The sequence below is a fragment of the Asticcacaulis sp. AC460 genome, from assembly GCF_000495795.1.
Classification (GTDB): domain Bacteria; phylum Pseudomonadota; class Alphaproteobacteria; order Caulobacterales; family Caulobacteraceae; genus Asticcacaulis.
Map to the genome: position 1 here is coordinate 57,672 of NZ_AWGD01000011.1, position 57,671 is coordinate 115,342.

Here is a 57,671-nt window from a genome sequence, read left to right on the forward strand (position 1 = left end):
TTTGGCGGTTATAGCGATCAGGTTGGCGTGTGCCGCGATTTCGCCCACCTGGCCCTGACCCTGTGCCGGTGCATGAACATTCCGGCACGTTACTGCACCGGCTATCTTGGCGACATCAAGGTGCCGGTGTCCGATGCACCCATGGACTTTTCCGGCTGGTTCGAAGTGTATCTCGGCGGCCACTGGTATACGGCCGATGCCCGGCATAATGTCCCCCGCGTCGGGCGTATCCTGATGGGTATCGGACGCGACGCCACCGATGTCGCGATTTCAACCCAGTTCGGTCCGGCCGAACTGACCGGCTTTGAAGTGGTAACGGAGGAGGTCAGCGAATAGACCGTACGGCGGATTGGGCCGCGCCCGTGGAATGTCTCAACCCCCAGGGCGCGTCCGACGTCGTCCTGTTGTGCGAACACGCCTCCAACCATATTCCTGCCGAATACGGCGGACTGGGCCTGACGCCGCAGGACCTGACGCGGCACATCGCGTGGGATCCCGGCGCCGCCGACGTCACCCGGCTGTTGTCGCAGCACCTGGACGCCACCGCGTTTCTCGGCACCTTTTCCCGGCTCCTGATCGACCTGAACCGTCCGTTGGGTTCCGCCGGCAGCATCGTGACGCGATCGGAAGCCACCGACATTCCCGGCAATGTTGATCTGTCGCCCGAAGAGATCGCACGCCGGGTCGGCAACATCTTCACGCCCTATCATGACGCTGTCTCTGCCTGCCTGGATGCGCGCCAGGGAAGGCCGACCCGGCTGGTCAGTATCCACAGTTTCACGCCGGTCTTCCTGGGCGTTGCCCGCACCTGGGAGGGGGGCATCCTGTTCGGCGAAGCCGCTGCGTTCGGCGAAACGCTGGTTTCACGCCTGCGGACGGACGGCCTGCGGGTCGGCGCCAATGTGCCCTATAAGACCGACCGCAATGAGGACTATGCCGTGCCGGTCCATGGCGACGACCGGGGAATTCCCGCCGTGCTGGTCGAGATCCGCAACGACCTTATCGATACCGCCGAGAGCGTCCGGGCCTGGGCTCAGCTCCTGGCGGCGGCGCTCCAGGGATAAGCCGTGCCGGAACGCGTCACCGACATACCTTTTCGAAATGCGGCACGGTCGGCCTCGTCCTTGCCGTCCACAGCTGATCCGTCTACGCCGCGCGGACGATATTGTCCGCTTCGGTCGACGCAATCTGCATGTTTTTGGCCATGTCCTGAGACGTGGCGCTCTGCTCTTCGACGGCGCCGGCGGTGAACAACACCTGTTCCTGGACATCGGCGACCGTGGCGCGGATCATATCGAGTGCGCTGACCACGGCGTTGGAGCTGGCCCGCACCCCGGCGATTTCGGCGGCGATCTGTTCAGTTGCCCGCCGCGCCTGGGTGGCCAGGTTCTTGACCTCGGTGGCGACGACGGCAAAACCGCGCCCGGCCTCTCCGGCCCGCGCCGACTCGATGGTGGCGTTAAGCGCCAGCAGGTTGATCTGGCCCGTAATGCCGGTAATCATGTCGACAATACCGTCCATTTGAAGCGCCGCCCGGGCCATGCTGTGGGCGCTCTCGTCGGCCTCGGCCACGCATTGCGTCGCCTTGTCGGCGGCCACGCGCGTATGGCTCATGGTGTCGGAAATCGAGCGGCCGGTCACGGCCATCTCTTCGACGGCGGCCGACAATTCCTGCAACGACCGCGACAGTTCGGTCGTGCGGTTCAGCGCCACCCGGCGCGCCGTTACATCGGAGGCATATTTCACCACCTTGTACGGCCGGCCGTTGGAGTCGAGAATGGCGTTGTAAGACGCCTGGATATAGACTCTTTCGCCCGCGCGGTTCACCCGAACGAACTCACCCGAAACATATTCGCCATGGCTCAGCCGGTCCCAGAACTGGCGGTAGGCGTCGCCGGCACGCATGCCCTCGTCGACAAACATGCTGTGATGACGGCCGCGAATGTCGTCCAGCCGATAGCCCATCACATGCAGGAAGTTGTCGTTGGCGGTCAGCACCGTACCATCCAGGGCAAACTCGATGACCGCCTGCGCCCGCGAAATCGCCGCGATCTGACAGGCATAGTCGGCATCGCGCCGGGCGCGCTCGGTAATATCGGTGGCGAACTTCACAACCTTGACCGGACGCCCGTCAAACCCGAGCACAGGATTATAGGACGCCTGGATGATGACTTCGCGCCCGCCCTTGCCGATCCGGCGAAACTGCGACGCGACGAATTCGCCCGCCCCCAGCCGGCGCCAGAATTCGCCATAGCCGGCCGCATTGCGCTCGCTTTCCTCGACAAACATGCCGTGATGCCTGCCGGCGATCTCCCTAAGTTCATAGCCCATGACATTCAGGAAATTGTCGTTGGCGGTCAGCACTGTGCCATCCAGGGCAAACTCAATGACCGCCTGGGACCGGTCGATCGCGGCGATCTTGCCCTCGGCGTCCATGTCCTTCAACTTGCGCTGGGTCACATCATAGGCGAACTTCACCACCTTGACCGGCCGCCCCTGGCCGTCCAGCACGGGCGTGTAGGCGGCCTCGATAAAGACATCGCGCCCTCCCTTGCCCTTGCGCCGGAATTCACCGTCGCGGGCGACGCCGGCCTTCAGGTCGGCCCAGAACTGGCGGTACTCAGCGCCGGCGGCAAAGGCCGGATCGACGAACATACTGTGATGCCGGCCGGTGACCTCGTCCAGCCGATAGCCCATCGCTGTCAGGAAGCGGTCATTGGCATGACGGATTGTGCCGTCCAGGTCGAACTCGATAATCGCCTGGGTACGGTTGATCGCATCGCGAATCGCCAGTGCCTCCGCCGCATCCGCCCTGTTCCCTGATCCGAACCATCCGCCGAGCTTCATGATCGCCTCCATCATAGCTTGCATCATAGCTGGCATTATCGCCCGCATATGCAATGGTTTGCAGTGTTACGCTAAAACCTTAGGGCATGGTAAACGCCACACACGACAACTAACGGTTTATCAGGATTTCCGGACATGACGCGCTTTACGGGCCTCTCCGCCTTCCCCATCACGCCTTCCGACGCCCATGGCCGGGTCGATACAAGCGCTTTACGCACCCTCGTCGGGCGCCTGGCCGGCGCGGGCGTTAACTCCATCGGCGTGCTCGGCAGCACCGGCACCTACATGTACCTCAGCCGCGACGAACGCGCCCGTGCCATCGAGGCCGCCGTCGCCGAAACGTCTGGCCGCGTCCCCGTCATGGCCGGCATCGGCGCCCTGCTGACCCGCGACGCCATCGCCCTGGCCAGGGACGCCAAGGCGCTGGGCGCTACGGCCGGCCTGCTGGCGCCGGTCTCCTACACCCCTCTGACCGAAGACGAGGTATATGAACATTTCGCCGCTGTCGCCGGCGAAAGCGGCCTGCCGATCGTGATCTACGACAATCCCGGCACGACGCATTTCCGCTTTACGCCCGAGATGATCGCCCGCCTGGCCCGCCTCCCCGGCATTGTCGCCGCCAAGAACCCGACCAAGTCGCCGGACGACACGCCCGGCCATCTGGCAACCCTGCGCGCCAGCGTCCCAGCGGAGTTTTCCATCGGCTATTCCGGCGACTGGAACTGCGTCGAGGCACTGATCGCCGGCGGCGATGCCTGGTACAGCGTCCTGGCCGGCATGTTCCCGGCCGTCTGCGTGAAGATGGCCCACGCGGCCAAGACCGATCCCGCCGAAGCCCGCCGTCTTAACGCCGCGCTGATGCCGGTGTGGGATTTGATGCGGCAACATACTGGCCTGCGCGTCATGTATGTCCTGGCCGAGCGCCTGGGCATACACGCCGAACCGCCGCGGCCGATCCTGCCCCTGGCGGAACCGGTGAAGCAACAGGTCCGGGATAGTTTCGACGCTCTCTCAGAGCTTCTGGTCTAAAGCAACCGCCGCCTCCAGCAGCTCTCCCAACCGCGCGGCGGCGCCCGTCAGGCCTTCGCGCGTCTGCAAGGTCACCGCAAAAGCCGGCAGGCGCGGCAAACCGAACAGGGCGCCACCGGTGCCTCGCTCCCCGGCCCAGAGACGACGTGCCGGTGAGCGTGTGGAAACGCCTGCCGTAAACCTACTTGTTCAGGGTCAACACCGTCACCGAAGCCGGGGCCAGGCGCACCATGACCTTGCCGTCCTTCAGCTTGGCGGTAACCGGCTTGGGCGCAACCGTCGACGGTGCGTCGAAGGTATTGGCCGAGTCGATCTTGGCCGAGGCCAGGGTTTCGCCCGAGACCGAACGCACCTTGAAGCCGAGCGACGCCACATCGATATCGACCGGCTTATTCGGGTCGACATTGGTCAGAGACAGGTAGAGCTTCCCGTCGGCGCCCAGGGCCGCCACCGCGTCCAGCCGCGGCAGGGTGATGCCTTCGAAGCTGTAGACACCGGCATCATAGGTCACCGGAATATAGGTGGCGTCCTGGAACGGCACGTACATCTTGAAGACATGATAGGTCGGGGTCAACAGCATCTTGTCCTTGTCCGTCAGGATCATGGCCTGGAGGACATTAACCATCTGGGCGATGTTGGCCATGCGGACGCGATCCGAATGGCGGGCAAAGATGTTGATGTTCAGCGCGGCCAGGACGGCGTCACGCTGGGTGTTCTGCTGCATCAGGAAACCCGGATTGGTGCCCGGTGTGGCGGCATACCAGGCGCCCCATTCGTCGACGACCAGGGACACCTTCTTCTCCGGATCGTACTTGTCCATGATGGCGGAATGGGTGGCGACCAGGGTCTCCATACCCAGGGTGTCCTTAAGCATCACGGCATAGGTCTTTTCGCCGAAACCAACCGCCGGCTGCGACACCGGGAAACCGCCGCCGGTCGTATAGCTGTGCAGCGACAGACCCTCGATGCTCCACGCCCAGCTACGGCCGGCAAAGGCCTTCATCACCGCCTCGGTATAGCCGGTGTCGCCGCCATTGGGGCCGACGGCGATGCGCTGCATCGGCGCGGCCGGGTTGTAGTTGCGCACGAAACGCGAATACATCTTCATCTGGCTGACATAGAAGTCGGGCGTCATCCCCCCGCCGCAGTCCCAGCTTTCGTTGCCGATGCCAACAAAGGGCACCTTGTAGGGTTCGGCGTGGCCGTTCTTCGCCCGCTCCGCACCGATGGCGTCTTCTGTACTCGACGTCATATATTCCAGCCATTCGGCGGCCTCGCCCGGCGTGCCGGAGCCGACATTGACCGAAACATAGGCCTCGGCGCCGACCTGGCCGGCAAAGTCCATGAATTCGTCGGTGCCGAAGGTGTTGGGCTCGATAACCCCGCCCCAGTTGGCGTTCATCATCGCCTTGCGTTCCGGACCGATGCCGCGGCGCCAGTGGTATTCGTCGGCGAAGCAACCGCCGGGCCAGCGCACCACCGGCACCTTGATGGCCTTCAGCGCCGCGACGACGTCGTTGCGGATGCCGCGCGTATTGGGGATGGCCGAGTCCTTGCCGACCCAGATGCCTTCATAGATACCGCTGCCCAGATGTTCGGCGAACTGGCCGAAGATGCGACGGTCGATCTTCGCGCCGGGCTTGGCGGCATCGATAGTGACGGTGACGCTGTCGGCGGCCTGCGCCGTACCGGACACGATGGCGAGCGACAATACGCCTGCGAGTGCGATGGACTTCATGCTTCTCTCCCAAGTTCAGCGTTTTCCACTGTTTGTGATAGCGCTACCACGGACAGGCCAAGATGAAAAGAGATTTGTCCGACTTTTGGCAGTGGCCACAACGAGATGCCTTTATTGTCAATGTTTGACAATTCGTGCCCGCACCCTATCCTTTTCCGGATCGTAAGGGAACTTCGCCATGAGCATGAATGTAAACCTGACTCCCCGGCTTGAGGACATGGTCCGTCAAAAAGTCGCCGGCGGCCTTTACAACAATGCCTCCGAGGTTGTTCGCGACGCCTTGCGCCTGATGGAAGCGCAGGATCGATTGCAGGCGGCAAAGATTGAAGCGATGAAGCTGGAAGCTCTTCGCGAAGATCTGCACGATGGGCTGGCCAGCGGCCCTGCAGGCGAATTGAACATAGAAGCCATTAAAGAGCGGGGACGCGCCCGGCTAAACCAACGCTAAGAGCGCATCGCGCCGCCACAGTTTTGCCTTAAAGCAAGGCTTCCCTTATCGTCACAGGGGGGAGACGATGACAACCATCCTACAGACACCAGCCCAGGCGCCACCGCCCGAGGTTGCGTCAGGAAAGCATGGTGATGTCGTTTTTGTCTCCGATACCGATCCATTCGGCGGCTACTATTCCGGCTGGCAGACGCTGCTGGTCTATGGCTTGGCCTTGACCGCCACAATCCTCATCACGCGGCGCAACGGCCCGAAAGCCGGACGCATGACGTTTTATCTCGGTCTTGTGGCGCTGGGGGCGCTTCAAATCGCGCCCTACCTGATCCTGCTGCCGCAAATGCGCGCCTACGGCATCACCCTTGTTTTCCAACTGCCTCTGATGCTCGCCCAGTCGGTCCTGGTCACCGGCTTCTGGCTGCCGGTTTTCTGGCTGACGACCCTACCGGGGAAATTCCAGCAAAAACTTCCCATCGCACTTGCCATATCCACTGTCGGCGCCGCCATCTTTTCGGCCTGCCTCAGGTTTCCAGCCTCCGGCATTCTCGACTTCGAGATACTCACGGCGCTGACGGTCGCGGCTGTCCTGGGCGGCATCCTGTTCGCCGTTCACGTGGTTTATCTGCTGGCGGCATTTTGGTTATCGAGGCGCCCTAAGCCAGCCTAACCTTTTCCACCTTGCAAGCGAAGCCCTGAGATTGACCCATTGGCAAAATTGTGTAAAATTCGAAAATTACGCATTTTTGACACATGGTGACCGTTGTGCCCCAAACGCCCCTCGTTAAAGCGACCGATTTCAGCCGGAAGTTCGCTCAGTATACGACGGAAGCCGCCATCAAGGGCGTCGTTGAGGTGGAAAACCACAACCGCCTTATCGGCGCGTTTCTGTCTCCCGCGGAATATGCCAATTACCAACTCTGGAAGGCCCGGGAGCGCCAAGTCTCCCTGGTAAACGAACTTCCCGACGAAGTTAAGAAGCTGCTCGTTGAAGCCAAATACGGCGAATAAGGCGCGTGAACTTTCCCGAACCCGTCGCGGGCCTCGTCGTCCGCTACAGCTACCTTTGGCACGATGACAAAATCGCCGGCGCGGTCGAAGGATCGAAAGACCGACCCGCTGCCATCGTCATGCGTAAGGTGCAGGAAAATGGTCACCCCGATCTCGTCTTTGTGCTCCCGATCACCCATACCGAACCCAAGGCACCGACTGTCGGTGTGGCCATCCCCTGGGCTGTGGCGCGTGCCACAGGTCTGGACGATATCCCGCAATGGGTTGTGGTCAGTGAAGTCAATTATTTCAACTGGCCGGGCTACGATCTCCGTGCCGATCCGAAGACTGGCAGGATTGCGTACGGCATGTTGCCGAAGACCTTCTTCGGGGAGGTCCATGCCGCCATGGTCAGGCAGATTCACACAAAGGCTATGAAAACCAGCAAGCGCACAGAGTAGAGTTCACACCGACTTCACCGCGTCCGCCTTGCAGGCGAAATAGGTCAGGAAGACATCGATCGCGACATCGATATGGTGATGCAGTTGGGCTTCGCTGGGCGGCGGCGCCAGGTTCAGCACGCGCTTGAAATGCAGATCGCCGAAGATCAGGCTCTTCAGGATTACCGCTGCCTCGTCGACATCAGGGATCGCGATCTGGCCGCGGTCGTGCGCCGTCGTCAGAAGCGCGCGCATGGCCCGGCGGCCATTGCTTTCGATCGCCTCCTGGAACATCTGGGGCAGGTTCGGATTGCGCCGCCCTTCCTCGATGACCAGTTGCATGATGTTGGTCCCCCATTCGGAGACAATCATGCCGACCATCTGGCGCGCGACGACGGTCAGGGACTGACGCAGGTCATCCGTGCCGATATGGGCTTCGAAGACATCCGCCATCGCCTGGCACGACTCGCGCACGATGGCACCGAACAGCTCTTCCTTACTGCTGAAATAGGCGTACAGCGTCGCCTTCGATCCGCCCAGGCGGCTCGAAATCGTCGACATGCTGGCGCCGGCATAGCCGACCTCGAAGAAAACCTCGCGCGCCACCTGAAGGATACGCTCACGGCGCTGGTCACGGAAGTTAGGGGCAGGTGCGTCCATAAAAAAGATATACCGTACTGTACAGTTTCGCTTGACTCGTGGCGGACAATAGCGCAAAGAAAATGAACTGTACAGTACGGTTCACCTTTTTGTGTTTTTGTTAAGGACACCTGGCCATGCGATCCCTCCCCTCGCAGCCCCCCAGGCCAATTTCTAAGGCTTCTGGCGGCCTCTTTGCTTCCACCCTGGCCCTGGCCTCGGTTCTCCTGGTCCTGGCGGGTTGCGCCAGCGTGCCGGATGCGACCACCACCGCGCCCATCGACCCCGCCTCGCTCGCCAGCGCGCAAACGCTGAAGGGTGAAGCCGGCGCCTGGCCGGAACAGGCCTGGTGGCAGGGCTTCAACGATCCCCAGCTCAACGGCCTGATGGACGAAGCCTTCGCCAACAGCCCCGACATGCTGGCCGCCGGCGCGCGCCTGAAGAAGGCGCAATCCTTCAGCAACCAGGTCAAGGCGGCCATGGAGCCCGACGCCAGCTTCAACGCCTCCATCCAGGAAACCAAGCAGAGCCTGAACATGGGCTTCCCGCCGGCGTTCAAGGACTTCCTGCTGGACGGCTACCATCCCTCCACCCGCATCACGGTCGAGGCCAATTACGATCTCGACCTGTGGGGCAAGAGCAAGGCCGCCGTCAAAGGCGCCGCCGGCCAGCAGAAGGCCGCCGAACTCGAAGCCGTGGTGGTGCGCCAGAACCTGGGCGTTGCCATTGCCCGCGCCTATGTCGAGCTGAACCACCTCTATGAGACGCGCGACTTCCTCGCCGATCTGAAGCACGGCGCCGACATCAAACTTGAGCTTTACCAGGCCCGGGCCGATCGCCATCTCGAACCCCAGGACACCGTCCTGCGCGCCCGTGACGAACAGGCACAGGTCGCCGGCCGCATCGCCGCCGTCGACGGCGCCATCGCCGCCCAGGGCCACCTGATCGCTGCCCTCGTCGGGGCCGGTCCCGACCGCGCCCTGACCCTGACCCGGCCGAACCTGGCGCCCGCCGACGCCTTTGCCCTGCCCGACGATGTCCATGCCAATCTGCTGGGCCGCCGTCCCGATGTCCTGGCCGCCCGCCTGCGCGTTGAAGCGCAAGGCCAGAACATCAAATATACCCAGGCCGACTATTATCCCGACGTCAAGCTCAGCGCCTATTTCGGCCTCCAGGCCATCGGCATCCCGAACCTGACCAATTCCGGTTCCGACATCGGCGGCATCGGCCCGGCCTTCAGCCTGCCTTTGTTCCACCAGAAGCGCCTGGACGCCGCCTACCGCTCCGCCGAGGCCGACTATGACCTGGCCGTCGCCGACTACGACACCGCCCTGACCCACGCCCTGCAGGATGTCGCCGACGCCGCCAACGGCACGCGCACCACCTTGGGCCAGGTCACCGCCGCCCAGGCCCGCCGCGACGGCGCCCAGGACGGCTACCAGCTCAGCAGCGCCCGCTTCCAGCGCGGCCTGGCCACCAAGATGGACGTCCTGACCGCCCACGCCAATGTCGTTACCGCCGACAGCGCCCTCAGCGACCTGAAGGCCCAGGCCTATAACGACCGTATCAGCTTCATTGCCGCCCTGGGTGGCGGCTACGCCCCGAATTGAGATTATTGTCATGTCCGACGCAAATCCCCCCGCCGAAACGCCCGTGTCCGCCGCCTCCCCCAAGGCCCGTTCGCGCCGCGGCCCGCTCTTCATGATCTTCGGCGGTGTCGTCCTGCTGGCCGGCCTGGCCTTCGGCGCCTACACCCTGATCGAAGGCGGCAAGTCGGTGAAGACCGACAATGCCTATGTCGACGCGCCATCGGCCGCGGTGACCGCCCAGATCGCCGCCCTGGTCAAGCAGGCCGACATCCACGACACCCAGGTGGTCAAGGCCGGCGACGTCCTGATCGTGCTCGACGACACCGACGCCCGCCTCGCCCTGGCACAGGCTGAAGCCCAGCTCGACCAGGTCACCCGCCAGGTCAGCGCCTATTACAGCAACGACACCACCCTGGCCGCCCAGGCCAGCGCCTCGGCCGCCAATGTCGGCTCAGCCCAGGCCGCTTACGACAAGGCGCTGAAGGCCTATGACGACCGCAAGGCTCTGGTCTCGATCGGCGCCGTCTCGGGCGAAGACCTCAACACGGCGAAAGCCGCCCTCGACCAGGCCGCCTCGGCCCTGACCGCCGCCCGCGCCCAGGCCCAGGCGGCCCAGGGTCAGCGCTCGGCCAATGCCGTGCTGATCTCGGGCGTCGGCGTCCAGGACAACCCTCAGGTCGTGGCCGCCCGGGTCAAGGTCGACCAGGCGAAACTGGATCTCGACCGCACCGTCATCCGCGCCCCGATCTCAGGCGTGATCGCCAAGAATTCGGTCGAGGTCGGCCAGCGCGTCCAGGTCAGCCAGCCTCTGGTGACCATCGTGCCGATCGACAGCGCCTATGTGAACGCCAACTTCAAGGAAGTGCAGCTGAAGGACGTCCGCGTCGGCCAGCCGGTCGAGCTCACGGCCGACACCTATGGCCACGGCGTCAAGTTCCACGGCAAGGTGGTGGGTCTGTCGTCGGGCACGGGTTCGGCCTTCGCGGTCATCCCGGCCCAGAACGCGACGGGCAACTGGATCAAGGTGGTCCAGCGCCTGCCGGTGCGCATCGCGCTCGACCCGAAGGAGCTGAAGGACCACCCGCTTCGCGTCGGCATGAGCATGGAAGCCAAGATCACCGTCAAGGGCAGCTAGACTCGCAACACCTCTTCTCCCGCCCCGTTTACGGGGAGGGGGGACCGCGAAGCGGTGGGAGGGGCTCTTACCGTCCGTGGAATAAGCCCCTTCCGTCTCATGGCTTCGCCATGATCCACCTCCCCCGGCCTCGGCGGCAGCCGAACAGGGGAGGAGAGCAGAAAAGAGCCTACGGCTCGTGTATATATTCAAGGACGCTCCCCAATGTCCGCTGCCACGGCTCCGGCCGAACCCTACAAGGAACCCGTACAGCTCCAGGGCCTGACGCTCTGGCTATGCGGCATCCTCCTGGCGCTTGCCAACTTCGTCGCCATCCTCGACGTCTCGATCGCCAATGTCTCGGTGCCGCATATCGCGGGCTCGCTGGGCGTGTCGAACGCCCAGGGCACCTGGGTCATCACCTCCTACGCGGTCGCCGAAGCCATCGCCGTGCCGCTGACTGGCTGGCTGGCTATGCGTTTCGGCACGGTGCGCACCTTCTCGGTTGCCCTGATCGGCTTCGGCATCACCTCGCTGCTGTGCGGGATCGCGCCCAATTTCGAGACCCTGATCCTGGGCCGCATTCTGCAGGGCTTCTGCGGCGGCCCGCTGATGCCGCTGTCGCAAACCCTGCTGCTGACCATCTTCCCGAAAAAGATGCAGCCCATGGCCATGGCGCTGTGGGCGGTCACCACCCTGACCGCGCCGATCGCCGGCCCGGTCCTGGGCGGCCAGCTGGTCGAGAATTTCGGCTGGGGTTCGATCTTCCTGGTCAATGTCCCCGTCGCCGTCGCGGCCGGCTTCCTGGTCTGGCGCGTCCTGTTCAGCCAGGAGACCCGGACCGTCAAGGCCCGTGTCGACGTGGTCGGCCTGGGCCTGCTGGTCCTGTGGGTCGGCGCGCTGCAGCTGATGCTGGACCTCGGCAAGGAGCATGAATGGTTCGAATCGGGCCTGATCATCGGCCTGGCCGTGACTGCCGTTCTGGGTTTCATCGCCTTCCTGATCTGGGAACTGACCGACACCAACCCCATCGTCAACCTGCGCGTCTTCCGCCACAGGGGCTTTGCCCTGGCCATGGTGTGCATGGCGATGATGATCGGCTCCTTCTTCGCCATCAATGTCATCGCCCCGTTATGGATGCAGACCAACCTCGGCTGGACGGCGACCTCAGCCGGCAATGCGGCGGGCCTGATCGGCATCCTGGCGATCGTTGCCGCGCCGATTGCGTCGCAGCTGGCGGTGCGGTTCGACCCGCGCAAGGTCATCTTCTGCGGCGTCATGTGGCTGGCCTTCATCACCTTCATGCGCTCCCAGGCGACGACCGATATGAGCTTCGGCCAGATCGGCATCTGGATCTTCCTGGCCGGCGCCGGCATGCCGTTCTTCTTCATGCCGCTGATCCAGGTCTCCATGGGCGCGGTCAACCCTGAGGAAACCGCTTCGGCGGCGGGGCTTCAGAACTTCATCCGCACCATGGCGGGCGCGGTAGCGACCTCCTTCGTGGCGACGGCGTGGGAAAACTCGGCCAATGCCAACCACGCCCGGCTGGCCGAGACCATGCCCAACGCCCAGGGCGCCATCGACCTCATAAGCGGCGGCGGCCTGTCGCCCCAGGCCGCCCTGGCGACGGTGAACAACATGGTCCAGGGCCAGGCGATCATGCTGGCGACGAATGAGATCTTCATGGGCGCGGCGGTGATCTTCGCCCTGTGCGCCTTCATGGCCTGGACCCTGCCCAAGCCCAAACGCGCCGCCGACATGAGCAACGTGCACTGAGACATCACTCGGAACCTTCTCAAGAGGAACACTGAAAACACGGAGGCCGCTTGCGCGGCGACACGGAAGTCACGGAATTCCGGTTGAACCATCTCCCGCGCGAAGCGCCTTCTAATTGTGCATCACAGAAAGGCGCTTCGCGCGGTTCATCGTGGAATTTCAGTGCCTTTCCGTGTCGCCGCGCAAGCGGCCTCCGTGTTTTCCGTGTTCCTCTTTTAACGTTTCAGAACCTGCCACTGGCATATTGTGATCACAATATGCTATGCGGGCTCAGCCACCAGGAGCCCGTCATGACTGCCAATTCCGATCTCGCCGCCCGCCGTGCCGCCGCCATTCCGCGTGGTGTCGGCCACGCCACCACCCTCTATGCCGGACGGGCCGAGAACGCCGAACTGTGGGACGCCGACGGCAACCGCTTCATCGACTTTGCCGGCGGCATCGCCGTGCTCAACACCGGCCACCGCCACCCGAAGGTCCAGGCGGCCGCCCTGGCCCAGATGAACGCCTTTACCCATACCGCCTTCCAGGTCGTGCCGTATGAGGCCTATATCGCCCTGGCCGAACGCCTCAACGCCCTGGCGCCCATCGCGGGCCCGGCCAAGTCGGTCCTGTTCACCACCGGCGCCGAGGCCGTCGAAAACGCCGTCAAGATCGCCCGCGCTGCCACCCGCCGCGACGGTGTCATCGCCTTTACCGGCGGCTTCCATGGCCGCACTGCCCTGACCTCGGCTTTGACCGGCAAGGTCGTGCCGTACAAGAAGGACCTGGGCCCGCAACAACCCGGCATCTACCACCTGCCCTTCCCGGTGGAGGCCCACGGTATCGACACCGCCGATACGCTGAAGATGCTCGACTACCTGTTCAAGGCCGACATCGCGCCGGATGCCGTCGCCGCCATCATCATCGAACCGGTCCAGGGCGAGGGCGGCTTCCTGATCACCCCGCCTGAACTGATGCGCGCCCTGCGCAGGATCTGCGACGACCATGGCATCCTGCTGATCGCCGACGAGGTCCAGACCGGCTTTGGCCGTACCGGCAAGCTGTTCGCCATGGAAAACTACGACGTCAAGCCGGACCTGATGACCATGGCCAAGTCCCTGGCCGGCGGCTATCCGCTGTCGGGCGTGGTCGGCCGCGCCGAGGTCATGGACGCCCCCGTCACCGGCGGCCTGGGCGGCACCTATGGCGGTAATCCGGTCGCCTGCGCCGCGGCGCTGGCCGTGCTCGACGTCATCGAGGAGGAAAACCTGCTGGACGCCGCCAACCGCCAGGGTGCGAAGATCAAGGCCCGCTTAGAAGCCCTGTCCCAGCGCAACGATATCGTGCCCATGTCGGCCATCCGCGGCCTGGGCGCCATGATCGCCTTCGATATCACGACCGAGCGCGGCAGCTTCACCCCCGATGCCGCCGCCGCCAAAAACGCCTGCATGAAGGCTCAGGAAAACGGCCTGATCCTGCTGTCATGCGGGGTCTATGCCAACACCATCCGGCTACTGGCGCCGCTGACCATCAGCGACGCTCTGCTCGACGAAGGCCTGGATAAACTCGAGACGGCGCTTACGGCGTAACGCGCGCCCGCACGAAGATATTCCCGGTCAGCCGGCCGACGCGCGGATCGGGGCTATAGTTGAAATTGTCCGGAATAATGCCCGAATGCAGCAGTCGGCCGGGATAGATCAGTGCCCGGTTATAGCGCGCCTCGACCTTGGCCAGCTCGATAAAGCCATTACCGTCGCCGTCGTGATAGCCCTGAGGGGGCGGCTGCTGCAGGTCGTCCTGCTCGCGGGCATAGGCATAATGCGGCATGCGCGCCTCCGACAGGGTCTCAAACCCCGAGCGGACATGGCGATAGAAACCCGTCCCGCCCGCCGGCTTTTTCGACAGGTAATGCAGGATGGCGAAGCTCTCGGCGTCGGGATAGTCGAAATGCGGAATGGTCTGCAACGGCCCCAGTTCGGCCGGCGGCGTGGTGATCACCGAAAAGCCGGCATCCAGGATGTCATAGGCCGCGATACCGTACACGCCGTGCAGGACGCCCGTCAGCGACTGGCACACCGAGCGGACATAGTCGAAGCTCTCGCCGTCCTGCGGCGTGATGCGGCGGCGGCGGCCGGGATAGTAGTGGCCGGTCTGGGCTGGAAACGGCGCCAACTCCGCCGCCAGCTCCACAATCCGGTCCGGTTCCTGGACGAAGTTGTCGATCACCACGATCGGCGTCTGTTCTTCCCCTACGCGAATGGTCTGTAGCGACACGCCGTACTCCTGACTCTGCCCTGCGGTAACCGCGGCGGTGTTTTGGAACAAAAATCAATCTGTTGCAATTCCCGTCTCAGCTTCTATCGTGCGGCAAAAATCCGGCAGGACGAAACATGACGGCCCTCGCGCTCAATCCCACCCCCCGAATCGACATCCATACCTTCGGGCAGGACAACCAGGTGCTCGTCGTCGAAGACGCCCTGGCCAACCCGGAAGACCTTCTGGCCAGCGCACATCGCGACAGCTTCGGCGCGCCGCCGCCCAACTCCTGGTATCCCGGCCTGGTCGCTACCCTGCCCGACACCTATCTGAACCTGCTCCTGCGCGAACTGCGCCGGCCAATGGCCAAGGTCTTCGACATGCCGCCCGACCAGCGCAGCGCCTATTACGGCTTCTTCGGCCTGGCCACCGTGCGGCCGGACCAGATGGCGCCCAACCAGGTCGCGCCGCACACCGACACCTCGCGCCTGCACAGCTTCGCCACGGTCCATTACCTCAGCCAGGACCATCCGGGCGGCACGTCGTTCTACCGCCACAAATCGACGGGCCTCGAACTGATCACCCCGTCCGTCAGCGCCAAGTTCGCCTTCTTCCGCCGCCAGGAACTGGCGCAATGCGAAGGCCAGCCCCTGTCGGCCGTCGAGGACCTCTACGAAGAGATCTTCCACATCGAACCGAAGTTCAATCGGCTGATCCTGTACCGCGCCGGCCAGATTCACCGTTCGAAGCTCAAGCCCGGGGCTGCCCTCAGCAGCGATCCCGCCACCGGACGCCTCACGGCCAACACCTTCTTCAATACCGAATAATCACCCGTTGGCCACCATCCGCGGCGCATCCGAAGCGCAGGTGCGGTTGATAAAGTCCTCGTGCATCGGCAGGCTCTTGACTCGTTCGACCACGGCCGTACGCCACCGCCCCAGCTGCAGGCGCAAATCGTCGGCGTCCATGGTGTCGGCGGCCGGGTGATAATCCTCCGGCACGATCCCCTGGCCGGTCATCACCGCCACCCAGCTCACCTCGCGGAACAGCTCCGGTTCGCGCGCCAGGGTCTGGCTGGTGGCGCGGAAGACGTCGAAGCGCGCCTGCAGGCTGTCGGGGATGCTCATCTGCTGGACATGGCGCCAGAACGGCGTGTCGTCGCGCTCGGTCACCTTGTAGTGGGCGATGATGAAGTCCTTCACCCCCTCATAGTCGATCTCGACCTGGCGGTTATACTCGTCGACGATGTGCGGATTGATGCCGTGGCGCGGGAACAGGGCCAGGAGCTTGAACGCCCCCGACTGGACCAGGTGGATCGAGGTCGATTCCAGCGGCTCCAGGAAGCCGCTGGCCAGGCCCAAGGCCACCACATTCTTGTTCCACGCCAGCCGCCGGCGGCCGGTGACGAACTTCAGCATCATCGGGTCCTTCAGCACCTTGCCGTCCAGCCGCGACAGCAGCTTTTCGCGCGCCTCGTCCTCGCTGATGAAGTCGTTGCAGAAGACATAGCCGTTGCCGGTACGGTGCTGCAGCGGAATGCGCCACTGCCAGCCCGCTTCGCGCGCGGTGGCCCGGGTATAGGGCGTCAGGGTCTCGGTCCGCTCACACGGCACTGCCCAGGCCCGGTTCATCGGCAGCCAGTGGCTCCAGTCGACATAACCGGTCTTCAGCGTCTGTTCGATCAGCAGGCCGCGAAAGCCCGAGCAGTCGATGAACAGATCGCCTTCGATCGTCATGCCATTGTCCATGGCCACCGACGTGACGAAGCCCGACTCCGGATCCTGGTTGACCTGGATGATCTTGCCTTCCTTGCGCACCACGCCCAGGTTCTCGGAATAGCGGCGCAGATAGCGGGCATACATGCCAGCGTCGAACTGAAAGGCATAGTTGATATTGGGCTTGCCCGGCTCCGACTTGACCCGGCCGAACCGGCCCTGCAACGCGGCCTCGGTCTCGGCATTGTACTTGCTGATATCGAACATGCCGCCGCCGCGCTGGTGGTAGTGGCGCATGTAGAAGTGCTGGAAGCTGAAACCGTCGATATCGTGGCCGAACAGGCCGAACGGATGGAAGTAGCTGTGATCCTTCCTGCGCCAGTCGACGAACTCGATCCCCAGCTTGAAGGTGGCGTTGGTGTTGCGGATGAAGTCGTTCTCATCCAGCCCCAGGAAGCTGTTGTACTGAAGAATGGCGGGGATGGTGGCCTCACCGACCCCGACCGTGCCGATTTCCTCCGACTCGACCAGGGTGATGTCGTAGTCGAGCGTGCCCAACGCCTTGGCGAAGGCGGCCGCGGCCATCCAGCCGGCAGTGCCGCCGCCGACGATGACGATCTTTTTGACGTTGTGTTGCATGTCCTCTCCTAAACCGCTGCCGGGGCCATACCCAGATAGGCCTCCATCGGCTTCATCGGTTCGACATTGGCGCGAATAAAGCCCAGCATGCGCTGGAAGTGCTGGATGGCCTCGGCGTCGCTCATCTGGTCGACCAGCGGGTCATAGGCCTTGGGGAACAAACCATGGCCCAGCCACATCGCCGCCCAGTCGTCGTCCTCGAACGTCTCATCGTCATACTGGACGACATTGCCGCGCGCCGCGAACAGCTCCAGCTTGTACTTCAGCAGCTCGGGCGGCTGAACCGCCCGGGCATAGTCCCACATCGGCTGGCTGTTGCGTTGGTTCAGCAGGTAGTGGCACATCTGGTAGTCGCGAATGCGTTCATAGGCAGCACCGACATTGCGATTGTATTCCGCGCTTTCCAGCATGCTTTCACGGCTGACCGGGAACAGCGAGATCAGGTGCGACAGGCCCAGGATGTTGGCGTGCATGCGCACGCTGTCGATCGGATCGAACACCACGCCGGCTTCGCCGATGGCGACGCAGTTCTTGTGCCAGTAGGCCTGGCGCCCGCCGGGGAACAGCGGCGAGATGATGGCATCAGGATTCAGCCGCATATTGGTCACCATATGGGCGGCTTCCAGGGCCTGTTCCGCGCTCAGCTCGTGGCTGGTAAAGGCTGCCTGGACGGCGGTGCGGTCACGCAACGGGAACAAACCGACCCAGCCCGACCGGAAGGCCGAGATCTGGCTGAACGGTGGCAGGGGCGACAGCGGCGGTGCATAGGTGGTCAGCAGGCGGTCGCAGGGGAACCATTGCTGCCACGACTCGGTCTTGACACCCAAGGCGGCCCCTAACAGAAGACTTTCCTGGCCGGAGGCATCGATGAAGAAATCCCCTTCGACCGTCTCACCGCTCATCAGCTTCAGCGCCGTGATGCGGCCGTCCTGGGCGTCGCGCACCACGTCGGCCAGCCGGCCGGGCCGGTGGTTGATCCTGCGCTGGGTCGCCACGGTCTTGAGCACATGGCAATAGCCCTGGGCGCCCAGGTGGTAGACATAATCGCAGTTGGCAAAACCGTCGACGGCCTCGCCCGGAATGAAGAAGCGACCGGCCTTGGCGGCGGCGGCATTGACCGAGAAATCCTCGTATTCCGCCTTGGCCCCCTGGGCCCGCGCCTTCAGCCAGTAGTGGTGGAACGGCACCCGGGCGATGTCGCGGCCATAGGTCGAATAGGCGTGCATGAAGGGCGGGCGGTTGCGCGAGAAGTTGGCGAACCGCTGGGCCAGGCTGAAGGTTGCCTGGGAGGCCCGCATCATCGGCGCCTCTTCGATCCCGATCAGGGTATGATAGGCTTCCTGCTGCTTCAGGGTCGGATAGACATCGCCGGCCCGCAGCAGGGACGGCAGCTCGATCACCGTGATCTCCAGCCCGGCCTGCTGAAAGGCGCGCCACAGTACGTTCGCGGACAGCCACAGGGCATCATCGCGCCCCAGGATAACGACCTTAAGCTTTCGATCCAACTCAGCCCTCGCTCCGGTCATTGGGCATCCTCCATCATCACCTTGGCGGACGGATCGAAGCAGTAGTCGCGGACGAAGTCGGCATGGGTCGGCATGGCCTCGACATTGACCGCCACCCGCTCTTTCATCTCGGCCATCTTCTGCAACACCATCTCCAGGCTCATCGTGTCGACCTGCCGGTCGTAGTTCTGCGGGAAAATCCGCTGGCCGGTATAGACCGCGACCCAACTGGGCGGAGCAAACAGACCGTCCTTGTAGCGATGGATATGACCGCGATGGCGCCAGGTCTCCATCTTGGTGAGCAGGCTGTCTGGCACCGCCATCTCGCGGACATAACGCCACAGCCCGGTCGGGTCTTCTTCCGCCGGCTTTTCATTGGCGTGGTAGTGCAGGATCAGGAAGTCGCGCACCCGCTCATATTCGATATCGACCAGGCGGTTATATTCCTGCGCCAGCTTCGGGTCGATCGTCTTGCCCGGGAACAGACGCATCAGGAAGTTGGAGGCAATCTGCGCCAGGTAGATGCTGGTCGATTCCAACGGCTCCAGGAAGCCACTGGCCAGCCCTATCACCAGGCAGTTCTTGTACCACGACTGCTGACGGCGGCCGGCCTGGAACTTCAGCATGCGCGGCTCGGCCTGGGCCCGCGCGTCCAGCGCGCCCAGCAACACCTCGGCAGCACGCTCATCCGTGGTGAAGCGGCTGGAATAGACATAGCCGTTGCCGGTGCGGTGCTGCAGCGGAATCCGCCACGTCCAGCCGGCCTCGCGCGCGGTCGCCCGTGTATAGGGGGTAAAGGCTTCGGAACGGTCGGAGGGCACAGCCAGGGCGCGGTCGCACGGCAGCCATTGCGTCCAGTCTTCCCATCCCATCTTCAGCGCCTGGCTGATCAACACGCCGCGGAAACCGGAGCAGTCGATGAACAGGTCGCCTTCGATAATCTCACCCGACTGCATCGTCAGGGACTGGATGAAACCGTCCTCCGGCCGCAGGGTGACATCGACCACCTTGCCCTCGGTGCGCTGAACGCCGCGCGCGGTCGCCCATTTGCGCAGGTAGCGTGAATAGAGGACGGCATCAAAATGGTAAGCATAGGCGAAGGTCGAACGCACCGACCGGTCGTCGTCCGACGGGAAGTCGAACCGGTTGTTGCGGCAGGCGACGATCGGGAAGGAATAGGACTCCAGATCGGTATTATGGCCGTTCAGCCGGGCGCGCAGCCAGTACTGGAACAGCGGCACGCCGTTGATCGCCTGGCCATGGATACCGAACGGGTGGATATAGCTGTCGCCGTTGCGCGCCCAGTTGCTGAAATCGATGCCCAGCTTGAAGGTCGCGTTGGTCTCGCGCATGAATTCGGGCTCATCGAGCCCCAGGAAATCATTAAAGTCGTGGACCTGCGGCAGGGTTGCTTCGCCGACGCCGACAATGCCGATCTCATCGGATTCAATCAGGCGCACGGTGCAGAAATGCGGCTGGAACGCCTTGATCAGGCTGGCGGCGGTCATCCAGCCGGCGGTACCGCCGCCCAGGATAACAACCCTCGTGGGTGAAATGGTCATAAATCTTAGTCCCCGGTACGCGCTTTTATAGTTCTGTTCTGGCAGGCTTTTCGCCGCAATGAAAAGTCAGATTTTCGTTACGCCGCTATCGACTCTGAAATTCGCAGGGACCGATATCAGGCAGAGGCAAATTCGGGAAGCGGGTAAGCTTAACCTGAATCGGGGCTTCCTCCGAGAATTCCGCAGAGGCGCCCTCCTCCCCATCACATGGGGAGGTGCCGGCGAAGCCGGCGGAGGGGTATACCGACGGTAACACCTCTGCGCGGTTCTCATTCGAGTCATCCCGTCCAGCCGAAAAACGTAAGGGCTTTCAAAAAAAGAAAAGGCGCGCTGTCCTTCGACAGCGCGCCCCTCTTTTGGTTTTTCAACCCGCTCTTAGTACTTCCAGCGGACCGAAGCTTGCAGACGGCGGTCGTTCTTGAACCACGCGGCCGGCAGCAGCAGGCGCTCGCGGTTCGTACCGTCCGACATCGGGCCGTCAACCTGTTGCTTCAGGACCGTTTCGGTGCTGAGCAGGTTGGAGCCTTCGATCGACACTTCGACGTGGTCGTTGAAGCGGTAGGCGAGGCGGGCGTCAAGGAAGCCCTGGGCTTCTTGCCAGATCGGGAAGGCGATACAGCAGTCTTGCGCCGTCACCAGGTACTCCGAGCGCCAGTTGTAGGCGACGCGCGCCGACCAGGCACCCTTTTCATACATGCCGATCAGGTTGAAGCTGTCTTCCGACAGGCCTTCCAGCGGCAGGTCGGTGTAGCTGAGGGCAGCCACCGAAGTACCACCACCGGTCTGACCCGACGAACCGTCACCCGAGTTGGTCACGACGTTCGAGCTCTTGATGCCGTCGTTGGCCAGGTGGGTATAGTTCGTCTGGATACCGAAGCCGTTAAACGGCGCCGGCAGCTCGTCGAAGAAGGTGGTGTAGGTGATTTCGAAGCCACGGATCGCAGCACCATCACCGTTCACCGGACCGCTCATGCGAACCGAACGGGTCACACCCTGGTTGGTGAAGTCCGTATAGTAGTTCCCGAACTGGATGTAGTCGTGGAACTTCTTATAGAACAGGTTGAAGGTGAACGAACCGGTCGAGGAGAAGTAGTTTTCCACCGACAGGTCGAACTGGTCCGCGGTAACCGGCTTCAGGTACGGGTTGTTGGCCGAACCGGTGAAGGTCACCTTGGTCTTGATGATCTGACCACCCGGCGTACACTCGAACGCGCTGTTCGGCACGTTACAGGCGAAGCTGGAGTTGGTCGTTGACGGCAGCGACATGCCGACCGAGCTGTACTTCTTCAGGTTGCCGATGTCCGGACGCGACATGGCACGCGACGCCGCGAAGCGCAGGAACCAGGTATCCGTCAGACCCAGGCGAACGTTGAAGGAGGGCAGCCAGTTCTTGTGAACGACACTGGCCGTTTCGAGCGTAGCGTTCTGGCTACCGATGAACTTGCGGTCGCCGGTCCAGTTGGCCGGGTTGTTGACATAGGCCGAAGCCGCGGCTGCCTGCTGAGCATACAGCGTGGGGTCGGTCGTCTGGTTCGCCGTCACGGCCGGCGGCGTACCGATCAGGCCGTCGACGTAATAGGACAGGCTGGCGCGGTAGACGCCGCTGCCCGGCGCGGTTTCGGAGAGCGGCTGCCAGTCATAGACCGGAGCCGAGCTCGGATAGTTGACGCCACCGGTGCTCTCATTGAGGGTTTCAACGTAGCGCAGACCGATATTGCCGGTGACCGTGATGCCGCCAAAGATGGTGGCGTCGGGGCCGCCGAACTTCAGCTGGACATAGGCCGCCTTGGTTTCTTCCTTGACCGAAGCCAGTTCCGCGGCGCGGAAGCAGCCGTCGATCTCACCCGTACGGTGGCAGATCGGCGTCCACTGGTTCGACGCGGTACCGTCGGTGTAGGACGGCGTGTAGTGAGTGCGGTCAAACGTCGTGGCCAGGCCTTCGCGGTCCTTCAGGTAGTCGATGTTGAAGAACACGCCGTCAGCCGCATTGGTCGTACCGCCGCCGTAGAAGTTCGGGTCGAAGGTGTAGATGCCATGGGCGCCCTGATCCGGAAATTCCGAACCGGTGATGTAGTAGTTGTTGCGGTCATAGTTAGACCAGTTGTTGACCACCGAAGCCCAGTTATAGGTCGTCCAGCGGATGGTCTGTTCACGGTTAGCGTAACGCACACCGGCCTTCAGGGTGTTCAGCCACGGCGAGTCGAAGCTGTAGGCCAGGTCGGCACGGGTGGCGAACTCTTCGCCTTCCGAGTCGGTGACGTGATCCATCAGGAAGTGCTGGCGATAGTTGTTCGGGTTGGCGATCCGTTCAGCGCCGGTCGCGCCGGCCATGTACCACCCCGGAACCGTGTCCAGGATTTCCATGGTCGGGTGCGAACCCGATGCATCGAGATTCACCGCCGCATAGGTGGCCAGCGAGGTCGAGATGTCATAGTTTTCCTGGATGGCATCGACGTGCTGGACGTCGAAGTTCAGCTTCAGGCGATCCGTCGGATCCCACTTGAAGTTGAGCGAGATGTCCTTGGTGTCGTTGAGGCTGTCGCTCCAGCGCGTGTCGTTGGCATAGCCAGGCGAACGTTGCTGCGGCGTATCGCTGCCGCACTCCCACGAATAGCACGAACGCGCATTCGTCCAGCCCGCAGGAGTCGTCGCGCCGGCCGGAGCCTGCCACGCACCGTACCAGGCGCCGTTACCACCGACCAGAACGCCGGATTCGAACATGCCATCGCTGTTGAACTTACAGTTCGAAGCCGCATTCAGACACTGGATGTTGCCGTCGGTCGAAACGAAGTTGATGTCGCGGGCCCAGGCGTCAGCGCCGGTCGAAGCCGTGGCGACATATTCTTCCCACTGCTCGACCTTCTTCGACTGGTTGTACTGCAGCGTGGCCGCCATGGTCTTGTCGGCGTTTTGCCACTGGGCAGCTATGGCGATACCGTCACGCGTACGGTCATAGATGTTGTCGCGGAAAGCGGTCGAAACCGGGATGTAACGGCGACCGGCACCCCAATAGGAGGTTTCCACCGGAACGATACGGCCGTACTGAACGCCTTCCGAGTTGGTGCTGGTTTCACCGTGGGCGAAGTTCAGCATCAGGCCGACCTCACCGCCGTCGATTTCCCAACGGTCGGCGTAAATGCCCGAGAACGACATACGGCCGTCCTTCACCAGGTCGCCGTAGGTGTATTCACCGGTGGCGGCCAGGACGCGGCCCTTCTGGTCGAACGGCAGACGGGTGCGCAGGTTGATCGTGCCGGCGATGCCGCCTTCGATCAGTTCCGCGGTCTGGTTCTTATAGGTGTCGACGCCGCCCATCAGTTCCGGCGAAACGTCCGACCACGACAGGCCGCGCGACGAGTCGGCGGTGAAGATGTCGCGACCGTTGAATTCCGAACGGACCTGCTGCAGGCCGCGGACCACGACGCCCGACGGTTCGGCCGAGAAGTGGGCCGTGTCGCCGGTGGCGGCAAAGCGGTTGACGGTGATGCCGGCGACGCGCTGCAGCGCTTCGGCGACCGACTTGTCCGGGAACGAACCGATGTCGTTCGCGGTGATCGAGTCAACGACCGTATCGGCGTCCTTCTTGATCTGCTGCGCCGTCTTCAGCGAGCGGCGAACACCGACGACGACAACTTCGTCGCCGGAGGTGGCGGCCGGCGCGTCCTGAGCCGCGACCGGAGTCGCCGCCACGGCGGTAAACGCCGTGAGGGCGAGAGCCGAAACCCCGCCCTTGAGCATAAGGCCGGTCAGGCCCTTGCCTTTGGAAATTTTCATACCTTCTTCTCCCTAATGTCCTTACGGCAGGCCCGAGCTCCTGCCGGTGAAGAACCACTGAACCGAAACGACGTCAGTCTATAAAGCGTTTTGGTAAACAGGACGTGACCTGATGATCGACACATAGTCCCGATACGCCGAGTCTGCTTTTGACATATTTGTCAAAAATTCCGCCCATTGTAACGGTGGAAAGGCCGTGACGACCGCCCGTTAACGCTTCTCAACCTGATTAATTATTTCGTCTTTCTATTTGTTATATAAACGACATGCAATTGGCTAGTCGATTGTGGCTGATTTGGCCACAATCCGGGCCATAATGGCATGAATGCCACAGTTTCGCCCCGGGGAGCGGCGTGACAACGGCAGAGCGGCCATATTCCGCGGCCCTGTCCGCACGGCGAAAAGGTACCGCTAACACTATCGATTGCATCCGGATGAGTCGCTTTTCCTGACGCCGGGGTCAAAGATGCCAGATGCCTTGGCAAGGCGCCTTGCCAAGGCATCTGGCATCTCCTAACTGTGGACTCGCCACCGCCTTGCCAGAAAACGCCAAGCCAGAAATCGCCAAAACTGTATCCCATGCACCACATTTCCACCCTTCCACCGGTTCCGGTCGTCGAGGGCGCAACGCCCGAAATCTTCGTCGATCTGGTGAGGCAAGGCCAGCCGGCCCTGCTGAAGGGCCTGGTGTCCCATTGGCCGGCCGTGGCAAAGGCGCAAAGCTCACCGCAGGAGATAGCCGGTTACCTCAAGTCCCTGGACAACGGCCGTCCGACCACGGTGATGGAAGGCCACAACAGTATGAAGGGCCGCATGGCCTACGGCCCCGACATGCACGACTTCAATTTCCACAAGCGCGTCAAAACCGTCTCCGCCGGCATCGACCAGCTGCTGGGGGCGCTGGATCACCCCAATCCCTTCTATATCTATATCCAGTCGACGCCGACCGCCGACCACCTGCCGGGCTTCGCGGCGGAAAACCGCAATCCCGTGCTGCCGCCGCAGATCGGCCCGCGCATCTGGATCAGCAACGCCACCCGCGCCCAGACCCACAACGACCACGACCACAACCTGGCCTGCGTCGCCGCCGGCCATCGCCGCTTTATCCTGTTCCCCCCGGAGCAGGTGACGAATCTGTATATCGGCCCGATGGACCACACCCCGTCCGGCCGCGCCATCAGCCTGGCCAGCCTGGAGGAGCCGGACTTCGCCCGCTTCCCGCGTTTGAAGGACGCGCTGGCCACCGCCCAGGTGGCGGATATGGAGCCGGGCGATGCCTTATACGTGCCGAAATACTGGTGGCACCATGTCCAGTCGCTGGACGCCTTCAATGTGCTGATCAACTACTGGTGGGGCGCAGCGCCGGACACGCTGGTCAATCCGATGGCGCCGTTCCTGGCAGCCCTGGCGGCGCTGAAGGACCTGCCCCCGGCCGAGCGTGACTACTGGCACACCATGTTCGAGCACTATATCTTCCAGGTCAACGGCGACCCGGTGGCCCACATCCCGCCGGCGCACCGGGGTGGCCTGGGCAAGCCGACGCCACAAAACCGCGCCGAGCTTATGGCGGCCTTGAAGAAAATGGCGGAAGGCAGTTGATGACCTTACCTCCGTCAAGTCTTGTCCGCAGATAAGCCTTAAACCGCTGACACGATCACATCAGACAACGGCACGCCCACTGACCCAGACCCGCGTGATGTTCGCCTTGTTTGCCGTATACAGGATCTTCTGCAGCCCGTCCTCGGCGCTGTCATAGCCCTCCATCAGGTTCAGGCTGCCACCGGGCGCGTTCGGATCGATCAGGATGGCGTCAAACTGGCGGCCCACTTCAAACCCGCCCACGGCCAGGTCCAGCACATCGGCGCCACCGCGCGTCGCGAGATAAAAGGCCGTGCGCCAGTCGATGCGGGAATCGCGGATGCCGCGTTCGGGATAGTCCTTCTCGCAGTCGACGCCATCGTCCAGCAGCCGCGAGGCAAACACCGCCGCGCGAATCGAATCCGGCAGGAAGGAGGACGGACCGCCGGAGATATCCGACCCCAGCCCGACGCGAACGCCCTTTTCCAGCGCCCGCTTCAGGGGAAACACCGCATTGGAAAAATAGGCGTTGGACAACGGACAGTGGGCTACGCCCGTCCCCCGCGCCACCAGGGTGTCCATATTGGTGGAACTCAGAAAATTGCCGTGGGCCAGGACGGTATGCCGGGTCAGTAAGCCAAACCGGTCCAGGCTGTCGGTATCGCTCAGGCCGTGGCGCTGGAAGACATAGCGATGCTGCCAGTCGCTTTCGGAGGCGTGGGTCTGGATGTGACAGCGGCACGACCGCGCCAGTTGCCCCAGGCCTTCCAGCGCGGCATCGGTGCACGACGGGATAAAGCGCGGCGTCACCACCGGCTTGATGCGGTCGCTGTTCAGGCCGCGAACATAGGCGATGAAGTCCTCCGTCCCGCGCAGGGCAGCGTCGGTCGAATCGTCGCGGTAGATGTCCGGGCACTGCTCCGGATTGTCCATCACCACCTTGCCGATCAGGGCGCGCTGGCCCTTGTCCAGGCATATATCGGCCAACAGCCGCGTGGCGTCCTGATGGACGGTGGCAAAATACAGGGCCGTGGTCGTGCCGTTCGACAGCAGGTCATCGACCAGGCCGGTATAGGCGGTCTTCGCAAACGCCAGATCGCTGTACCGCGCCTCCAGCGGGAAAGTATGCTGCTGCAGCCAGACCTCCAGCGGCACATCCAGCGCCTTGCCGATCTGCGGCCACTGCGGCGCATGGACGTGCAGGTCGCAGAACCCGGGCAGGACATAGGCGCCGCGCGGCATGGACTCGACGGGTCCCTCGGTCAGGGCACGATTATAGCCATCATCGGAAGGTTTCAGGACCGAGACGATATGGCCATCCTCGTCGACCGACACCAGGGCGTCGTCGAGACATTCGATCCGGCCGCGTTCCGGCGCGTGGCAGAAACGGCCGAGATAGCTGCGCGGCCTTTGCATCACGCGTCTCCCCTGGCTAAGGATTTTCTTTCCTTCTCCTCCCCATTGAAAATGGGGAGGTGGCGAGCAAGGGAGCCCCCTTACGGGGCGACCGCGTCGAGACGGAGGGGTCCTCTTTGCGGCCAAGCCCTTATGCTTCAGATATAAGAACCTGCTGCACTGCGATAATCAAGTGAAACGTTTCACAAAACGCTTCATTTTTGCCGATCGTCTGATAGGTTCATCAGAAACCAAGGGTAAGAATGTGAAAAAAGCCATATGTTTTCTGGGTCTGGCCGCCCTGATGATGACGGCCGCCCTGCCCGCCGAAGCCAAAAAACGCCAACGCACGACCTATCAGCCGGTACCCACCTACATCTCCGTCACCGACCTGGCCACCCCGGTCCAGGCGGCCCTGAGCGCAAAAGCCAAAGGCCGCAACGTCATCGTAATCTTCGATATCGACAACACGCTTTTGACCATGCCGCAGGACCTGGGCAGCGACACATGGTTCAACTGGCAACGCAGCCAGGACGACAGCGACGACGCCTTCGACGCCCTTCTGCGCAACAATACCTTCTTCCTGCAAGCCTCGACCATGACGCCGACGCAAGCGGACTCGGCCGCCCTGGTCAGACAGCTCCAGGCGGCCGGCATCCCCGTCTATGCCCTCAGCGCGCGCGGCACGGCCTTACGCGGCGCCACCGAAGCCGCCCTGAAGGCCAACGGCATCGACCTGACCCGTGCGCCGGAATGCGGACCGCCCTTGTGTATCCGGCGCGGTGACCTGCGCGACAAGGAGATCCGCTACGCCGCGCGTTGGGTCGGGCTGAAACTGCCGGCCGGCCCCTACCGCCCGGTGACAGTGTCGGACGGCGTCATGCTGGTCAACGGCCAGGACAAGGGCGTGATGCTGAACCTGCTGCTGCGCAGCCTGCCGGCGCGCTACAACGACGTCTATTTCGTCGATGACACCTTCCACAATGTCGAGAACGTGCAAAACGCCTCGCCGCGGATTACGGCGAAGGTCCACCCCTACAGCTACGAACGCTACTGGCCCGATGCCGAGGCCTTCATGAAGGATGCGCCACGTCAGGCCAAAAGCGACGAAGAATTCGCCAGGATCAAGGCGTCGTTATGCGCCGCCGTCCGCGCTCATATCTGCGAGCAATAAGAGCTGCGCCACCACCGATACGGCGATGACCTCCGGCGCCTTGCCGGTGATGCCGGCAATCCCGATCGGACAGGTCAGACGCGCCAGTATCGCTTCATCGAACCCGTCCTTGGTTAAGCGCGACAGGAACCGCGCCCGCTTGGTCGCCGACCCGATCAGGCCGATGAATTGCGCCCGTCCACTTAAGGCCGCCGCCGTCAAACGATAATCCAGCGCATGGTCGTGGGTCAGGATCAGCACCAGGCCCTTGGCCTCCCGCGCCGCCTGTTCCATCGCGTCCAGGGTGTGCCCCTCACGACTGTCCTGCCAGTCGAGATCGAACGGCAGCCCCGGCAGCAGCCCGGCGATCGCCTGGCCGACATGCCCGGCCCCGAACATCATCAACGGCACATGCGGTTCCCCGACCGTCTCGGCGAAACTGTCGCCGGCCTTGGGCGCCGTTCCCTTCGCCGAAATCACACCGGCCTCGCCCTCGTCACGTTCGACATGGCTGTCAAACAGCCGAGTCTCCAACCGAACCTCATGACCATTGACCTTGCCCAGCCATTGCGACCGACTGGGGTCCAGCCGTTCGACCATCAACCGAACCCGCCCGCCACAGCACTGCCCCAGCAGCGGCCCCAGCGGATAGTCCTGGATGCGCCACGTCCCCGGCGGGTGTTCCAGCACCGCACGCGCCTGATGGATGGCCTGGTATTCGAGATTGCCGCCGCCGATCGTGCCGACCAGCCCCTCCCGGGTCACCACCATGCGCGTCCCGGCCTCGCGCGGCGCCGAACCCTCAACCGCCAGCAGGCTGACCAGGGCGCACGGCGTCCCGGCGTCCAGCAATCTCTGCGCACTCCCTGCCCAATCAGTCATGACGTAACGCCGCCAATATCCGTTCCGGCGTCGCCGGCGCATCCAAGGTGATCATCGAACTGCCGGTGGCCTGCTGCACGGCATGGGTCAGGGCCGACAGCACCGACAAAGCCAGCATGAATGGCGGCTCGCCGACCGCTTTCGATCGGTGGATGGTCGGCTCACGGTTCTCGCCGGCCTGCCACAACTCCACATTCAAAATTTCCGGCCGGTCGGAGGCGCAGGGGATCTTGTAGGTCGACGGCGCATGGGTCAAAAGCCGGCCCTTGTCGTCCCACACCAGTTCCTCGGTCATCAGCCAGCCCAGCCCCTGAACATAGGCACCCTCGACCTGACCGAGGTCGAGGGCCGGATTGATCGACCGTCCGGCGTCATGCAGCAGGTCGGCCCGCAACACCCGCGACTCACCGGTCAGGGTGTCGATCACCACCTCGCTGACCGCCGCACCATAGGCAAAGTATAGAAATGGCCGGCCGGTATGACTTTTGCGGTTGTAGTGGATCTTCGGCGTGGCATAGAAGCCGGTTGCCGACAGCGATACCCGCCCCATATGCGCCATGCGGCAGACTTCACCAAACCTATAGATCTGGTCGCCAACCGTGACCTTGCCGTCCTTGAAGACGACATCGCCGCCCAGGAACTCGACCAGCCGCCCGCGCAGGGTCTGGGCCGCGTTCCATGCCGCCATGCCGTTGAGATCGGTCCCCGACGACGCGGCGGTGGCCGAGGTGTTGGGCACCTTGTCCGTCCGGGTAGCGGTGATGCGCACCACGTCCAACCCGACCCCGAAGACATCGGCGACGATCTGGGCGACCTTGGTGTTGAGCCCCTGGCCCATCTCGGTGCCGCCATGGTTCAGCCCGATCGAGCCGTCGGCATACAGATGTACCAACGCGCCGGCCTGGTTCAGATGCGTCGTCGTGAAGCTGATGCCGAACTTGACCGGGGTCACGGCGATGCCGCGCTTCAGATACGGGTGGGTGGCATTGAACGATTCGATCGCCGCCTTGCGCGCCGCATAGTTCGAGGTTTCCATCAATTCGGAAATTATGCAATCTGCGACGAAATCCGTTACTTCCATACCGTACGGGGTGGCGTCTCCGAGGCGGTAAAAATTTACCTTCCTGACGTCCAACGCGTCGCGACCGAGATGCGCGGCGATGGTATCCATCACCCGCTCGATAGCCAACATGCCCTGCGGCCCGCCGAAGCCCCGAAAGGCGGTGTTCGACACGGTATGGGTCTTAAACCGATGCGAGATGATCTCCACATTCGGCAAATGATAGCAATTATCGCTGTGGAACATGGCCCGGTCGTTGATGGCCAGGGACAGGTCGGCCGAACAGCCGCAGCGTGACGCCAGCTCCAGCCTGAGCGCTTGAATCCGCCCGTCATCGTCGAAGCCGACGTCAAATTCTGCTTCAAAATCATGACGTTTTCCGGTCATGACCATGTCGTCGTCACGGTCGACGCGGAATTTCGCGGGCCTTCCGGTTTTTTCCGCCACCAGCGCCGCCGCCGCGGCAAACAGCGCCGCCTGGGTCTCCTTGCCGCCGAAACCGCCGCCCATGCGCCGGACCTCGACCGTCACATCCGCACTCATCCGATGCAGCATATGCGCCACCAGGTGCTGGATCTCTGACGGATGCTGGGTGGAACTGAGGATGTGCATGGTCCCGGCCTCGCCGGGGGTAGCGATGGCGATCTGGCCTTCGAGGTAAAAATGGTCCTGCCCGCCCATCTCCACCTTGCCGGAAACCCTATGCAGCGCAACGTCCAGCGCCGTCATGTCGCCGCGCGCCATGACCTGGGCCGGCTCCAGGACCGACCCGGCGGCCCGCGCCTCCGCAATGGTCAGGATGGCCGGTAAAGGCTCGTAGACCACCTCGCCCAGCTTCGCCGCCATGCGCGCCGCCTTGGCGGAAATAGCCGCCACCAGAAACACCGGCTGGCCGACGAAGACCACCTTTTCGCTAGCCAACAACTGATCGTCGCCGAAAACGGGCGCGACATTGTTGGCGCCGGGAATGTCCGCCGAGGTAAACACCGCCACCACGCCCGGCGCCGCGCGAACCGCATCCAGGTTCATGGAAACAATGCGGGCATGGGCATGGGGCGATTGCCCGAACGCCAGATGCAGCAGGTTCTTCGGTTCCGCCACATCATCGGCGTAGATAGCCGCGCCGCCGACATGCAGCGCGGCACTATCATGAGGAATGGACTGGTGGACGGCATCAGGCATGGACCGGCCTCACATCCAGCACCGAAACCCCGTCGAACCACAGCTTGCGGACCAGGTTGGCGGCTGAGGTCAGGCGGTACTCGCTGGAACCGCGGACATCGCTGAGCGGTTGATAATCCTGCCTCAGCGCCAGTGCGGCGGCCTCCAGCGTTGCCTGCGACCACGGCTGGCCCGCCAGGGCGGCTTCGCAGGCCATGGTGCGTTTCGGCGTTCCCGCCATGCCGCCAAAGGCCACCCGCGCCGCCGTCACGACCCCGTTGGCGATCGTGACATGAAACGCGCCACACACGGCGGAGATATCGCTGTCGAACCGTTTCGACAGCTTGACCACGCGGTACAGCCCCGTCGGACGCGGGATAAATACGCTCTCGACGAATTCACCCGGCTGACGATCCTGCCGGCCATAGGCGATGAAGAAATCCTCCAGCGGAATTGTCCGCCGCACATCGCCCCGGCGCAAGGTCACGCTGGCGCCCAGCGCGATCAGGGCCGGCGGCATGTCACCGATGGGCGAGCCGTTGGCGATATTGCCACCGATCGTGCCGGAATTGCGCACCTGGACCGCACCGATACGGCGGACCAGCTCGCCTAGCGACGGATGCAGCCGGGTCAGCGCCGCATGGGCATCGCTGTAGCGAACACCGGCGCCCAGGGTGAGCCCCTCCGCCGTTTCCGACATATCCGACAGGTCGGAAACATCGCCGATATAGACGATGTCGGGCAGGCTACGGTGCTGCTTGGTGACCCACAGGCCGACATCGGTAGCCCCGGCGATGATGCGCGCCTGCGGCCTTTCGACCAAAACCTGGGCCAGTTGGTCCACCGTTTTCGGCGCGATCCAGCCCGGCAGATCAAGCGGATCGTCGCTTTGCATGGCACGCAAGCGGTCGGCAAGCGTCTCGTCGAGGGCGGCGAATGGCGTAGCACAAGCCGCCTCCAGGATCGGCCCGTAACCGGTACAACGGCACAGGTTTCCGGCCAGAACATCCTTCGCATCGGCCTCGACTGTACCGGCCCCGCCTAAACTCCGGGCGTAGAGCGACATGACGATGCCCGGCGTGCAGAAGCCGCATTGCGAGCCGTGCAGCTCGACCATGGCTTTCTGCACCGGATGATCGCCGCCCAGGGACTCGACCGTCAACAGCGCCTTTTCGTGCAGCATGGGCAGGAACAGAATGCAGGCATTGACCGCGCGATAGGCGACGACGCCGGCCGCGGAAAGTTCCGCCACCACCACCGTACAGGCGCCGCAGTCACCCTCGGCGCAGCCTTCCTTGCTGCCGGTGCGACTGCGATGATAGCGCAGCCAGTCCAGCACCGTCGTGGTCGGCTCGATATCGCGAAGCTCCAACACCTCGCCGTCCAGCAGAAAACGCAGCACCTGGCTCATGCGATCTTCACCATGCGGGCCGCGGCGGTCGATCCGCGCCGGATCAATCCTGTGGCAAACACTTTACCGTGGCTGGGTTCGCGCTGGTCGATGCGGCGCATCAAAGCGTCGACGGCTTCCTGCGCCATGTCGTCGATCGGCATCTCTACCGTGGTAAGGGGCACCGACGCCATCTGGCCCCACGGCATGTCGCCGAAGCCGACCACCGACAGGTCGTCGGGCACGCGCAGGCCCAGGCTTTGAGCATAGCGGATGACGCCAAGCGCGATCAGGTCGGTGCCGGCGAAGATGGCCGTGGCCTTGCCGGCGGAAATCGCCTTGGTCACCGATGGTTCCAGGTCCATGGAAAAGGCATTGCTCACCGAAAAAGCCAGAGTGCCGGCGGCCTTGATCGCCGCCACGGCGCCGTCGATGCGCTGCTTCTGGCTGAGGATATCGCGCGGGCCGGCGACCACGCCGATGCGGCTATGACCCAGGCCGATAAGGTGTTCCGCCGCCAGTTCCCCGCCTCTGGCATAGTCGGCCTGGATCGATTCCAGGCCCGAAATACTGCGGTCGATCAACACGGTCGGCACCATCCGCGTCTGGGCCTCGACCGTGTTGACGTCGCGGATCGGAAACCAGACGATGCCGTCGACGCCGCGGTCGATCATGCGCTTGAAGGCCTCGCGCTCCAACGATTCCGACTCTTCAGTATCGGTGACGAAGACGCAGTAGCCGGCCAAGCGGGCGGCGCGCATCACCGACTGCGCCAGGTGGGTGAAGAAAGGGTTGGTGAAGTCGGGCACGACCAAACCAATGGCGCCGGTTTTTCCCGTCCGCACGGCGCGGGCGCTCAGGTTGCGGCGATAGCCCAGGTTCTCTGCCGTGCGCAGGATATGGCTGCGGACGGCCTCGCCCAGCGAGCCTGTGCCGTTAATGGCATAGGAGGCCGAGGCCAGCGACACATCGGCGGCGCGGGCAACATCCTTCAGCGTTATGCGTTTGGGCAGATCGTCCATCAGCTGCCCCGGTAGGTGGAATAGGCAAACGGCGAGACCAGCAGCGGCACATGGTAATGGCCATCGCCGCTGATGCCGAAATCGATCGACACGACTTCGAGAAACGGCGGATCGGGCAGGTCGATGCCGCGACGGCGGAAGTAGGCAGCGACGTGGAATTCCAAGCGATAGGCGCCTTTGTGCAGGACCAGGTCTTTCAAGCCCGGACAGCGGCCGTCATTATCGGTGGCGCCTTCGAACAAAGGCAGCGCGCCATGCAGCAGGCGAACGGAAATTCCCGCCGCCGGCGTGCCGTGCATGGTGTCAAGGACATGTGTCGACAGGGTCATGATGCGACTCCCGTAAATTCCGGCTCGTCATAAGCGTAGTAGGCGGCCAGTTTGCCCGCGCTGTCGTCGCGGAACAGGTCGTCGGCGATGCCCGAGGCCAGTTTCGGCAGAGCGTATTTCAGCCCCGACAGGGCCGAGGCCGACAGACCACAACTGATCAGCGCCGAATAGTTGAAGGCATACAGGCCGCGCAGCTTCGCTTCGTCGCTCGGCGTGCGGCCGGTGAAGGCAAAGCCCGGCGACAGATAGGGATGGTTATCGATCAAGTCGTTGGCGATGTCATCGGGCGCTGCGTAGACATCCTTCCATCGCCGGATTCCGCTTTCGACCAGACGCAGTTCCAGCCGTAGCGCCGGGTCGGTGATCAGGCCGGTCGAGACGATCAGGAAATCGAAATCGTGACGTCCCTGGAGCGTTGTGACCGTGGCGCCATCGCCGGTGTGCTCGACCGCGTGCCACGGTGCACCGAGATGCAAGTGAAACCCCGGCATGGCGGCCGCGCGGGCAAAGGTGTCGTTGGTCGGCGGCTGGTTGCGCTGAAAGAAGGACGACATGACCGCGTATTTGTCGGCATCGTTCAACGCGGGAAAACGCGCGATAAATCCGGCGGCTTCCATATGGCGGATGGGATTGACCGTCGGCAGCGTGTTACGGCGGACGAAGACATGCGCCTCCGCGACACCTTCGGTCAGGGCGTGATGGGCGTTGTCAAAGGCCGAGGCGCCGCCGCCCAGGATGGCGATGCGCTTGCCTTGCAAGGCGGCGAAATCGATCGGCTGGGAGGTGTGGGCATAGAGATGCGGCGGCAAGGCGTCGGCGATCAACGGCGGGACGTGCCATTCGCCGCCGCCCTGGATGCCGGTGGCCAGGACGACCTTGCGGGCTTTAAAACGCTGCGTACCGGCACGAACGACATAGAGGCCGTCGGCAGGTTCGACCAGATCGACCCGCGTGTCGTTACGCAGCGGAATATTCAGGATTTCCCGATACCACCGAAGATAGGCCATCCAGTCGCCACGCGGGATCTTGTCGATCGCTTCCCAACCTTCGGAACCGTGCTGCGCCTCCCAGAAAGCCCGAAACGTCAGGGACGGCATAGCGAAATCGATCGCCGTCAGGTGCTTGGGCGTGCGCAAGGTCACCATGCGGGCATAGGTCTCCCACGGCCCTTCGTAGCCCGCCGGATTTTCATCCAACACCAGGACCTGGCTCACCCGCTCACGCAACAACCCGAAGGCGGCGCCCAAACCCGACTGACCGCCGCCGACGATGATGACGTCGTAGATGCCATCGGATGGCTCCGCGAAGGCCCCGATGTTCAGGGTCGCGAGGTCGTGTCGGACACGGGCATTGAGGTCAGCCAAACTCATGGGAGGACATCCTCCACGCGCAGCCGAACGATCTTGCCGACCTCCGTCAGCGCCGTGGCCAGCTCAGCCTTAGGGCTGTTATCCAGCCGGGTCTCCATGGCCTTCAGGATACCCGCCTTGCCGCCCGCCAGGCGCACGGCAATGATAAACGGAAACCCGAAGCGCGCGTCATAGGCGCTATTCAGGGCGTGAAAGCGCTCGAACTCCTCCGCCGTCAATTGGTCCAGTCCCGCCGACGCCTGTTCCGATGCCGACTCCCGTGTCAGGCCTGCGGCAACGGCGGCCTTGTCGGCCAGTTTCGGGTGGGCCTGAAGCAGGGCCAGTTTTTGCCCAGCCGTCGCCGCATCCACCACGTTCAGCAAGGCGGCATGCATGGCCGCCACATCGGCAAACGGGCGCGCTTTGGCGGCGGCCGCGACGATCCACGGGCTATGTTCGAAAAGAAAGCCGAACCGCGCGACAAAGGCCTCGTCGCTAAGGGCGTTCACTTCGTCCATGGATGCACCTTCAGCCAGTGGCAGGCGATGTCGATGCGTCTGGCGATCCAGGCGTCGTGGGCCTGGACATGGTCGATAAAGCGCGCCACAGCGGCGGCCCGCGCCGGCCGGCCGGCAATCCGGCCATGCAGCCCCACCGACATCATCCGCCCCCCCTCGGCATAAAGCTGATCGAAGGTATCGCGCAGATAGCGGAAGAAGGCCTCACCATCCTCGAAACCGTTATAGGCCACGAACTTCATGTCGTTGGCATCCAGGCTGTAGGGCACGATCAGTTGCGGCGAGCCATAGCGGGTGTCGTAATAGGGCAGGTCATCGGCATAGGAATCGGCGTCATAGACAAACCCGCCCTCCTCCACGATCAGCCGCGCCGTGTTGGGCGAGGTCCGCCCCTGATACCAGCCGACCGGGCGCTTGCCGGTGACGGTGCGGTGCAGGTCGATGGCTTCCTGGATATGCAGCCGCTCGACGTCTTCGGCGATGTGCTGGTAGTCGATCCAGCGCAGGCCATGACTGGCGATTTCCCAGTCGGCCTTGAGCATGCCCTCGACCACCTGGGGATTGCGCGCCAGGGCCATGGCGACACCAAAGACCGTAGCCGGCGCCTGACGCTCGGTGAAAATCCGATGCAACCGCCAGAAGCCGGCGCGCGAACCGTATTCGTACAGGCTTTCCATGGCCATGCTGCGCATGCCGTTGTGGGGTTGCGCGCCGACCATTTCCGACAGGAAGGCTTCAGAACCGGCATCGCCGTGCAGGACGGAGTTTTCGCCGCCTTCTTCGTAGTTGATGACGAACTGGACGGCGATGCGGGCGCCATTGGGCCACTTCGGATCAGGCGGGGTCGGCCCATAGCCGACAAGATCGCGGGGGTAGGTCATCACGTCTTATCCTCCCTCGCTTGCGGGGGAGGTGTCGAGCAAGCGAGCCCTCTTCAGGCGAAGCGCGTCGAGACGGAGGGGGCGTTCCGAGCTCTCGGCTCCCCCTCCATACGGCGGCACCTCCCCCGTAAACGGGGGAGGATAAAGGAGGCTGACCTCAACCATTCTCAACTCCCTCAAAAACCGGCAATGCCGCATCTACCCCCGACTTCGCCGCAAAACCTTCGGCACGCAGACAGGCCTCCAAAGCCCCCAGCGTGATCAACACCTTATGCTTGCGGGCATTGTAGCCCATGGCTCCGATGCGCCAGATCTTCCCCGCCAGAGGCCCGAACGCGGTCCCGATCTCGATCTCGAAATCCTCACGCATGCGACGGCGAATGGCCTCACCGTCGACACCATCAGGAATGACGATGCCGGTGACATTGGTCATGCGATAGGCGTCATCGCCATAAACCGTCAGGCCGATCGCCCTGCTGCCTGCGACCATGGCGCGGCCCGCCACCGCATGGCGGGCAAAACGCGCCTCCAGACCTTCCTGCAACACGATGCGGGCACATTCGCGCGCCGCATACAGCATGGAGGTGGCTTCGGTATGATGGTTCAACCGCTTGTCCGACCAATAGTCCATGATCATGGCCAGGTCGAAATAGTTGGAACCGATGCGGGCGCGGCTGCCATCCATGGCATCGACGGCGCGGATGCCCTTTTCGGTATGGCGGCGCGCAAAGATGAACTCGGCGGCACGGTCGGAGATGGTGATCGGCGCCGAACCCGACGGCCCGCCCATGCATTTCTGCAAGCCCCCGGTGACGATATCGGCGCCCCAGGCATCGACCGGCACGCTCATCCCGCCCAGGGTCGCCGTGGCGTCGACACAGGACAACGCGCCGATCTCGGCACACAAGACCCCCAGGCCATCCAAAGGCTGGGCCATGGTGGTCGAGGTGTCGCCGTGGATGGCAGCGATAACCTGCGGCCGGTGGGTGCGCGCCGCCTCGGCAATGCGCTCGAACGGCACCACCTTTCCCCAGTCGGCATCGACGCTGACATAGTCAGCGCCCAGTCGTTCGCAGATCTCGGTCAGCAGCAGCCCGAACCGGCCCGAACGGACGATCAGCACCTTGGCGCCCGGCTCGATCAGCGACACCAGGGCGGCTTCGATACCAGCGCGGGCGGTACCGTCGATGACGAAGGTCCAGCGGTTCTGGGTCTGGAACACGCCGCGATACAGCGCCATGGTCTCGTTCATATAGCCGGTCATTTCCGGATCGAACTGCCCCAGCAGGTCGGCCGACATGGCGCGCAGCACGCGCGGATGGGCATTGACCGGTCCCGGTCCCATCAACAGCCTTTGCGGCGGATCGATTTCCCCAAAAACATCAGGCATAACGGGCTTCCAGCAGGTCGATAAAGGTGGTCAAGGCGCGAAGGGCCAGGTCGGCATCTTCCGGCGTCACGCTTTCACGCGGATTGTGGCTGATGCCGTCCTTACAACGGATGAACAACATGGCCGTCGGCGTGATCGGTGAAAACATCATGGCGTCATGACCGGCGCCGGACACCAACCGGCGCGGCGTCTGGCCGGTGGCGGCGACGGCCTGATCCATCAGGTCCATCAACACCGGATTGCACGGCGCCGCCGGTAGATCATGGACTTGCCGCACCTCCAGACCAGCGCCCCGCGCCGCGGCAATGGCGCTCAGCCGCTGCTGAATGGTTTCGGCGGCCTGATTGCGCACCGTTTCGGTGCCGGCACGCACATCCAGCGAAAACACGATCAGTCCCGGCACGACATTGGGTGCTCCGGGGCCAACCGCCATCCGTCCGACCGTGGCGACCAGATCGTCGGGCCCTTGGCGCGCCACCTCTTCGATGGCCAGGACCATTTCGGCTGCCGCCGTCAGCGCATCGCGGCGCAGCGCCATGCTGTTGGTGCCTGCGTGACCGGCTATGCCATCGACGGTGATTTCAAAGCGCAGTTGCGTGGCGATCGCCGTGACGGTACCCAGGGCCAGCCCTTCGGCTTCCAGCACCGGCCCCTGTTCGATATGGGCTTCGACATAGCCGATCAGGTCCGCGGCATCGCGCCGGGCGTCGAGAAATCTCGCCGTCGACAGGCCGAAATCCTGCAAGGCGTCCTCCAGGCCGGGGACATCCAAAGCCACAGGGTCGAGCGCCCCGGCGACGGCGCGCGAGGTCAGCATGGCGGCGGGAAAACGCGAACCCTCTTCGTCGCCGAAGCCGTAGACTTCGACGGCAAACGGCAATTGCCGGCCATTGAGTGCGGCCACGGCTTCGATGCCCAACATGACGCCCAGCGGGCCGTCATAGCGGCCGGCATCGCGCACGCTGTCGAGATGCGAAGCGATGATCAGAGATTTTTCGCCGCCACCGTAACGGCCGACCAGATTGCCGGCCGCATCGATCCGCGTGGTCATGCCGGCCTGTTCCATCCAGCTCGCGACCTGATCAAGCGTGGCGCGGTGACCGTTGCCCAGATACGGCCGGTAAAGGAAATCCGGGCTGTCGCTGAACCCCCCGCTGCCCAGGACATTGCACCGTTCGACCGCGCGCTGACCGGAGGCTACCATGACGCCACACTCCCGTCCGAACGCGGATCGGTCGCACCGTCGATACGGCCATCGTTGTGACGAACCAGCGCGCCGGCATGGCCCATCATCGCGGTAAAGGGCGCGACCAACTCGACATCGTGCCCTACCGTGCGCAGCGACGCGTAAAGCTTCGGATCGAACCGGTCCTCCAGCTTCAAGGTGACGCTGTTCTCGCCCCAGGTCTTGCCCAGCAACCAGCGCGGCGCGGTGACGCTTTGCTGCAGCGGCACGCCGGCGGCATAGCGCGAAAAGATCGCCGCCTGGGTCTGGGGCTGGCCTTCGCCGCCCATGGTACCGTAGGCCATGACACGGCCGTCGTTGAACACCGCCAGGGCGGGATTGAGGGTATGGAAGGGCTTTCGGCCCGGCTTGAGCGCGCGTGAACCAGTCTCCGTCAAAGTGAACGAAGCACCGCGATTCTGCCAGATGATGCCGGTCTGCGGCAGGACCAGGCCCGAGCCGAACTCGAAATAGGTGCTCTGGATAGCGCTGACCGCGCGGCCCTCGCCGTCGATGACGCCGAACCAAACGGTGTCGCCCGGGGCCGGATCGTGCGGCCACGGCAGGGCCTTGGCGGGGTCGATTTTGGCGGCCAGGGCATCGAGCGCCGCTGAATCCGACAGCAGGGCCTGCGGATCGAAATCCATCCAGGCCGGATCACCGATATGGGCGTCGCGCAGCAAAAAGGCGCGCTTGGTGGCTTCGACCAAGCCATGGACATAGGCGAAATCGTCGACCGACCCGACGCCCAACCGCGAAAACAGGGCCAGGATCAGCAGAGAGGCAAACCCCTGGGTCGGCGGCGCCGCATTGTGCAGGGTCGCGCCGGCAATGGCTGTGCGCAGCGGTTGCGGAAATTCGACCTTATGCGCTTCAAGATCGGCAGGGCCGACTGGCGAACCCGCCTTCGCCAGATCGGCAGCGATATCGCGCGCCAGGGCGCCAGCGTAAAAGCTGCTCAGCCCCTCCGCGGCCAGGCGTTTCAGAGTCCGCGCCAAAGCCGGTTGCTTCAGCCGGTCACCGGCCTGCAACGGACCGCGGAAGACGTCACTGTAACCGAAGACATCCCTCAGTTCGGCATCCTTGGCGGCGGCAATGTCAGCACCACCCTGGGTCACCGCCATACCGCCTTCAGCATAGTGGATGGCGGCCTCCAAAATGCGATCGAGGGGAACGGTGCCGCCGTCTAGCAGGGCCTGCCAGGCGGAAATCGTACCGGCCACGGTATTGGCCGCCAAAGGCCCGCGCCACGGCACGGCGTCATGGCCGCGATACAGTTCGAGTGTCGCCTTTTGCGCCGCACCGCCGCAGCCGTGGACGCTGCGCACTTGGCCGTCGGGCTCGCGGATCAGCCAGAAACTGTCGCCGCCGATGGAATTCATATGCGGATAGACGACGGCCAGGGTCGCGGCGACGGCCACGGCGGCTTCGCGGGCGGTCCCGCCGGCCTTCAGGATATCCAATCCAGCCTGGGACGCCAGATGATGCGGCGCGGTGACCATGCCGCGGTAGGATGACGGCGCGTGAATCATGCGCACCCCACTATGCCGCCGGCTTCGAGACCAGCGAGGTAGTCGAACAGCAAGGCTTCGCGGCCGGGGGCGGTGGCGAATTGCAGGCCGATCGGCAGGCCCGTCTTGCGGACCGGCGCCGAGATGACGGGAATCCCGGCCAAGCTGAGCGGTTGGGCCAGAATACCGAGATTGGCCCGCGCCGACACGGTCTGGCCGCTGATCTCTATGGTGCTGTCCTCGATTCGCGGGGCGGTAACGGGGGTGGATGCGGCGACCAGGATATCGTAGCGCTCGAGGGCTTCGGCGACCTGGGCGCGCCAGCGGACAGCCAGGTCCTGCGCACGCAAATAGGTCGCAGATGGCAGCATGGCGCCGGCGATCAGGCGATCGCGCACGGCAGGGTCATAGTCCATCGCGCTGCATTTCAAGGTGTTGAGATGCAGCGCCCCACCCTGGGCTGCCGTGATCAGGAAGGCAGCGGAGCGTGCGGCGTCAGCCATGGAAAGGTCGAGCGGTTCGGCTTCGATGGCAGCAACCGCCGCCAAGGCGTCGGGGCCGGCATTGCGCGCAAAAAAAACTGTCAGGCGGGCGATTCGGGGCGTCCCGGATGCAGTCGCGAGAACGCGCCCGGACATGACTTCGTAGGCCAGCTTCAGGTCGGCGAGCGAACGGGTGAACGGGCCGACCGTGTCGAGGGCGTGGACGAACGGAAAGACGCCCTCCAGCGGGACGTCGTCCATAGCCGGCCGCATGCCCCAGACTCCACACAGCGAAGCCGGGACGCGGATCGAACCATTGGTGTCGGAGCCTAAGGCCAAGGGGACGAGACCGGCAGCGACCGCGGCGGCTGAACCGCCGGACGACCCGCCGGCCAGGCGGTCAAGGTCGTGAGGGTTGAGGGTGGTGCCGAAATGGGCATTCACCGTGGCAAAACCGTAGGCATATTCGTCCATGTTGGTGGTGCCGATCAGGACGGCACCTTCGGCTTTCAAGCGCGTGATGACGGTGGCGTCGGCTTTAGCGGGCATGGCGTCAAGGCGCTTCCTGGCGCCGGCAGTCGTGGGCAACCCGGCAATGTCGAACAGGTCCTTGACGGCAAAGGGCATGCCAGCGAGGCGACCGGTTTTAGATGTAGCGGCGTCACGGCGAGCCTGATCAGCCAGGATGCGGGTAAAGGCGTTGTGGCGGTCGTTCTGGGCGGCGGACAAGGCCTGTTCGACGAGACCGGTCATGCGTCGTCCCCGGCCAGGTAGTCGTCCAGCACCTTCGCATGCTGCGCCAGCAAGTCGAGATTGGCCAGCACGCCCGGCCGGCAAGCCTCGGGCAAATCCAGCCCCAAAGCCCTTGCGGTTTCAGCTATGCGGTCGTGTGTCGGCTCCTGCATGGCTTGAGAGTGAAACGTTTCACTTCGGTTTGCAAGTGCGAAATTAGCGGGCTGCCTTGAGCGCCTCTATGCCCTTGTTGAGGCTTTCTTGGGCCTTGGCAAAGCACAGCCGTAGTACCGGCAAATCGCGGTCGGATTCGCAAAACGCCTGCAGCGGAATGGTCGCCAGGCCGTGTTTGTTCAAGAGATCGAAAGCAAACTCCAAGCCCGGCCGGTCAATGCCCGACGCCATCAGGTCGATATTGACGAAATAGGTCCCTTGCGCCGGAAGCACAGTGAAACCAGCGTCGTTCAGCCCCTTCACCAGATAGTCGCGCGACTCCCGGAACCCGGCCAGGGCTTCGTCGAACCGCTCCGCCGGCAGCCCCAGACCATAGGCGACGCCATGCTGCAGGGCCGGCGGGGTCGAAAAGGTGATGAACTGATGGGCGCGGGCGACCTGATCGACCAGTTCCGCCGGACCACAGACAAAGCCGACCTTCCAGCCGGTCAGGGAAAAGATCTTGCCCGCCGAACCGATCTTGATCGACCGCTGCGACAACGCCGGCAGGTGCAGCACGCTCAAATGCGGGCCATCAAAGACCAGTTGTTCCCACACCTCATCGGCGACGACAAAGGCATTGTGGCGTTCGGCATAGTGTTCAATCAGCCGCAGCTCCGCCTGGCCCAGGGCATGGGTGGTCGGGTTGTTCGGTGTCGTCAGCAAAACCAGTTTCGTGCGCGCATTGAAGGCCGCATGCAGGTCGGCCTGGCTGAAGCGCCAGTGCGGCGGCGATAATTGAACGATGCGCGGGATCCCGCCGGCGCGTCGGATCAGCGGCACATAGGCGTCGTACATCGGCTCGAACACCACCACCTCGTCGCCCGGCGAAATCAGCGAGATGATGGCGGCGCAGATGGCTTCGGTGGCGCCGGACGTCACCAGAACCTGGCGGTCGGGATCGAGATCGATACCCTGGTACTTCTGGTAGAACGCCGCCACCGCCTGGCGCAACACGGGCAGGCCACGCATGGGGGCATACTGGTTGGATTGCTGCATCAGCGCATCGCCGGCCGCCTGACGCACATCCGGGAAGCCGTCGCTTTCCGGGAATCCCTGGCCGAGATTGACCGCCCCCAGCCGGCGGGCTTCGCCGGACATGATCTCGAAAATGGAGGTCTTCAGATCGCGGAAAACAGGGTTCATGCGCGCGTCATATCACGACCTGGGCAAAAGCAAAATTGGCGGGAGGTGCGTCTTTGGTGAGAAGGAACGCACCTCCCGCCGGTTCGGCCAACCGGGCGAGGCCGAAGTCAGGCTGGAACGGCGTGACGCGCCGATTCCAGAATTTCAGGTCGAAGCCAGGACGCGATCTGATGGCTTTCGGGTACCAGATGGCGGTTTTTCAGCCACGCATGCAGGCTTTCCAGGGCTTCCAGGCGATGGGGTTCGAGGCCGAGCTGCGCGCCTTGCGCCACTAGGCCGTCATAGGCCGCGGCGGCGTCATCCAACTCGACCTTGCCCTCCAGGGCGGCGTGGCGCAGCGCCTCTTTCGGGAAGTCGGTTGCCCAGTCGGCGGCTTCGAGCAGGTTGCCCAGAACCCGCGCCACCAGATCGTCGCGGGCATCCAGCAGGGTGCTGTCGACCGTAACCGCGCGTTGTTCGACCAGGCCCAGCAGGCGCGGGTCCTTGGCGATGTCGGCAGCTTCGAAACGGTGGACGACCTTGAGATGGGCGTTACGCGCCAACTCGATGCCCTTGGCGCCGTAAAGGATGGCGACGTCGGTCTGGCCGCCCAGCAGGGCTTCGACCTCGCGGCGGGCGACGTCGCCGAAGGGCACGGACGGATGGTCGGCGATGACTGGCGCCCATTCGATGTCGCGGACGGGAATGTTGCGCAGGGCCAGGATGGTCTCCCAGGCGCGCAGGGTCCGCACCTGTGCCGGCGAAAAGGCCCCGGCCTCCTTGGGCACCGACAGACGGCGGCCGACCAGGTCCTTCAGCGAGTCGATCGGCTGGGAGGCCCGGGTGACGACGCTGACGGCGTGGAAGGTGTGGCCCAGGGCCAGCAGGCGCGATTGTGCGTTAAGCCCATGCGACCAGATGGCGGTGGCGGCATCGGCCTCGCGGATCAGGTTGGGCAGGGTGTGATCGAGATGGCCCTGGCGGATCTGCGGCGTCGAGTTTTCGCGCACCGAGACGATGTAGACGTTCTCGCGCAGGAACTCACGCTGCAACACGCCGCGGTTGGCGATCAGGCCCAGCGCCGTCAGCGTCGGGCAACGGGCATACCAGATGCTTTGCGGGGTCGTCGGTGTTTTCGCGGGCGGAAGCTGCGGGCGCGAGATCGGCATAGTCTTATCCTTGGGCATTTTTGCTGGCGCGCAACTTATCCGAAAAGTGAAGCCACTTTTCGGGTCGCGCTTAGGCGGCCGGATAAAACCATATCAATTTGGTGTAGTTTTAAAAAGGCAGATATTTTCGCGCCACGCGATAGGAGAGGTAAAGCAAACTATCCTCCACCGCTTGCGGGGGAGGTGGCGAGCAAGCGAGGCCCCTTATGGGCCGAAGCGCGTCGAGACGGAGGGGGCGTTCCGAGCTCCCGGCTCCCCCTCCGCCGCCATACGGCGGCACCTCCCCTGCAAGCGGTGGAGGATAAGTTTAAAGCGTCGACGACACCTTCCACAGGTCGATATCGCCTTCGGTAGCGAACTCATCGATCGCTGCCAGTTCCTGGGCGCTAAAATCGAGATTGTTCAGCGACGCCAGCGAATCCGACAACTGCGCCACCGTCCGCGCACCGATCAGGGCCGACGTCACGCGCGGATCGCGCAGCACCCAGGCAATCGCCATCTGGGCCAGGGTCTGGCCACGGCTTTCGGCAATAGCGTTCAAACCCTGGATACGGCGGATATTATCGGCGGTGATCAAAGCCGGGTTGAACGAGCCTTCCTTCGAAGCGCGGGCGTCCGACGGCACGCCGCTCAGGTACTTCTTGCTGAGCAGACCCTGGGCCAGGGGCGAGAAGGCGATACAGCCGGCGCCGACCTCAGCCAGCGTATCCAGCAGCCCCTTTTCCACCCAGCGGTTCAGCATCGAATAGGACGGCTGATGGATCAGCAACGGCACGTTTTCCGACTTCAGAATGGCCGCGGCCTTGACCGTCAGTTCCGGTGAATAGGACGAAATCCCGACATACAGCGCTTTGCCCTGGCGGTGCAGGGTAACCAGGGCGCCCATGGTTTCTTCCAGCGGGGTTTCCGGGTCGACACGGTGCGAATAGAAGATGTCGACATACTCAAGACCCATCCGCTTCAGGCTCTGGTCGCACGAGGCGATCAGGTATTTGCGCGAACCGCCTACATCGCCATAGGGCCCGGGCCACATGTCCCAGCCGGCCTTGGTCGAGACGACCAGTTCATCGCGGTGAGCCTTGAAATCGGTCGCCATGACCCGGCCGAAATTCTCCTCCGCTGAGCCGTAGGGCGGGCCGTAGTTGTTGGCCAGGTCGAAATGGGTGACGCCATTGTCGAAGGCGTGCCGCAGCATGGCGCGGCCGGTCTCATAGACATCGTCGCCGCCGAAGTTCTGCCACAGGCCCAGCGAAATCGCCGGCAGCTTAAGGCCCGAGCGGCCACAGCGGCGGTAGGGCATGGAATCGTAACGGGTCGCCGCGGCGGCGTAGGGAACGGGAAAGGCCATGGAGAAATCCTTAAACGAGGCTGTTGATAATGGCGGCGACGCCCAGTTCGGCAATTTCGACGTCCTCGACGCCGGTCAATCCGCTGACGGCCACCGCGCCCAGGCATTCGCCGTCGTGGATGACCGGCAAGCCGCCGTCCCACCCGACATAGCGGGCATCGCCATGATAGTGGACATCGGAACCGTCCTCTTGGGCATTGCGGCCTAAATCGCCGCTTTTGCCGCGCACGCGGGCGGCGGTGTAGGCCTTGTTCTGCGCAATGACGATGGGCGGCAGGGAACACCCGTCGGTGCGCCACAGCGCCAACAATTCACCGTGGGAATCGCCGACGGCGACGACGCCGGCCTTGCCGCGGCGCTTCAGTTCGGCGACGCAGGCATCAATGGCCAGGCAGGCCTCGGCCTCACCCAGGTCTCGGCGGATGATCATGTGCTTCCTCAACGGTTTTGTATCGTTAGGATGCTGGTTTAAAGGTGCGGACAGCGCTGTCAAGACCGCCCTGACAATCCCGGGCCACTCAGGCTAGGATGTCGCGAAAACCGGGCGCTGCGTCGTAAATTTGACGGTGGACCAGGTGACATAGCTATCGTACCGCCGCAGGGCCGGATTTGACATCAGTACCTCCTCGCCCCAGATCTCATAGGCTTCCAGCGAAGGTGCCGCGACAACCATCATAAAATCGTACTGTCCAGCGACAGAATAGCATTGCAGGACATGTGGATCCGCCCGCATCTGCTCGCGAAAGGCATTATAGGCCGCCACGGATTCTTCGCGGAAGCAGACGCTTGTCAGAATTGTAATGCCGGCGGTCGCGATGTTCCCAAGGATCGCGACCTCCGAGGCGATGACTCCGCTGCAGCGCATGGCCTCCAGACGGCGACGGACGGCTGACGCCGATAAGGAGACTCGCCGCCCCAGTTCGGCATGCGACAAGGTGCAGTCTTGTTGCATTTGCTCCAATAATTGCAGATCGAAGGCATCCATGTATGTATTTCGTCAGTTTAACCGGTCAATTCGAATATTATCGCCACCTTAATGGCAAATTTCGCCGAGCAGCACCACCCCTGATGGGCTAGCTTGGCCCCTGTTATCGCCCCAACGGGGGCATCAATGACAGACAATAGCAACAGGCGGGACCTACATGTTTCAGGCACTCAGGCTTGCCATTCTTTTTGTTGTGATCGGAGCTCTGCCCGGCGGGGTTCGCGCAGACCCAAGGCATGACGCGGATTTCGTTTTTGACCACGTGACGGTCATCCCGATGACCAGGGAGACCGTGCAACCCGACATGTCGGTGGTTGTGCGCAACGGCACAATTATTGCGATTGTCGATGGGCGTAAATCCAGCCGATATCGCAACGCCACGCATATTAATGGCCGGGGAAAGTTCCTGATGCCCGGCTTGTCGGACATGCACGTCCACAACCGTATGCCGCCTCAGGACTTTTTCGATTTGAACCTGGCGTCCGGCGTCACCACCGTTTTCAATATGGGCACGGGCGATGGCGGCGGTAAGGTCGATCATCTTGCCCTGCGCGCAAGCATAGCTGCCGGAACGACGGATGGCCCGCGTTACCTGGTCAGCGGCCCTCAGCTTGAAAGCAACACCATCACCTCACTGGATGATGTGAACACGGTGCTTCGGGAAAATGGCGAACGGCAATACGACGCCATCAAGATTCATGGTGACTTGTCACCGGAGCTGTACGACGCCCTGATCACCGGGGCCCGCGAAAAAGGGTTCCGCATACGGGGCCACGGCCAGCACATGATGCCGCTGGCGCAAACGCTGCGCATGGATTGCATCGAACACATCGAAGAACTCTTGTACATTTCGCGCGACGCAACCTTTGGCCGGGAAGCGAAATTCGGCGAGGAAGACAACGGAAATATCAACAATTTCCTGACCGCCTATTATCACAATATTCCCCGGCTGGAAGACCGTGCCTACCGCGCTGAGGTCGTGAAAGACATTGCCGATTCCGGCGTGTACTGGGACCCGACACTCATCATCTATTCCATGATCCCTGTCTATGTCTCGGACGAGTCTTTTGCCGCGCTGGCGGACGATCCGAGGCTGAAATATCTGCCTGAGGGTATGCGCCGCGAGAGTCTGGACAAGCAAAAGAATGAATATCGCGCGGGCCTGGTACCTGTCTTTTCAACCTTTCTGCTGTCGGTGAACGACCATTCAAGCGTGAAAGACCACTTCGATCGCAATGTGACGATCTTGCTCACCCTGATCAAAGAGCTTCATGATGCCGGCGTCCCCCTCCTGGTCGGCTCAGACGCCTTCGGCGCACTTACGCCAGGTTTTGCCCAGCACCAGGAAATGGAACTCTTCGTGGAGGCCGGATTGACGCCTTTTGAAACCCTGAGAGCGGCGACGGTAAACTCCGCCAAATACCTGGGGGAATTCGACCAGGCCGGCACGATCGAAGTCGGCAAACGTGCGGATTTCGTTCTGGTCGGTGCAAATCCGCTGGACGACATTCGCAACGCGGCGGACGTTCAGGGCGTTTTTACCCATGGCAAATGGTATTCCAGCGAAGACCTGAAGAGGCGACTTGCCAGGGTGGCGAACGCTTCGGCTGACACCCAATAAGCCAACCGAATCTGACGTTTGAAAAGCGCCAAGGGGGACATTCCATCTTGCGACACCAGAATAAGAAAATGCGCAGCCTGATGGCCATCGCCACACTCTTCCTGGCGACGGTTACATCGGTGCGTTCCGCCGAAGTCCTGTGCGAAGCCGGCGCATACGGAGCACCGGATCAGGACATTGTCTTGCTGGCGCCAAAGGACTGGATACCCTCCCCCGGGATGGGGTATTTACTTCTGGACGGCCGGTACGGAAGCACACTGTCCCCGACGAGTCCCGTCACGTGTCATGCCGGATACGTTCTGTTGACGTCCGAAAATGCCGAACCTGTCCGGCTTGAGAAAAGAGACTTCAAACAAACGCGCGAAGAGATTCCCGTGGCCGGAGCTGTCCTTGTCGGAGAATTGCTGGAACCGGCGGGACAGGGCGCTGCACCGGTGCACCCCCTGGTCGTGATGGTCCATGGGTCCGACACCGAGCCCGCGATCGGCAATAATCGCGCCTATCTGCTTGCCGCGCAGGGCATAGCGGTTTTCACCTACGACAAGCGGGGCACGGGACAATCCGGCGGGTTCTATACGCAAAATTTCGAATTGCTGGCTGACGACGCCGCAGCCGCGATGGCGCACGCGCAAACCATGGCGTCTGGCCGCTTCGACAGGTCCGGATATTGGGGACAAAGCCAGGGGGGCTGGGTCGCGCCATTGGCGGCAACACGGTCAAGGGTCGACTTTGTCGCCGTGGGCTTTGGATTGGTCGCAACGCCGATCGAGGAAGATCGCGACCAGATGCTTCTGGAGGCCCAAACCCTGGGTCTCAGCGGCGTTGAAATGGACCAGATAAGACGATTGTCGCAAGCCACGGCAAAGATCGTTTCCTCCCACTTCACCTCCGGCTTCGAGGCCCTGGACGCCATCCGACAAGAAGCCGGCGTTGAAACCTGGGCCAATCTTATTGACGGAGAATACAGCGGAGACATGTTGCGCATGAACGACAGCGATCTTCGTCGCGTCGGCCGCGCCGTCTTCGACAATCTGGAAATCATCTGGGACTACGATTCAACCTCCGTATTGAAGGGGTTGGACGTGCCTCTCCTGTGGACGATCGCCGAGAGGGACCGGGAAGCGCCGATAGACCAAACGCTCGCATCGCTACGCGATTTCAAAAAACGGGGAAAACCTTTCGATGTCTACGTCTTTCCCGACACCGATCACGGCATGTATGAATTTGTCGAAAAGCCCGACGGAACCCGGACGAACACGCGCGTCACGGACGGCTATTTCAAACTCTTAGGTGATTGGATCGCGGCCAGACCCCGCCATCCGTATGGTCGTTCCCGTCAAATTTCGGAGAAAAACTGATATCAAGCAACAGGATCGCCCCCTGCCTGCGGGCACATCCGGCAATCCGTGTCCATTCGCGGGTCAAAATCTCAGCTCGCCAGACGCTGATCCTGCAATCCGAGCAAGGCGGTCAGGCCCGGCGCCGACATCGGCTTGCCGAACAGCCAGCCCTGCATGGCGTGGACGCCGGCGGCCTTCAAAGCCGAGTGCTGGCTCTGGGTCTCGATGCCTTCCGCCACCACCTGCATGCCGAAGGCGCGGCCGATGCCCGTCACCGCCTGGATGATGGCCAGGGCCTCCAGCGACGCGCGCTGGTCACCGTCCAGGGCATGGACGAATTCCTTGTCGATCTTGATCTTGTCGAACGGGAAACGGTGCAGCGCCGTCAGCGACGAATAGCCGACACCGAAATCGTCCAGGGCCAGCTTGATATCCAACGCCTGCAGTTCCTCGAACAGACCGTTGATGCGCTTCGGATCACCCATGAAGGCGGTTTCCGTCACCTCCAGCACCAGCCGGTTCGCGGCGTATCCGGTCTGCTCCAGCAAAGCCTTCAGGTCGGCGACAAAGCTCGGCTGATCCAGTTCGATACCCGACACATTGACGGCCACCGGGATCGACCAGTGAGCCGCCTCGCGCAGCACCTTCCGGCGCGCCAGGGCGCCGATGGCGCAGATCAGGCCTTCCCGCTCGGCCAGGGGAATGAAGATATCCGGTCCAACCGGCGTGCCATCGGGGCGATTCCACCGGATCAGCGCCTCGGCCGAGACCGGCAAAATACCGTTGCGGTCGAAGATCGGCTGGTACTTCATCTCGAAGGCTTCGGCGGCGATGGCGTCCTTCAGTTCGCGCACCATCACCTGCTCGGGATCTTCGGGCAGCACGGTCATACGCTCACCGCCGTCGACCACGTCGTCCAGCCGCACCAGGGTGGCTTCCAGCAAGGCGCGGACATTGGATATCTCCTCGACCGTCACCTTTCGTCCCTCTTCGCGGATCGCGCGTTCTATGACCGCGGACGCTTCGGCGACCGCACGGGCGCCCAGGTTCAGACTCATCGACTTGAGCGCGTGGGCGGCGCTGGCCAGGTCCTCGTCGCTGCCCGACGCGCGCGCCGCCAGCAGCCGGGCAATGCAGTCCGGAGCGTGCTTGGTGTAGAGGCCGACCACCTTGCGGACAAAATCGCCGCGGTCGCTGTCCAGGCTGTCGAGCAGTGGCCCGGCCACTTCCGGATCGAACAGCTCTTCATCGACCGTGACCAGGGGTTCGCTGTCGTCATCGAAATCGGACAAGCCTGGCTCCTCGGCCAGGTTTTCCGGCAACCAGTGCTGCAGGATCCCGCCCAGGGCTTTCAGCGTAAACGGCTTGTGCAGCACGCCGTCCATCCCGCACTCGCGCCAGGCTTCGGCGGCGGCGCCGACGACGTGGGCCGTCAGGGCAATCACCGGCGTGGCGGTGGCGCTGGTGCGGGCTTCGCGCAGGCGCAGGCGGCGGGTGGCCTCGAAGCCGTCCAGCACCGGCATGGAGCCATCCATCAACACCAGGTCGAAATCCTCGACCTCCAGGCGATCGAGCGCTTCCTGGCCGTCATTGGCAGTTTCGGCGGTGATACCGAAGCGCGACAGGGCCTCCATCGCGACTTCGCGATTGACCTCGGCATCGTCGACCACCAGGACGCGGGCGCGCGGCCAGGCGGTTTCGATGGACTCGGGATTGTGCTCGGGTTCGTTCAGCACCAGGGCCTGGCCGTCGCGCAGGCGTACGATCAGCGCATCGAGGTCGCGGTGGCGCACCGGCGCCGGCAGCAGGCAGGCGGCATGACGCTGGCGGACGTGACCGTCGGCTTCGGCGTCATCGGGATCGGCCAGCAGGACCAGTTTCGTCGACGCGACATCGCCGGCGCTGCGGTGGGCCTTGTCGGCGATAACCGCGGCGGGATCGGCCGAATCGACCGTGATGCCGGCGGCCTGCAGGCGGCGGGCCAGGGCAGCGCGGGTCAGGGCGCCTTCGATGCGCAGATCGACCGTGACCGCGTGGGTCACCACCGGCGGGGCGCAGGTCTCACTGTGCGCCCCCGCCGGCATGACGATCTGGAATTTGGTGCCCCGGCCCTGCTGCGAGGTGACGGAAATCTCGCCCCCCATGGCCTCGACCAGGCGTTTGGCGATCGACAGCCCCAGGCCCGTGCCGCCGAAGCGCCGCGTCGTGGTCTGGTCTTCCTGGCTGAAGGCGGCGAAGATCCTGGGCAGCTTGTCGGCGGCGATGCCGATGCCGGTGTCGCGCACCGACAGCTTCCAGCTGCGGCCATGCGCCGGCTCGATCGCGATGGCGACCAGGCCGGACTCTGTGAACTTCAGCGCGTTGGAAATCAGGTTGGACAGGACCTGGCCCAGGCGGACCGGATCGGCCGGGACGATGCGCGGGGCGTCGGGATGCGCCGACACGGCCAGCTCCAGCCCCTTTTCGCGCGCCTTGGCCTGGAACAGGGTGATGATGTCGTCGGTCAGATCGAGAATATCGACCTCGGTGGTTTCGACCTCCAGCTTGCCGGCCTCGATCTTGGAAAAGTCGAGGATGTCGTTGATGACCGCCAGAAGCGAGCGCCCCGACTTGACGATGGTCTGGGCGTGGCGGCGCGCCTTGGCCGGCAGGCTTTCGGCGGCCAGCAGCTCGGCCATGACCATGACCCCGTTCATCGGGGTGCGGATCTCATGGCTCATTGTGGCCAGGAAGTCGGACTTGGCGGCGGTGGCGGCCAGGGCCTCGTCACGGGCGGAAACATAGTCGGCCGTGCGGGCGGCGACCTCGCCTTCCAGCCCCTTCACCTGGGCTTCGATCTTCGCGTCGCGGGTCCGGATGGCGTCCAGCATGGCGTTGAAACTGTCGACCAGGCGGCCGACCTCGTCACGGCTCTCGATGGTCACCCGTTGGGAAAAATCGCCCTTTTCGGCGATGGCGCCGACCGAGGTGGTCAGCCGCGCCAGGGGACGGGTAATGGCCGCCTGCAACCGTGTGACCCCGAACAGCGCCAGGGCCAGCGCCCCGGCGGCTATGCCCAAGATGGCCAGCAGCGAACGCGCCAGGGCCGATGCCACGCCATTCGCCTGGTGCACGACGACAACCTGGCCGATACGCCGGCCGTCGATCGTCACCGGGGCGGTGACCTCTATGGACTTCGTCAGGACGAGCTGGCGCACCGAAGGGTTGGGCGTATCGGAATCGATGCGGACATCCTGGCGCAGGCGGGACCCGGTGCCGTTTTCGGCCAGGACATAGCCGCCCGCCCCCTGAACGCGGGCGTAGATGATGCCCGGCGTGCGCGACACGGCGCGGATGGCGGTAAAGGCGCGCTGCTGGTCATTTTCGGCGACGGCTTCGGCGGCGGACGAGGCCAGGACGTCAGCCGCGGTCTTCATCTGCGACCAGCGCGACTGGGCGGCGCGGGTGGTTTCCTGCCAGGTGAACAGTCCGGCCACCGGCAAGGTCGTGAACAGCACCGACCCCAGCACCAACAAGGTTAATCGCCGGCGGATCGAGGGAGCTGACTTCACGCGCTTGGAGGAACTCATACGGGCCTGTTGTCTGTTTTAAGGATGTTGCGGCCAGGTCACGACCCGTTAATCCGTTCTGCAGGCTAGCAATTAAATCTTAAAATCTGGCTGATAAAGTTTCCGATGGGCTGGAAACCAAGCAGAATGTTTTGGCGTAACCTCGGTAAAATAATACGCTGTCAAAGCGGTCAGTCGGCGATGATTTTTGCTCTCGCCGCCGTGCCACTTTTGCTGGCCGTTGGCGGCGCCCTCGAATACGGCGACATGTCCGGCCTGAAGAACCGCCTGCAGCAGGCGGCCGATGCCGGCGCCCTGGCCGGCGCCGGGCGGCTCAGCCTGGCCTCCACCAACGGCGACGAAGATGCCCGCCGGGTCGCCATCCGCACCGCCACCGACAATCTGGCTGACGATCGCGCCACCTTTACCGTCGCGATCGATCGCGCCGACGGCACCCTGACGGTCAATGCCCAGGCCGAGCATCATGGCATTACCGGTGTCCTGGGCGACAAGGTCCTTAAGGCCAGCGCCGTCGCCGAAGCGCTGCAAAAGACGCCGTTATGCGTGCTGCAGGTGGATACCGGCGGCATTACGCTGAACCAGACCGCGCAGATCAAGGCGCCGGGCTGCATGATCCACGCCAACGACAAGATCGCCGTCACCCAGTCGGCCATGATCACCGGTAAGCTGATCCAGGCCTCGGGCACGGTGACGGGCGCGACCAACCCGACCGGCAACGGCGGCGCCCTGCCCATCCCCGACCCGTTCGCCGGTATGAACCTCAATCCGTCGAAACTGTGCGACCTCAGCCTCAATATCGCCGCCACACCGCTGCTGGCAGATACGGCGGTCCAGCCCGGCGTTCACTGCCTGCCCATCCTGGCCGTCGGCAGCACCAAGGTGAAGCTGATGCCCGGCGATCACTATTTCATCGGCGGGCTGATCATGACGCAGAACTCGATCCTGCAGGGCGATGACGTCGCCCTGATCTTCGGGCCGCTGCAGATATTCCATTTCGCCGACAAGGCCAATGTCAAGCTGACGGCGCGCAAGACCGGACCGTTCGCCGGATTCCTGATCGCCACGACGCGGGCCAACACCAACGTCTTCAAGATCTCATCCAGCAATGTGTCGCAACTTCTGGGGACCATCTACATCCCGAACGCCACGCTTCAGGTGACCTCCCAGGGCAGTGTCAATCAGGACTCCGACTGGAGCATCGTCGTTGCCAAGAAGCTGGAACTGAAGAACAGCCCTGTCCTGGTGATCAATACGCGCTATAGTGGCTCAGGTGTTCCGGTGCCTGAGGGCGTGGGGCCGCGCAACACCACGGTGTTGAAACAATGAGTTCCAGTTTTGTGGAAATGGAGACGGCGCGGGTTCTCGTCGCCGATGACGATCCCATCCTGCGCGAATTCGCGGCGGTGCACCTGGCGACGCCTTCGGTTGAGGTCGAGCTGGCGGCGGACGGGGTTCTGGCGTTCGAGCGGCTGCAGGCGGGCGGTATCGATATCGCTTTGGTCGATCTCGACATGCCGCGGATGAACGGTTTCGACCTGATCGAAAAGGTGCGGGCCGATGCCCGGCTGGCGCACCTGCCGATCGTGGTGGTGACGGGCCGTGAAGACATGGTGGCGGTGGACCGGGCCTATGCCGTGGGCGCGACGGAGTTTGTGGTCAAGCCGATCAACTGGCGGCTCCTGTCGCACCAACTGGCCTATGTCCTGCGCAATAACCGCGCCGAAGCGGCCTTGCGGGCGGAGAACGCACGAATGCGGGATTTGCTGAAACAGGCCCAGGCGCAGATTGTGGCGGCGATGAAGGTGGCGGTGTGACCAAAATCCCCTCTCCCCGCCTGCGGGGAGAGGACGAGAGCCGAGCGAAGCGTAGGCGATCGGGTGAGGGGCCTTCAGAGGACGGAGCACTCGGAAGACGCCCCGCCCCTCACCCTAACCTCTCCCCGTGAAGAACGGGGAGAGGGGATTCTTACAACGCTACTTCGCCGCAACCTTATCGCTGACCACAGCCGAACCCGTCACCTGGAACGACGCCTTCACACCCGGGGCCGACTTCAACCCCTCACGCGACACCGGCTGGCCACCACCGATCCACAGATCGACCTGGCCGGCTTCAACCTTGCGCCCGCCCTGCTCATCGACCACGCTCAAGGCCCGGTCGTTCAGGACAAACTGAACCGTCTTCGTCTCACCCTTTTTCAGGTTCACCCGCTGGAAGCCCTGCAGAGAACGGATCGCCGTCCCCCCCGGATGCGAGACGTACAGCTGCACGACCTCGTCGCTGTCCATGGCGCCGCTGTTGGTCACCTCGACCGACACGGTCACCGGCGAACCGGCCGCCACCGACGCCCCGCTGACCTTGGGTTTAGCGTAACCGAACGTCGTGTAGCTGAGACCATGGCCGAACGGATACAACACCTCGCCGTTGAAATAACGGTAGGTGCGGTTCTTCATCGTATAGTCGCTGAAGCCCGGCAGGGCATCCACCGAACGATAGAAGGTCACCGGCAGCCGCCCGGCGGGGCTATAGTCACCGGCGATCAGCTGCGCCACGGCGTGACCGCCTTCGCCGCCCGGATACCAGGCCTCGATGATGGCCGGCACATGCTTGTCGGCCCAGTTGACGCCCAACGCACTCCCGCTCATCAGCACCAGAACGGTCGGCTTACCCGTGGCGAAGATCTTTTCCAGCAGTTGCTCCTGCGGCTTGGGCAGGTCGATACTGGTGCGGTCGCCGCCGGCAAAGCCTTCGGCTTCGACCTTCATCTCCTCGCCTTCGACCCGTGCCGACAGGCCGCCGACAAATACCACCAGGTCCGCCGTCTTCGCCACGTCGACCGCCTGACCGGCCATGTCGACCGGCGGGCTCCACAGCAGCTTCTGCGTGCCGCGCGGACCGCGCTGGAAGGCCTCGACCTTGATCGGATAGACCTTGCCGGCCTCCAGCACCGTCTTGCCCGACAGGATGGACGGCGCATCGCCGACGCCCCATTCGTCGACGACCAGTTTATCGCCGACCCAGACGCGATAGCCGCCTTCACTGAGATAGCGGAAGCGATATTCGCCCGACTGCGGCGCCTTGAGATACCCGGTCCAGCGTGACGACGACCTGCGGTCCTCACCCTGCCAGTCCAGGCGGGCATTGGCCTCGGTACGGGTGGCCGTCGCAGCCCCCTGCAACTGGTCGCCGGCAAAGTGCTCGGCCGTCAGGCCGGGCTGGGTGCAGGCGGCATCCAGGCACAGCGCCGTATCCGGCACAGGCGGTTCGGCCGGACCGACCAGGCCGGTGCCCTCGGCATAGACGATCTTCGCATCGGGATAGCGGGCGCGGATACCCTCCAGCACGGTGACCGGCCTGGACGGCTTGCCATAATAGTTGCCGACCAGGGCATCGAGGCTGTCGGCATTGGGGCCGATGACGGCGATGGTCTTAGGTTCGGCCTTCAAGGGCAGCAGGCCGTCATTCTTCAGCAGAACCATCGACTTCTTGGCCATGTCCAGAGCCACGGCGTGATGTTCCGGCGTGTCGTTGTCGGCGGCGGTGATGTTGGCAAACGGCAGCGAGGCCGGCGGATCGAACAGGCCCAGCCGGATGCGGCCTTCGAACAGGCGCACCAGGGCCTGGTCGACCACCGCGATCGGCAGTTGGCCGGCATTGACGGCATTGATGATCGGCTGGACCTCGGTGCTCATCTTGTTGCGATAATCGCCGCAGATCAGGTCCATGCCGGCCTTGAAGCCGACGGCGACGCCCTCTTCGGCGGTCTTCTTGTAATGCAGGGCGTCTTCGCGGAAGATGTTGGCGGCCGCGCCACAGTCCGACACCACAAAGCCCGGGAAGCCCCAGTTCTGGCGCAGCTTCTCTTCCATCAGGAAGTCGCTGGCGCAGCCCGGCACGCCGTAGACGGCATTATAGACGCACATCACCGAATAGGCCTTGCCTTCGGTCACTGTAGCCCGGAAGGCCGGCAGATAGGTGTCTTCCAGGTCGTATTTCGACGGATAGACGTCTTCCTTGTGGCGGTTGGATTCGGGCCCGGAATGGACGGCGAAGTGTTTCGACGTCGCCACCGTCTTGAAGAATTTGGGGTCAGTGCCCTGCAGGCCATGGATATAGCCGATGCCGATCCGCGAAGTCAGGTACGGATCTTCGCCGTAGGTTTCCTGGCCGCGGCCCCAGCGCGGATCGCGGAAGATGTTGATATTCGGCGAC

General features: G+C 63.4%; 47 protein-coding genes (2 of these 47 cut by a window edge). 18 read left to right on the forward strand and 29 right to left on the reverse strand.

Annotated elements, in window-relative coordinates; translation table 11 throughout:
* Both ABAC460_RS31630 and ABAC460_RS31635 read left to right on the forward strand, forming a co-directional pair.
* Positions 1 to 336: the 3' end of a transglutaminase-like domain-containing protein gene (locus ABAC460_RS31630; RefSeq protein WP_023452647.1), read on the forward strand. The gene continues 474 nt to the left of window position 1, outside the view; the window shows 336 of its 810 coding nt (coding positions 475–810); its start codon lies beyond the left edge, outside the window; its stop codon occupies positions 334 to 336.
* Positions 337 to 362: 26 nt separating this feature from the next.
* Complete coding sequence (locus tag ABAC460_RS31635) at positions 363 to 1,064, forward strand: N-formylglutamate amidohydrolase (protein WP_023452648.1); 702 nt, start codon at positions 363 to 365, stop codon at positions 1,062 to 1,064.
* Positions 1,065 to 1,146: 82 nt separating this feature from the next.
* Here the strand turns inward: ABAC460_RS31635 and ABAC460_RS31640 are convergent, their stop codons facing one another.
* Positions 1,147 to 2,847, reverse strand: a complete 1,701-nt coding sequence (locus ABAC460_RS31640; protein ID WP_023452649.1) for a methyl-accepting chemotaxis protein — start codon at positions 2,845 to 2,847, stop codon at positions 1,147 to 1,149.
* Positions 2,848 to 2,982: 135 nt separating this feature from the next.
* On the opposite strand from ABAC460_RS31640, the gene ABAC460_RS31645 reads away from it, so the two are divergent.
* Positions 2,983 to 3,876, forward strand: a complete 894-nt coding sequence (locus ABAC460_RS31645; protein ID WP_023452650.1) for a dihydrodipicolinate synthase family protein — start codon at positions 2,983 to 2,985, stop codon at positions 3,874 to 3,876.
* A 181-nt stretch (positions 3,877 to 4,057) separates the two neighbouring features.
* Here ABAC460_RS31645 and ABAC460_RS31650 read toward each other — a convergent pair whose 3' ends face one another.
* A complete protein-coding gene (locus tag ABAC460_RS31650; RefSeq protein WP_031236534.1) occupies positions 4,058 to 5,614 on the reverse strand; it encodes an alpha-N-arabinofuranosidase in 1,557 nt (518 codons plus the stop codon).
* A 178-nt stretch (positions 5,615 to 5,792) separates the two neighbouring features.
* Between ABAC460_RS31650 and ABAC460_RS31655 the strand changes: the two genes are divergently transcribed.
* The 4 genes from ABAC460_RS31655 to ABAC460_RS31670 all read left to right on the forward strand — a co-directional run bounded on the left by ABAC460_RS31655 (position 5,793) and on the right by ABAC460_RS31670 (position 7,507).
* Positions 5,793 to 6,062 (forward strand): type II toxin-antitoxin system ParD family antitoxin, encoded by a 270-nt coding sequence (locus ABAC460_RS31655; protein WP_023452652.1) that lies wholly within the window; start codon positions 5,793 to 5,795, stop codon positions 6,060 to 6,062.
* A gap of 67 nt (positions 6,063 to 6,129) precedes the next feature.
* Positions 6,130 to 6,726 (forward strand): hypothetical protein, encoded by a 597-nt coding sequence (locus ABAC460_RS31660; protein WP_023452653.1) that lies wholly within the window; start codon positions 6,130 to 6,132, stop codon positions 6,724 to 6,726.
* An 83-nt stretch (positions 6,727 to 6,809) separates the two neighbouring features.
* A complete protein-coding gene (locus tag ABAC460_RS31665; protein ID WP_023452654.1) occupies positions 6,810 to 7,067 on the forward strand; it encodes a hypothetical protein in 258 nt (85 codons plus the stop codon).
* A 5-nt stretch (positions 7,068 to 7,072) separates the two neighbouring features.
* Positions 7,073 to 7,507 (forward strand): hypothetical protein, encoded by a 435-nt coding sequence (locus ABAC460_RS31670; RefSeq protein WP_023452655.1) that lies wholly within the window; start codon positions 7,073 to 7,075, stop codon positions 7,505 to 7,507.
* A 3-nt stretch (positions 7,508 to 7,510) separates the two neighbouring features.
* Here the strand turns inward: ABAC460_RS31670 and ABAC460_RS31675 are convergent, their stop codons facing one another.
* Positions 7,511 to 8,146 (reverse strand): TetR/AcrR family transcriptional regulator, encoded by a 636-nt coding sequence (locus tag ABAC460_RS31675; protein WP_023452656.1) that lies wholly within the window; start codon positions 8,144 to 8,146, stop codon positions 7,511 to 7,513.
* 116 nt (positions 8,147 to 8,262) lie between these two features.
* On the opposite strand from ABAC460_RS31675, the gene ABAC460_RS31680 reads away from it, so the two are divergent.
* The 4 genes from ABAC460_RS31680 to gabT all read left to right on the forward strand — a co-directional run bounded on the left by ABAC460_RS31680 (position 8,263) and on the right by gabT (position 14,172).
* Positions 8,263 to 9,735 (forward strand): efflux transporter outer membrane subunit, encoded by a 1,473-nt coding sequence (locus ABAC460_RS31680; protein WP_023452657.1) that lies wholly within the window; start codon positions 8,263 to 8,265, stop codon positions 9,733 to 9,735.
* A gap of 10 nt (positions 9,736 to 9,745) precedes the next feature.
* Positions 9,746 to 10,849, forward strand: coding sequence for an HlyD family secretion protein (locus ABAC460_RS31685; RefSeq protein ID WP_023452658.1), 1,104 nt, complete (start codon positions 9,746 to 9,748; stop codon positions 10,847 to 10,849).
* Between the two features lie 204 nt (positions 10,850 to 11,053).
* Positions 11,054 to 12,604: a DHA2 family efflux MFS transporter permease subunit gene (locus ABAC460_RS31690; RefSeq protein ID WP_023452659.1), complete on the forward strand. Its 1,551-nt coding sequence runs from the start codon at positions 11,054 to 11,056 to the stop codon at positions 12,602 to 12,604.
* A 290-nt stretch (positions 12,605 to 12,894) separates the two neighbouring features.
* Positions 12,895 to 14,172 (forward strand): 4-aminobutyrate--2-oxoglutarate transaminase, encoded by a 1,278-nt coding sequence (gabT, locus tag ABAC460_RS31695; RefSeq protein ID WP_023452660.1) that lies wholly within the window; start codon positions 12,895 to 12,897, stop codon positions 14,170 to 14,172.
* Here gabT and ABAC460_RS31700 read toward each other — a convergent pair.
* Entirely contained in the window at positions 14,162 to 14,857 is a 696-nt protein-coding gene (locus ABAC460_RS31700) for a DUF6445 family protein (protein ID WP_023452661.1), read from the reverse strand. The genes gabT and ABAC460_RS31700 overlap by 11 nt on opposite strands.
* 116 nt (positions 14,858 to 14,973) lie before the next feature.
* Between ABAC460_RS31700 and ABAC460_RS48190 the strand changes: the two genes are divergently transcribed.
* Positions 14,974 to 15,666: a DUF6445 family protein gene (locus ABAC460_RS48190; RefSeq protein WP_023452662.1), complete on the forward strand. Its 693-nt coding sequence runs from the start codon at positions 14,974 to 14,976 to the stop codon at positions 15,664 to 15,666.
* On the opposite strand, the gene ABAC460_RS31705 is transcribed toward ABAC460_RS48190, so the two are convergent.
* The 4 genes from ABAC460_RS31705 to ABAC460_RS31720 all read right to left on the reverse strand — a co-directional run bounded on the left by ABAC460_RS31705 (position 15,667) and on the right by ABAC460_RS31720 (position 24,034).
* Positions 15,667 to 17,193 carry a tryptophan halogenase family protein gene (locus ABAC460_RS31705; RefSeq protein ID WP_023452663.1) on the reverse strand — a complete coding sequence of 509 codons (1,527 nt, stop codon included), beginning with the start codon at positions 17,191 to 17,193 and terminating at the stop codon, positions 15,667 to 15,669.
* An 8-nt stretch (positions 17,194 to 17,201) separates the two neighbouring features.
* The gene (locus ABAC460_RS31710) at positions 17,202 to 18,698 is read right to left on the reverse strand and encodes a tryptophan halogenase family protein (RefSeq protein WP_023452664.1); all 1,497 of its coding nucleotides are present in this window, start codon (positions 18,696 to 18,698) and stop codon (positions 17,202 to 17,204) included.
* 17 nt (positions 18,699 to 18,715) lie between these two features.
* The gene (locus ABAC460_RS31715) at positions 18,716 to 20,260 is read right to left on the reverse strand and encodes a tryptophan halogenase family protein (protein WP_023452665.1); all 1,545 of its coding nucleotides are present in this window, start codon (positions 20,258 to 20,260) and stop codon (positions 18,716 to 18,718) included.
* 375 nt (positions 20,261 to 20,635) lie between these two features.
* Positions 20,636 to 24,034: a TonB-dependent receptor gene (locus tag ABAC460_RS31720; protein WP_023452666.1), complete on the reverse strand. Its 3,399-nt coding sequence runs from the start codon at positions 24,032 to 24,034 to the stop codon at positions 20,636 to 20,638.
* A gap of 579 nt (positions 24,035 to 24,613) precedes the next feature.
* Here ABAC460_RS31720 and ABAC460_RS31725 point away from each other — a divergent pair.
* Positions 24,614 to 25,633, forward strand: a complete 1,020-nt coding sequence (locus ABAC460_RS31725; protein WP_023452667.1) for a cupin-like domain-containing protein — start codon at positions 24,614 to 24,616, stop codon at positions 25,631 to 25,633.
* 60 nt (positions 25,634 to 25,693) lie between these two features.
* On the opposite strand, the gene guaD is transcribed toward ABAC460_RS31725, so the two are convergent.
* Positions 25,694 to 27,028 carry a guanine deaminase gene (gene guaD / locus ABAC460_RS31730; protein WP_023452668.1) on the reverse strand — a complete coding sequence of 445 codons (1,335 nt, stop codon included), beginning with the start codon at positions 27,026 to 27,028 and terminating at the stop codon, positions 25,694 to 25,696.
* Positions 27,029 to 27,272: 244 nt separating this feature from the next.
* Between guaD and ABAC460_RS31735 the strand changes: the two genes are divergently transcribed.
* Entirely contained in the window at positions 27,273 to 28,181 is a 909-nt protein-coding gene (locus tag ABAC460_RS31735) for a DUF2608 domain-containing protein (protein WP_155914601.1), read from the forward strand.
* On the opposite strand, the gene xdhC is transcribed toward ABAC460_RS31735, so the two are convergent.
* The 18 genes from xdhC to ABAC460_RS31820 form a co-directional block, all read right to left on the reverse strand.
* Positions 28,143 to 29,042: a xanthine dehydrogenase accessory protein XdhC gene (gene xdhC / locus ABAC460_RS31740; protein ID WP_035426010.1), complete on the reverse strand. Its 900-nt coding sequence runs from the start codon at positions 29,040 to 29,042 to the stop codon at positions 28,143 to 28,145. The two genes, ABAC460_RS31735 and xdhC, sit on opposite strands and share 39 nt — an antisense overlap.
* Complete coding sequence (gene xdhB, locus ABAC460_RS31745) at positions 29,035 to 31,284, reverse strand: xanthine dehydrogenase molybdopterin binding subunit (RefSeq protein ID WP_023452671.1); 2,250 nt, start codon at positions 31,282 to 31,284, stop codon at positions 29,035 to 29,037. The genes xdhC and xdhB overlap by 8 nt, the downstream gene beginning before the upstream one ends.
* Positions 31,277 to 32,674 carry a xanthine dehydrogenase small subunit gene (xdhA, locus tag ABAC460_RS31750; RefSeq protein ID WP_023452672.1) on the reverse strand — a complete coding sequence of 466 codons (1,398 nt, stop codon included), beginning with the start codon at positions 32,672 to 32,674 and terminating at the stop codon, positions 31,277 to 31,279. The genes xdhB and xdhA overlap by 8 nt, the downstream gene beginning before the upstream one ends.
* A complete protein-coding gene (locus ABAC460_RS31755; RefSeq protein WP_023452673.1) occupies positions 32,671 to 33,675 on the reverse strand; it encodes a LacI family DNA-binding transcriptional regulator in 1,005 nt (334 codons plus the stop codon). Before ABAC460_RS31755 ends, xdhA begins: the two co-directional genes overlap by 4 nt.
* The gene (gene uraH, locus ABAC460_RS31760) at positions 33,675 to 34,004 is read right to left on the reverse strand and encodes a hydroxyisourate hydrolase (protein WP_023452674.1); all 330 of its coding nucleotides are present in this window, start codon (positions 34,002 to 34,004) and stop codon (positions 33,675 to 33,677) included. The genes ABAC460_RS31755 and uraH overlap by 1 nt, the downstream gene beginning before the upstream one ends.
* Positions 34,001 to 35,374, reverse strand: coding sequence for an NAD(P)-binding domain-containing protein (locus ABAC460_RS31765; protein WP_023452675.1), 1,374 nt, complete (start codon positions 35,372 to 35,374; stop codon positions 34,001 to 34,003). The genes uraH and ABAC460_RS31765 overlap by 4 nt, the downstream gene beginning before the upstream one ends.
* Complete coding sequence (gene uraD / locus ABAC460_RS31770) at positions 35,371 to 35,871, reverse strand: 2-oxo-4-hydroxy-4-carboxy-5-ureidoimidazoline decarboxylase (RefSeq protein ID WP_023452676.1); 501 nt, start codon at positions 35,869 to 35,871, stop codon at positions 35,371 to 35,373. The genes ABAC460_RS31765 and uraD overlap by 4 nt, the downstream gene beginning before the upstream one ends.
* Positions 35,859 to 36,752, reverse strand: coding sequence for an allantoinase PuuE (puuE, locus tag ABAC460_RS31775; RefSeq protein ID WP_023452677.1), 894 nt, complete (start codon positions 36,750 to 36,752; stop codon positions 35,859 to 35,861). Before puuE ends, uraD begins: the two co-directional genes overlap by 13 nt.
* 157 nt (positions 36,753 to 36,909) lie before the next feature.
* Complete coding sequence (locus tag ABAC460_RS31780) at positions 36,910 to 38,142, reverse strand: pyridoxal-phosphate-dependent aminotransferase family protein (RefSeq protein WP_023452678.1); 1,233 nt, start codon at positions 38,140 to 38,142, stop codon at positions 36,910 to 36,912.
* Positions 38,135 to 39,346 (reverse strand): allantoate amidohydrolase, encoded by a 1,212-nt coding sequence (locus tag ABAC460_RS31785; RefSeq protein WP_023452679.1) that lies wholly within the window; start codon positions 39,344 to 39,346, stop codon positions 38,135 to 38,137. The genes ABAC460_RS31780 and ABAC460_RS31785 overlap by 8 nt, the downstream gene beginning before the upstream one ends.
* Positions 39,340 to 40,899 carry a gamma-glutamyltransferase family protein gene (locus ABAC460_RS31790; RefSeq protein ID WP_023452680.1) on the reverse strand — a complete coding sequence of 520 codons (1,560 nt, stop codon included), beginning with the start codon at positions 40,897 to 40,899 and terminating at the stop codon, positions 39,340 to 39,342. Before ABAC460_RS31790 ends, ABAC460_RS31785 begins: the two co-directional genes overlap by 7 nt.
* On the reverse strand, positions 40,896 to 42,113 hold the full coding sequence (locus ABAC460_RS31795) for an AtzE family amidohydrolase (RefSeq protein ID WP_023452681.1): 1,218 nt from the start codon (positions 42,111 to 42,113) through the stop codon (positions 40,896 to 40,898). Before ABAC460_RS31795 ends, ABAC460_RS31790 begins: the two co-directional genes overlap by 4 nt.
* Entirely contained in the window at positions 42,110 to 42,265 is a 156-nt protein-coding gene (locus tag ABAC460_RS48920) for a DUF4089 domain-containing protein (protein ID WP_023452682.1), read from the reverse strand. The genes ABAC460_RS31795 and ABAC460_RS48920 overlap by 4 nt, the downstream gene beginning before the upstream one ends.
* Positions 42,266 to 42,308: 43 nt before the next feature.
* Positions 42,309 to 43,451 (reverse strand): aminotransferase, encoded by a 1,143-nt coding sequence (locus ABAC460_RS31800; protein ID WP_023452683.1) that lies wholly within the window; start codon positions 43,449 to 43,451, stop codon positions 42,309 to 42,311.
* Positions 43,452 to 43,558: 107 nt separating this feature from the next.
* Positions 43,559 to 44,599: an ABC transporter substrate-binding protein gene (locus ABAC460_RS31805; RefSeq protein WP_023452684.1), complete on the reverse strand. Its 1,041-nt coding sequence runs from the start codon at positions 44,597 to 44,599 to the stop codon at positions 43,559 to 43,561.
* Between the two features lie 307 nt (positions 44,600 to 44,906).
* Positions 44,907 to 45,947, reverse strand: a complete 1,041-nt coding sequence (mgrA, locus tag ABAC460_RS31810; protein WP_023452685.1) for an L-glyceraldehyde 3-phosphate reductase — start codon at positions 45,945 to 45,947, stop codon at positions 44,907 to 44,909.
* Positions 45,948 to 45,957: 10 nt separating this feature from the next.
* Entirely contained in the window at positions 45,958 to 46,377 is a 420-nt protein-coding gene (locus tag ABAC460_RS31815; protein WP_023452686.1) for a GlcG/HbpS family heme-binding protein, read from the reverse strand.
* A gap of 93 nt (positions 46,378 to 46,470) precedes the next feature.
* Positions 46,471 to 46,932, reverse strand: coding sequence for an Lrp/AsnC family transcriptional regulator (locus ABAC460_RS31820; RefSeq protein WP_023452687.1), 462 nt, complete (start codon positions 46,930 to 46,932; stop codon positions 46,471 to 46,473).
* A gap of 157 nt (positions 46,933 to 47,089) precedes the next feature.
* Here ABAC460_RS31820 and ABAC460_RS31825 point away from each other — a divergent pair, with 157 nt between their 5' ends.
* The gene (locus ABAC460_RS31825; protein ID WP_081716478.1) at positions 47,090 to 48,553 is read left to right on the forward strand and encodes an amidohydrolase family protein; all 1,464 of its coding nucleotides are present in this window, start codon (positions 47,090 to 47,092) and stop codon (positions 48,551 to 48,553) included.
* Positions 48,554 to 48,621: 68 nt separating this feature from the next.
* Positions 48,622 to 49,911 (forward strand): alpha/beta hydrolase family protein, encoded by a 1,290-nt coding sequence (locus tag ABAC460_RS31830; RefSeq protein WP_023452689.1) that lies wholly within the window; start codon positions 48,622 to 48,624, stop codon positions 49,909 to 49,911.
* 71 nt (positions 49,912 to 49,982) lie between these two features.
* On the opposite strand, the gene ABAC460_RS31835 is transcribed toward ABAC460_RS31830, so the two are convergent.
* Positions 49,983 to 53,462 (reverse strand): EAL domain-containing protein, encoded by a 3,480-nt coding sequence (locus ABAC460_RS31835; RefSeq protein WP_235075776.1) that lies wholly within the window; start codon positions 53,460 to 53,462, stop codon positions 49,983 to 49,985.
* A gap of 180 nt (positions 53,463 to 53,642) precedes the next feature.
* On the opposite strand from ABAC460_RS31835, the gene ABAC460_RS31840 reads away from it, so the two are divergent.
* Positions 53,643 to 54,788: a pilus assembly protein TadG-related protein gene (locus ABAC460_RS31840; RefSeq protein ID WP_023452691.1), complete on the forward strand. Its 1,146-nt coding sequence runs from the start codon at positions 53,643 to 53,645 to the stop codon at positions 54,786 to 54,788.
* On the forward strand, positions 54,785 to 55,276 hold the full coding sequence (locus ABAC460_RS31845; RefSeq protein WP_023452692.1) for a response regulator: 492 nt from the start codon (positions 54,785 to 54,787) through the stop codon (positions 55,274 to 55,276). Before ABAC460_RS31840 ends, ABAC460_RS31845 begins: the two co-directional genes overlap by 4 nt.
* 159 nt (positions 55,277 to 55,435) lie before the next feature.
* Here ABAC460_RS31845 and ABAC460_RS31850 read toward each other — a convergent pair whose 3' ends face one another.
* On the reverse strand, positions 55,436 to 57,671 hold the 3' portion of the coding sequence (locus ABAC460_RS31850) for a glycoside hydrolase family 3 C-terminal domain-containing protein (protein WP_444551271.1). 488 nt of this gene lie beyond the right edge of the window; the window shows 2,236 of its 2,724 coding nt (coding positions 489–2,724); its start codon lies beyond the right edge, outside the window — the gene reads right to left on this strand; the stop codon is at positions 55,436 to 55,438.

Excerpts from the sequence above, each read along its gene's own strand:
- uraH (WP_023452674.1), bottom strand. The coding sequence starts at position 34,004 with ATGACCCTGTCGACACATGTCCTTGACACCATGCACGGCACGCCGGCG.
- xdhB (WP_023452671.1), bottom strand. The coding sequence starts at position 31,284 with ATGCCTGATGCCGTCCACCAGTCCATTCCTCATGATAGTGCCGCGCTG.
- ABAC460_RS31790 (WP_023452680.1), bottom strand. The coding sequence starts at position 40,899 with ATGATTCACGCGCCGTCATCCTACCGCGGCATGGTCACCGCGCCGCAT.
- ABAC460_RS31830 (WP_023452689.1), top strand. The coding sequence starts at position 48,622 with ATGCGCAGCCTGATGGCCATCGCCACACTCTTCCTGGCGACGGTTACA.
- ABAC460_RS31665 (WP_023452654.1), top strand. The coding sequence starts at position 6,810 with ATGGTGACCGTTGTGCCCCAAACGCCCCTCGTTAAAGCGACCGATTTC.
- ABAC460_RS31795 (WP_023452681.1), bottom strand. The coding sequence starts at position 42,113 with ATGACCGGTCTCGTCGAACAGGCCTTGTCCGCCGCCCAGAACGACCGC.
- ABAC460_RS31715 (WP_023452665.1), bottom strand. The coding sequence starts at position 20,260 with ATGACCATTTCACCCACGAGGGTTGTTATCCTGGGCGGCGGTACCGCC.
- xdhA (WP_023452672.1), bottom strand. The coding sequence starts at position 32,674 with ATGAGCCAGGTGCTGCGTTTTCTGCTGGACGGCGAGGTGTTGGAGCTT.
- ABAC460_RS31655 (WP_023452652.1), top strand. The coding sequence starts at position 5,793 with ATGAGCATGAATGTAAACCTGACTCCCCGGCTTGAGGACATGGTCCGT.
- ABAC460_RS31780 (WP_023452678.1), bottom strand. The coding sequence starts at position 38,142 with ATGCCTGATGTTTTTGGGGAAATCGATCCGCCGCAAAGGCTGTTGATG.
- ABAC460_RS31825 (WP_081716478.1), top strand. The coding sequence starts at position 47,090 with ATGTTTCAGGCACTCAGGCTTGCCATTCTTTTTGTTGTGATCGGAGCT.
- ABAC460_RS31835 (WP_235075776.1), bottom strand. The coding sequence starts at position 53,462 with ATGAGTTCCTCCAAGCGCGTGAAGTCAGCTCCCTCGATCCGCCGGCGA.
- gabT (WP_023452660.1), top strand. The coding sequence starts at position 12,895 with ATGACTGCCAATTCCGATCTCGCCGCCCGCCGTGCCGCCGCCATTCCG.
- ABAC460_RS31660 (WP_023452653.1), top strand. The coding sequence starts at position 6,130 with ATGACAACCATCCTACAGACACCAGCCCAGGCGCCACCGCCCGAGGTT.
- ABAC460_RS31755 (WP_023452673.1), bottom strand. The coding sequence starts at position 33,675 with ATGGACGATCTGCCCAAACGCATAACGCTGAAGGATGTTGCCCGCGCC.
- guaD (WP_023452668.1), bottom strand. The coding sequence starts at position 27,028 with ATGCAAAGGCCGCGCAGCTATCTCGGCCGTTTCTGCCACGCGCCGGAA.
- uraD (WP_023452676.1), bottom strand. The coding sequence starts at position 35,871 with ATGGACGAAGTGAACGCCCTTAGCGACGAGGCCTTTGTCGCGCGGTTC.
- xdhC (WP_035426010.1), bottom strand. The coding sequence starts at position 29,042 with ATGACTGATTGGGCAGGGAGTGCGCAGAGATTGCTGGACGCCGGGACG.
- ABAC460_RS48190 (WP_023452662.1), top strand. The coding sequence starts at position 14,974 with ATGACGGCCCTCGCGCTCAATCCCACCCCCCGAATCGACATCCATACC.
- ABAC460_RS31675 (WP_023452656.1), bottom strand. The coding sequence starts at position 8,146 with ATGGACGCACCTGCCCCTAACTTCCGTGACCAGCGCCGTGAGCGTATC.
- ABAC460_RS31650 (WP_031236534.1), bottom strand. The coding sequence starts at position 5,614 with ATGAAGTCCATCGCACTCGCAGGCGTATTGTCGCTCGCCATCGTGTCC.
- ABAC460_RS31640 (WP_023452649.1), bottom strand. The coding sequence starts at position 2,847 with ATGAAGCTCGGCGGATGGTTCGGATCAGGGAACAGGGCGGATGCGGCG.
- mgrA (WP_023452685.1), bottom strand. The coding sequence starts at position 45,947 with ATGGCCTTTCCCGTTCCCTACGCCGCCGCGGCGACCCGTTACGATTCC.
- ABAC460_RS31785 (WP_023452679.1), bottom strand. The coding sequence starts at position 39,346 with ATGGTAGCCTCCGGTCAGCGCGCGGTCGAACGGTGCAATGTCCTGGGC.
- ABAC460_RS31725 (WP_023452667.1), top strand. The coding sequence starts at position 24,614 with ATGCACCACATTTCCACCCTTCCACCGGTTCCGGTCGTCGAGGGCGCA.
- ABAC460_RS31815 (WP_023452686.1), bottom strand. The coding sequence starts at position 46,377 with ATGATCATCCGCCGAGACCTGGGTGAGGCCGAGGCCTGCCTGGCCATT.
- ABAC460_RS31685 (WP_023452658.1), top strand. The coding sequence starts at position 9,746 with ATGTCCGACGCAAATCCCCCCGCCGAAACGCCCGTGTCCGCCGCCTCC.
- ABAC460_RS48920 (WP_023452682.1), bottom strand. The coding sequence starts at position 42,265 with ATGCAGGAGCCGACACACGACCGCATAGCTGAAACCGCAAGGGCTTTG.
- puuE (WP_023452677.1), bottom strand. The coding sequence starts at position 36,752 with ATGACCTACCCCCGCGATCTTGTCGGCTATGGGCCGACCCCGCCTGAT.
- ABAC460_RS31820 (WP_023452687.1), bottom strand. The coding sequence starts at position 46,932 with ATGGATGCCTTCGATCTGCAATTATTGGAGCAAATGCAACAAGACTGC.
- ABAC460_RS31720 (WP_023452666.1), bottom strand. The coding sequence starts at position 24,034 with ATGAAAATTTCCAAAGGCAAGGGCCTGACCGGCCTTATGCTCAAGGGC.
- ABAC460_RS31705 (WP_023452663.1), bottom strand. The coding sequence starts at position 17,193 with ATGCAACACAACGTCAAAAAGATCGTCATCGTCGGCGGCGGCACTGCC.
- ABAC460_RS31645 (WP_023452650.1), top strand. The coding sequence starts at position 2,983 with ATGACGCGCTTTACGGGCCTCTCCGCCTTCCCCATCACGCCTTCCGAC.
- ABAC460_RS31840 (WP_023452691.1), top strand. The coding sequence starts at position 53,643 with ATGATTTTTGCTCTCGCCGCCGTGCCACTTTTGCTGGCCGTTGGCGGC.
- ABAC460_RS31845 (WP_023452692.1), top strand. The coding sequence starts at position 54,785 with ATGAGTTCCAGTTTTGTGGAAATGGAGACGGCGCGGGTTCTCGTCGCC.
- ABAC460_RS31805 (WP_023452684.1), bottom strand. The coding sequence starts at position 44,599 with ATGCCGATCTCGCGCCCGCAGCTTCCGCCCGCGAAAACACCGACGACC.
- ABAC460_RS31800 (WP_023452683.1), bottom strand. The coding sequence starts at position 43,451 with ATGAACCCTGTTTTCCGCGATCTGAAGACCTCCATTTTCGAGATCATG.
- ABAC460_RS31690 (WP_023452659.1), top strand. The coding sequence starts at position 11,054 with ATGTCCGCTGCCACGGCTCCGGCCGAACCCTACAAGGAACCCGTACAG.
- ABAC460_RS31765 (WP_023452675.1), bottom strand. The coding sequence starts at position 35,374 with ATGAGTTTGGCTGACCTCAATGCCCGTGTCCGACACGACCTCGCGACC.
- ABAC460_RS31680 (WP_023452657.1), top strand. The coding sequence starts at position 8,263 with ATGCGATCCCTCCCCTCGCAGCCCCCCAGGCCAATTTCTAAGGCTTCT.